This window comes from Novosphingobium sp., assembly GCF_041915465.1.
Classification (GTDB): Bacteria; Pseudomonadota; Alphaproteobacteria; order Sphingomonadales; family Sphingomonadaceae; genus Novosphingobium.
In genome coordinates, this window is record NZ_JAYSBK010000005.1 from 1 (window position 1) to 56,488 (window position 56,488).

The following is a 56,488-nucleotide window of genomic DNA, read 5'->3' on the forward strand; positions in this document are numbered from 1 at the left end:
TTTCCATGTCGCTCATGATCCGGTCGAGGCTGAGGCCCATCGGGAAATAGCCCGCGTAGATGATCTTGTCGGCGCCGCGCGTGTTGGCGTAGTCGATGATCGCCTTGGGATAGTGCTTGGGCGCAAACGCGCTGGTCGAATAATAGAGGTTCGGCCACTTGAGCATCAGCTTCACGGCCAGCGCTTCCCACGGCTCGGCCCCGTGGCGCATCACGATCTTGAGATCGGGGAAGAACCAGCACACTTCGTCGAGGTGTTCGACCTTCTGGGTTTCCATTGGGATGCGCGGCCCCGGAATGCCGACGTTGAGCAGGATCGGAATGTCCAGTTCGACCGCGCAGGCATAGAGCGGGAACATGTACTTGTGGTTGATCGGCACCTGCGGCAGCGTACCTGCGGGGAACACGCTGATCGCCGAAAGCCCCACCTCGGCATGGATGCGCTTGATCCGGCGCACTTCCTCCATGCCCTTGTTGGGATCGCACGGCAGGTCGAAGAAGAACCGGTCCGGATAGAGCGCCTTGGCCCGGCGCGACGTGTCGTTGTCATTCCAGCCGACCAGCGCCTTCTCGATGCCGTGCTTGTCCATCTGCTCGACGGTCCACTTGACGTAGTCGTCGGCGTGGCCGGTCTGCGGCACGTCCTTGAACATGTACTGCGCCGGCATCGAGAACTGCTGCAGGGTCTGCTCGTCCTTGATCAGCGGACGGAATGCCGTGAACCAGTCCGAACGGTCCTCCGCCTCGGGAATGCCCAGCATGCAGTCGATGATCTTGATGTCCTTGGGCATGCCCATGTCAGTTGTCTCCGGATAGTTTGGACCAGGCAGCGCGCAGCGCGACCTTGTTGATTTTGCCAACGTCGTTGCGGGGCAGCGGCTGGTCCGAGAATACGACCCGGCCCGGCGCCTTGTAGCGGGCCAGCCGCTCGCCGACCCATTCCTTGACCGCGCGCTCGTCGAGCCCCTCGCCGACGACCACCGCGACCAGCAGTTCGCCAAGGCGCTCGTCCGGCACGCCGAAGGCCGCACATTCACCGATGCCGGGCATTTCGCCCATCACCCGCTCAACCTCGGCGCAATAGATGTTCTCGCCGCCGGAAATGACCATGTCCTTCACCCGGTCGACGATGAACACATAGCCTTCCGCGTCGATGTAGCCGACGTCGCCGGTGCGCAGCCAGCCATCGGCCGTGAACACGGCGGCGGTTTCCTCCGGCCGGTTCCAATAGCCCTGCATGACCATCGCGCCGCGCACCTGGATCTCGCCGCTTTCGCCCGGGCCAGTGACCTTGCCATCGGGTGTGACGGTGCGCATGTCGGCCAGTTGCAGCACGCGGCCCGCCGAAGCACGGTTGCGGATGAAGTCCTCGCCCACGGCCTGTGCGATCGCGCCGGAACATTCGGTCATGCCATAGCCGGTTCCCATCACCGCCTGCGGACAGGCGGCGCGGATCTCGTCGAGCAGGTTGACCGGCAGCGCCTGCCCGCCCGAGGCGACATTGCGCAGCGATGAAATGTCGGCCGTGCCAAGCTTCGCCTTGTGCAGCATGTCCCACAGCATGGTCGGCACGGCCGAAAACTGGGTGATGTGCTCGCACTCGATCAGGCGGATCGCCTCGTCCGCGTCCCAGCGCCGCATGATTACGACTTTCGAACCGGCGAACAGCGGCGACAGGAAGGCGGAACCGAGGCCCGAAACATGGAACAGCGGATAGACCAGCAAGGCGGCCTGCTGCGGCAGGTTGGCCAGGATCGTTTCGACCGGAACGCCATGCGCGCGGGCCATGTTGTGCAACACCATCACCCCGGTCAGCTGCGTCGCCATCAGCCCGGTGATCAGGCTGCGATGGGTCAGCACCGCGCCCTTGACGCGGCCGGTGGTGCCGGACGTGAACAGGATCGCGCACGGATCCTCTGCCTTGGCAACGCCCGGATCAGGCAGCGGCTCGTGCGAGCGGCGCTCGATTTCCTGACCTTCGAACGGCCTGGTCAGGTCCAGCATCCGCCCGCTGTAGCCGCCCTCGCGGATCAGTGCGGCGCGCTGGCTGTCAGCCAGGACGAGCGCAGGGGTGACATCGTCGAGCATCGCGACGAGTTCGGCTGGCGAACCCCGGCTGTTGAGCAGCGCGGCAACCCCGCCCGCCTTCATCACCGCCAGGAACGCGACGATCCATTCGGCCCGGTTGCGCATGCAGATCGCCACCCGTTCGCCGCGCGCGATGTGCAGCATCGGTGCCAGTTGGTCGCGCCAGGCGAAGACCTGCTCGAAGGTCAGGCGCCGTTCCTCGCCGTTCGAGGAGAAATCGACCAGGAAGGTCTTGTCGCCATGCCGCCGCGCGACCTCGATCATCAAATTGAGATCGGGCGCAGCGTTGACGAACTGGCGCAGGCCGTCGCGCTCGGCGATTTCGAACGGGGTGCCGGGGGCCGTGACGGCGGCGAATACGGGATCGATCTGGCTCATTGCGCGCTTTCCGCCACTTCCTTGGCCCAACGGTAGTCCTGCTTGCCGGCGGGCGAGCGGCGCACCGCATCGACCCAGACCAGCGCCTTGGGCACCTTGTAACCGGCAAGATGCTCACCAAGGAAGGTCTTGACCTCGGCCAGCTCGGGCCGGGCCGCGCCTTCGCGCAAAGAAACGACGCCGATCACGCGCTCGCCCCAGCGATCGTCCTTCTGACCGGCAACGACGGCGTCATAGATCGCCGGGTGCGCGCGCAGGGCTTCCTCGACCTCTTCAGGAAACACCTTTTCCCCGCCGGTGTTGATACAGGTCGATCCGCGCCCGAACATCGTGATCATGCCATCATCGTCGAGCCGCCCGGCATCGCCCGACACCGCCCACAGCTTGCCATCGATCCGGCGGAAGGTTTCCGCCGTCTTCACCGGATCGCCGAAATAGCCGACCGGCGTATGACCCGAGCGCGCGATCAGGCCGGCTTCGCCGACTTGCGTCAGGCGATCATCGACCACGACCTGCTGCGCCTCGCCAGCCGGCAGGCGCATCACGCCTTCGCTGCTGGCGGCGGCCTGCCCCGCAATGCCTGTCTCGGACGAGCCCATGCCGTCGCTGATGTTGCAGCTGGCAGGCAGATGCCGGCGGATGCCGTCCTTGACGTGGGCCGAGAATACCGCCCCGCCCGAGCCGAAATTGACCAGCGCCGCCAGGTTCCAGCGCCCCGGGTGCGCATCGAGCGCATCGCGGATCGGGATCGCCATCGCATCCCCGACCAGCTGGACGATGTTGACGCCCAGCCGCTCGATCTTGTCGAGCACGGCAACCGGATCATAGCTGCGCGCCTCGTCGAGGACGATCGTCAGCCCGTTGAGCAGGCCCGACCAGGTCGACCAGATCGCGGCCGCGTGCATCAGCGGCGCCAGCGGGAACATCTTGAGCGGATAGCCCTGCCGGGCCCTCTCGGCGATGCCCTCGGGCCGGTCGAGCGGTCCCAACGGGTTGAAATAGCCCGCCCCGCCCGCGCAGGCGAACAGGAAGGCCTTGTGCGGCCACATCACGCCCTTGGGCATGCCCGTGGTCCCGCCGGTATAGGTCAGGATGATGTCGTCTTCGCTGCGCGCGTAAGGCCCGGCGGCCGGGGTCTGCACCAGTTCCTCGAAGGCCAATGACCCGGCAGTGTCGGCGCCGCTGCCGTCATTCACGGCAACGCTGAGGCGAAGTTTGGGCAGGTCGGGACGGAGCTTGCGAACGATGTCGCTGAATTCGGCCCCGTGAATGATCGCCGCCGCTTCGGCATTGCCGAACAGATAGAGCAGTTCTTCCGTGCGGTAACGGTAGTTCACGTTGAATGGCACCGCGCCAAGCTTGATCGCGGCGATGAATGCTTCGAGATGTTCGGCGCTGTTCATCAGGTACAGCCCGATGGTGTCCCCGCGCCCGATCCCGTGCGCGGCCAGTCCGGCGGCAAGCCGCCCCGCCCGTTCGTTCAATTCGGCATAGGTTTCGCTGCGCGAATCCGAAATGATCGCGATCCGGTCGGGCACGGTGGCCGCCACCGTTTCGAACAGGTCGGCAAGGTGAAACTGGCCCGCCATCGTCAATAGACCGCCGCCGGATTCTTGGGACGCGGGCTGCCCAGCATTTCGCGGTAGGACGGACGCACGTTGCCGCGGTCGGTAACGCCCAGCTGCTGCGCGATTTCCGCCGCGATCAGCGTCTGTCCCGACAGCTCGTCGCGGTTGGGCGCGCGGTCGATCGCGTCGATGATGTGGGCGGTAAATTCCGGGTTTTCAGCCGTTTCGATGAAGCCTTCGTACTGCTCGGGATTGGTTTCGCGCGCGATCAGCGAGCGTTCCGTCACCAGCGGCCCCATCCAGATCGATACGGTTACGACCCCGGTACCGCGCAGATCGTGCTCCATGTCATGGGCAAACTTGTCGACGCCCGCCTTCTGCGCGCCATAGGCCGGACCGTGCATGTAGCACGAGCCGCCGAACGAGGAACCGAACGCGATGATCCCGCTGCCCTGCTTGACCATCATCTGCGCCGCATGCCAGCTGGCCACGTAGGCCGAGCGCAGCCCGACATCGAGGATATTGGCAGCGGCCAGTTCTTTTTCCCAGAACGGCTTCTTCTCGATCAGTTGGTGGTGGATGTAGGTGGCATTGTTGACCAGCACGTCGAGCCGGCCCTGTTCGCGCTCGATCTGCTCGAACAGCGCGGCGACCTGGGTATCGTCGCTGTGATCGCACATCACGGCAATGCCCTTGCCGCCCGCAGCGGTCACTTCGGCAGCGGTTTCCGCAACGGTGCCCGGCAGAACCGAACCATCCCAACCCTTGGCGTCACCCGGCGCAACCGTGCGACCGGTAACATAAACGGTATAACCGAGTTCCCCGAAGCCACGCGCGATCCCGCGTCCTGCACCTCTGCTTGCCCCGGTCACAAGCGCGACTCTTGCCGTCACGGTTCACTCTCCCTCGATTCGACGCATTATCGTGTTACCATGCACGATAGGCGATGTTTTGCGAATTTCAAACAACAATTATCTACGCATTTTGCTTACAGCGATACGTCAGAGCCTCGCAACGCGCAGCCATCGCCCGCCTTGCCTCCGCCTAGCAGGTGTATTGGCCGGTCGGGATCACGTCGATGGAGCCGCGTACGATGAAGCGGTCGCAACTGGTCATCATCCGGTCGAGATTGACCTTGAACCGGGCCGGATCGCCGACCGCGTCGAAGAACACGAAAGGATCGGTCAGCGCGGCCTCGGGAAAGCATTCCTCGACGATGGCGACATAGGGCGGCGCATCATCGATCACCGGACGCACCACCAGGTTCTGGACATATTCGAAGTTCGCTTGCGTCTCGATTGCCACGCGGGTGTGATCGTCCTGCCAGCAGCACAGCCAGTCGGCATGGCTCATCCCGGGCGGCACCACGAGGAAGGCCAGCTGCGCCCAGCCCGCCGTCCGCTGCCCGGCGCGGGCGGGATGCAGGGTATTGGGAATGATCGTGGATTCGGCCACCACCCAACCCGTCCAGCGTGCGCAGACGGCAGCCAGCGCCGCATCAATGGCCGCGCGAAACAGCGCATTGGCCGAGGGTAGCCAGAACTGGACCACGCCGTCGTGCTGGACGCCCCCGCGCGATTGGCGCAGATGGGCGCCGCGCGCGGCGATCTCGTCCTCCAGGTTGATGCGAATCCCGCTCACCCCGGCGGCGGCCAGTGCGCCGGGCAGCTCTGACAGCACGCGCGCATTGAACGCGTCCCGGTCGGCACCATCCTCGCGCCACAGCAGGCAGATCAGCTTTTCCATCGTCGCCGCTCAGTCGAAATTGGCCTGCCCGCCATCGAGCGGGATGGTTGCGCCGGTGAGGTAGGCCATGTCCGGCCCGCACAGCGCCGCCACCGCGCGGCCGATGTCTTCCTCCAGCTTGCCGATCCGCCCCAGCGGGATCGTGCGGAAAAAGGCCTCGGCCTCGTCCGGGTTGTTCGCGATCCACCATTTGAGGCCGGGGCTTTCGGCGTGGGGCGCAATGGTCAGCACGCGGATGCCTTCGCGTCCCCATTCCGCCGCGCCCGCGCGGGTCAGCACCCGCACCGCCTGCTTGACCGCGCCATATGCGCCGTAGCCGGTCATGTCCCAGCGGATCCCGGCCGACGAGGCAAGGTTGACGATCACCCCGCCGCCGCGCGCCACCATATGCGGATGCGCCAGCTTCATCAGCCGGAAGGTCGCAAGCGGACCGGATTCGAACCCGGCCACGAAGGCCTCGTCGCTGACGTCCAGCAACTTGCCGTTGGGCACTTCCTGCGCATTGTTGACGAGGATATCGAGCCCGCCGAGGTCGCCGACCGTCCGCTCGACCATAGCGGCGAGGCTGGTAGGATCCTTGACATCGCCAACCACGGCCAGCGCGGTGCCGCCGCGTTCCGCGATCAGCGCGCAGGTCGCCTCCAGCTTGGCCAGCGCTCGTCCGGTCACGGCCACCGCCGCGCCTTCCGCCGCAAGCGCCAGTGCAATTCCCTGCCCGACGCCTTGCCCTGCCCCCGTAACCAGTGCCACCTTGCGCGAAAGTTTAGCCATAACCCCTCTTTACCCAACGGATTCGTAATTTTTGAATTTCTGAATTACGCATTAGGTTGACAGAAACCCCCTAGCTACGTCAATTGCGTTTCGATTCCAGCCGCGCGGCGGCGAACAAACGCGCAATTTGCAGGAGAGGCCATGAGCCAGGATCTTATCGGACAGGTCGCCATCGTCACGGGTGGCAGCGACGGCATCGGCTTTGCCACGGCCGCCCTGCTCGCCCGGCGCGGGGCGATGGTGGTGATCTGCGGCCGCCGCCAGGAAATGCTCGACGCAGCCAAGGCAAAGATCGCAGCCGACGGCGGCAAGATCGAAGCCGTGCAGCTCGACGTGACCGATTTCGACGCCTTCACCGGGCTGATCAATGATGTGGCCGCGCGCCACGGGCGGCTCGATATGCTGGTCAACAACGCCATGTCGACCCACTATGCCCCGATCAATCGCCTGACGCTCGATCACTGGCGCAAGGACTTTGCCGTCAACGCCGATGCCGTGTTCGTCGGCACCAAGGCGGCGATGGCGGTGATGGCGAAGCAGGGCAAGGGCTCGATCGTCAACATCTCGTCGACCACGGCGATCCGGGCCATGCCGAACTATTCGAGCTATTCGGCCTCGAAGGCCGCGCTGATCCAGTTCACTGCCGTCGCGGCGATGGAAGGGGCAACCCAGGGCATCCGCGTCAACGCCGTGGTGCCCGGCCAGGTCAACACCGCCGCAACGCTCGACTTTGCCGAGAAGGCCCCCGAACTCGCCGCCAAGACGGCGGGTGCGATCCCGATGGGGCGCGGCGGCAAGCCCGAAGAACTCGCCGAAGCGATCGTCTTCCTGCTGTCCGACGCGGCAAGCTATATCACCGGCGTGGCGCTGCCGGTTGACGGGGGCAAGTCGGCCCAGCTCTACATTCCGTCCTGAGCGGCGAACAAGACACGGTGGCGGGAGCGGCGCAAATGAACCAGGCCTGGGACAAGGAAATCGACGTTCTGGTCGTCGGATCGGGCGCGGGCGGGATGCTGTCCGCGCTGGTCGCCGCGAAGAACCACGCCGACGTCCTGATCATCGAGAAGGAAGCGCTGTGGGGCGGCACCTCGGCCACCTCGGGCGCGGGAATCTGGATCCCGGCCAGCGACCAGGCCGCCGCCGCCGGGTTTCACGACAATGTCGAGGACGCGTTCAAGTATGTCCGCGCGCTATCGGCCGACAACGTCCCTGACGAGAACATCCGCGCCTATGTGACCAACGCATCCAAGATGCTGCGCTGGATGGGCGACAACACCGAGATCGATTACCACGCCTTCCCCTATCCCGATTACCACGCCGAAAATCCGGGCGGCTCGCCCACCGGCTATCGCACACACATGCCGCTGCCGATCGATGGCAAGCGGCTGGGCAAGGATGTGCGCACGCTGCGCTTTGCCTCGCCGGCGGCCTCGCTGTTCGGCTATCTCAACTGGCATTTCGACGAAACCTACCTGCTGCTGTTCCGCGGCCCCGGCTGGTTCTGGCACCTCACCAAGAGCCTGGCGCGCTATTGGCTGGACTGGCCGTTCCGCTTCACCTCGCGCAAGGACCGCCGCCTGACGCTGGGCAATGCGCTGGCGGGTGGTCTGCGGCTGGCGCTCAATGAACAGAACGTGCCGCTGTGGCTGCGCACCTCGCTGGAGGAGCTGATCCTCGAAGACGGCAAGGTGGTCGGCGCGCGGGTCAACCATCAGGGCCAGCCGCTGCGCATCCGCGCGCGCAAGGGCGTGGTGCTGGCGGCCGGCGGGTTCGACAAGAACCAGGCGATGCGCAATGCCCATGCCCCGCTTTACCCCAGCGCCCAGTATTCGGGCGGGACCAGCGGCAACACCGGCGATGCGATCCGGGCCGGACAGGCCGCCGGGGCCGACACGATGAACATGCAGTCGGCCTGGGCCGCGCCGGTGTTCTACGTTCCGGGCGAAGATCGCGGCCGCCTCTGCACCATCGAACGCGCCCTGCCGGGCTGCATCATGGTCAACCAGTCAGGCAAGCGCTACCTCAACGAAGCGGCGTCCTATCACGTCGTCGGGCAGCAGATGGCGCGCCAGCAGCGCGATCACGGCGATGCCAGCCCAAGCTGGTTCGTGTTCGACCACACCTATCGCCACAACTATCCGGTCGGCCCGCTCTATCCGCTGGTGCCGGACTGGGCGCAGAACGGCATGGTCAAGACGATCCTCAAAAAGGGCCGCACCATCGCCGAACTGGCGGGCGAAATGGGCGTCGATACGGCTCCATTCGAAGCCACGATCGCGCGCTTCAACAGCCATGCCGCCAAGGGCGAAGATCCCGATTTCCACCGGGGTGCGGCCGCCTATGACAAGATGTACGGCGATCCTCGCGTCAGCCCCAATCCGTGCCTGCGCCCGCTTAACAAGGGGCCGTTCTATGCCATGCCGATCTATCCGGGCGACATCGGCACCAACGGCGGCCTGAGAACCGACCCGCTGGCCCGGGTGATCGCCGCGGACGGCAAGCCGGTCGAGGGGCTTTACGCCATCGGCAACAGCGCGGCATCGGCCATGGGCGAGAGCTATCCGGGCGCGGGCGTCACCATCGGCCCGGCGCTGACCTTTGGCTACATCGCCGCCAACCACCTGACCGGGAGCAACCAGGAATGAGCCTTCGCCTTGCAGGACGCGCCGCCTTCGTTACGGGCGCGGGGCGCGGCATTGGCGCCGCCATCGTCAAGCGGCTGATGGCCGATGGCGCAAAGGTGGCAGCGCTCGACCTGAACCTGGCCGATGCGCAGGCCAGCGGCGCAGACCTGGCGCTCGCCTGCAACGTCGCCGATTCCGCCTCGGTCGCCGCCGCCGTGAAGGCCGCGCGCGAGGCATTCGGGCGGCTCGACATCGCGGTCAACAACGCTGGGGTCGGCCGCGCCGCCAACGATGGTTCGGACGAGTTCTATGGCGCCATGGCCCAGCGCAACGCGCAGCTGGCCGAGCAGGGCAAGTCGGACGTGATCGTCGACCAGCTGATCCACATGCAGGACGATGGCTGGGCCGGAGTCATGGCCGTGAACCTCAACGGCACGTTCTATACCTGCCGCGAATTCGCGCGGGTGCTGGCAGACGACGGCAATCCCGGCACGATCATCAACGTCAGCTCCACCAGTGCACAATCGGGCGAAGGCAGCGCGCACTATTGCGCCAGCAAGGCGGCGGTCATCGGGCTTACCCGGCAACTCGCGCGCGAGCTGGCCCCGCGCAAGATCCGCGTCAACGCGATTGCTCCGGGGCCGACCAACACCCCGGTGATGCAGGGCATTCCCGACGAATGGATCGCCTCGATGGAAGCCGCGATACCGCTGGGGCGCATGGCCGATCCGGCCGAAATCGCCGCCTCCGTCGCCTTCCTCGCCAGCGACGATGCCAGCTATGTCAACGGTTCGGTGCTGGTCGCCAACGGGGCGAGCTACTACTTCTGAGCAGCCCCCTCGCCGGTCGGCAAATCTACAGGTCAGTCCGCCCGCACCTTGACCTTGGGCGCGGACTGGCCGCGGCGCATCGTTTCAAGGAACTTCTCCAGCGGTGCAGGCTCTGCCACCGGCGTACCGCTGTCGCCCTCGCGCGCCCAGAATTCGGCATAGCTGGGGAACAGCTTGTGGAAGTTGCCTTCCACCCATTCGGTGCCCGGCCAGCGCATCTTGTTGTCGCCGATCGGCGGCTTGTTGAGATCGGTCGCGTACCAGTAGAGCGGCAGGCGGCGCGCGAAATGCCAGCGCCCGTCCTGGCGGACGTAATCGTCCACGTACATCATCTGCATGATGACCCATTCATCGCCGGTTTCGTGCTCGTTCTTGGAATAAACGACGCCGTGGGCATGATCGGCATCGTCGAATTCGATCACGTGGCCGCCGATGTGATGCGACGTGCCGGTAAAGGGCGAACGCAGGGTGCGGTCCATGTAGGCCCGCAGCGCCTGGCGGCCCGATGCGTCCTTGCCCACGCGCACATCGGCCGGGAACAGCGAAACCATCGCGTCCATGTCGCGCATGTCGAGCGCAAGGGCATACTTGGCGGGCAACTGGCGGATCGCATCGAGCGATTCCAGGCGGTCAATGCGGGCTTCGAGTGTGGTCATGATTTGGGCTCGTACCAGATGGGGGAAGTGTAGGCGCGTTCCTGCGAAATCAGCGGGATTTCCCGCGCGAGCCGCAGGTGATAGCGCACGGCGTCATAGGCGACCCAGCGCGGGGTCGGAATCTCGATCACGCGCAGGTAATAGAATGCGCGGCGGGACGGATCGAATTCGGGGTCACGCCAGACGGTGACCAGGCTCGGCGCGCCGATGGTATTGGCATAGTTGGGCACGGCAAGGTTCACGGTGTTACCCACGGCAGGCACCTTGCCGCCTACGGGGCGGCGCGTTTCGGGCGAGCTCCAGGCAACGTCGAACACCTTTTCATGGGCCTTGCCGGCAGCATCGGTCCAGCCCTTGACCACCTGGACGCGGTCGAGGTTGGCGCCGATCGGGTCCTTGAGCGCCGAGACTATGAAGCTGGGCGCGCCCTTGCCCCGCCCCGGCAGGACGCCGCCCATCGGCACCCCGCGGCGGTATCCGGCCCTGACCCAGTCGCCCTTGAGATCGCCGGCGGCGAAGTCCCAGCCGCCGAAGAAGCGCACGGTCATGCGCGGGCCGGTGGTGGCGTAGACCTCGCGCCGCATCATCGCGTCGAAAATTTCCTCGCGCGTGTTGCCGCGCGCCCAGACGGCGGCATAGCCGCCCGCCAGATACTGCCAGTTGAAGCGCCCGAGACCGGTTCCCATGTCCATCGCCGGGGCAACGCGGTCCTTGCCCTCGGGCGTAGGCTCGTTGCCGGTGTGCTTGCCGAAGAAGTTGTCCTCGTCGGCCGTGGCAAGCCCGGTGTGGCTGTCGGTCGAACCGATCAGGCCGAACCGGTAGGGGTTCTGGCCCGTGCGGTCCGCGATCATCAACCCGCGCTTCAGCGCCTCGCGCACATAGTTCCCGCCATACATATCGGGCGTGGTCGCCTGCTTGGCGTTGAGATTGGCCTTGTCCCAGCCAGCGACGCCAAAGCCCGCGAATTCGTCGGACGGCGAAAGGAACGGATGGGCCTCGCTGTCGCCCTTGATCTGGGTGACTTCGACCAGGGGTTCGTGAGCGGCGCGGCGCCGGGCCTGGGCCGCCGTCATCGGACCGCCATCTGGCCCGGTCAGCTGGAACATCAGCCCGTTCGAGACGTTGCTGTTATGCGGGATCGCCAGCACATGGCCATGCTGGGTGTGCTCGTAGGCGTCCATATAGTCCCACAGCGCCTCGGGCCGATCGCCCTGCACGGTGGTAAAGGGCTGGATCTTGCCGACCTTGTCGGGGCCATCGCGGAACATCACCACGCGGTGAAGATTATTGCCACTGGGCATCAGCGTATATTCGAAGCCGAAGAAGGCGGTGAACCTGCCCGGCTCGTTATAAGCCTCGACAGTCTTGATATGCTCTGCCCAGAGCGAGGCGGTCTGCTCGGCCACCTTTTTTGGATCGACGAGACCCTTCGCCTCGGGGCTGCCGGCAAAGTCGATCATTTCCGCCATTGCGCGCGATGACTGCTCGGGCCCGGCATTGAACATGTCATGCCAGTGCTTGAGCTTGTCGTTGGGCAGCAGGAAGCGCGGCGCATCGGCCAGCGCCTTGACGAAGCCGAGGCCATCGGAATGGTCGGCGATCACCAGGAAGTCGAGCGGGCGCGCCAACCGGGCCTTGATCCCCATGGTCGAGGTTACTTCCTCGCCCCGGGCAAAGCGCAATGCCTCTTCCGGGCCAAGCCGGTTGCCGAAGCCGAACGCATCGGGCGAATTCGCGGTGTGCAGGTGGGTATCGCCCCAGAACACGCGTTCGGGATATTCGGTCAGATGGACAGGTTTGTGCGTCTTGCCGCCAAGGCCCGCGGGCAGCTTGTCGCAAGCCGCCAGCGCTGTCGCCAGCAAGCCTGCCGCCAGCAGGCAGCGCGCGCGCCGGGTAGTCAAGGCTGCGGCCTCCCCGCCGGTTCCAGCCGTTCGATCGCGGGCAGTTCGTATTGCCCGTCCAGCACTTGCGGGCGTGGCAGGTACATCCGGATGACGACATGGAACGTGCCCGGCGGAACCGGCAGCCAGTTGGACGCGCCCTGTTTGGGCTTCGTTGCCGACAGGTACAGTGTCAGCGAGCCGTCCTTGTCATATTTCAGACCCTTGGTGCGATCGCCGATGTTGTAGCGGTGGATCGGGTTCTCCACCAATTGCGAAGTGGCGCGGTCATAGGCCGTGATCGACCAGAACGCGTCGACCGGCGGCAGTGCCCCCTTGGCAAAGCGGATGCGGTACTGTCGCTCCCCGTTCAGCGTTTCGCCGCGGTTGTCGGTGATCGCGGCGGGATAGATCGATTCCTCGGGCGCGTTGACATAGCCGCCGCGCGCCACTTCTGCCCGCAGCAGGAAATCGTTGCCGGGATTGGCCATCGCGCCGGACCACATCCAGCCGTTCTGGATGCGTGCCGGGCGGAACCCGCGCTTGGCCAGCACCTGCGGTCCGATCCGCAGCGCGCAGCCCAGCCCCAACGCCTGCGCGGGACTGAGCGCGGCCGGATCGAAGCGGCTGGCGGGACCGAAGCCGGCAGCATCGAAGGTCGCCATCAGCGCTTCCTCGCCCGGCTTGGCGGGAACGCTGCGCAGCGCCTGGTTCAGCAGTTCGAAATAGGCCAGGTTGTCGAACGGGCGAAGCGGCGCCGCGTCGGTTACCGGCGCGCCGGCGGGTCCGCGCATGACGATGCTGTGGGCAATGCGCTGGGCCTCCCCCGCATCGTCAGGCCCGCTCACCAGGATCCGGCCGAGCATCCAGGCCGTGTCGGTCGGCAACCTGAACGGGGTGTAACCATCCGGCACGGTGCCGCCCGAAGGTCCGACCAAGGCATAGCGCGCGGCCTTGCCGCCATTCGTGCGCGTGCCGAGATGATAGGGCCTGGCATAGAGATCCATGAATGCCAGCGTGTAATAGCGCCGATCCATCTGCGGCACTTCCACCAAAACCGGCCCGCGCGATAGGTCGATCCAGGCGTTCAGATAGAGCGTATCGGCATTGGCAGCCCGCAGTTGCCCCTGGGTCGCGGGGGTCAGGACATGCGGATAGACCGCGATGGCATTGACCGGTGCGGCAACCGGCTGGGCCGGGTCGACGCGGTGGGTTTCGTTGAACTGCTGCTTGAGCAGATCGATCATCGGATAGCCGTAGATATAGGCCTGCAAGCCGACCGATTGCGCCAGTGCCGCCTCGGGATCAAGCGCGGCTGCCTGGCATTGCGCAGCATCCGGCAAGGTAGCAGCGGCAGCTGTTGCCGCCAGGACAGCCAGAGCGATCATTTCCCCTCCGTTCGCGTAGAACTTGTTATCTGATGTTACGATATCGGATTTCCGATTGCATAACAACCGTCATTCGCGTAATTGAAGTGAGTTATTTTTTCGCATTTGCGGCATCAAAGCACCGCAGGACACCTTCAGGAGGGGACATGAAGACACTTCTCGCCACGACTTCGCTTGCCGCCATGGCAGCGCTGGTCACCACCCCGGCCTTCGCGCAGGACACCGCTCAGGATCAGGATGACGGGATCGGCGCGATCGTCGTCACCGCGCAGAAGCGCAGCGAGAACGTCCAGGACGTTCCGATCGCGATCTCGGCGGTCGGCAGCCAGTACCTGGAAAGCCGCGGCGTCGATTCGATCGACAAGCTCGGCACCATTGCCCCCAACGTGAAGATCGAACGCGCGCCCGGTTCCAAGACCATCTCGCAGATCTCGATCCGCGGCTCGGTCACCATCAACCCGGCGATCACCTGGGAGCCGGCGGTCGGCCTCTATCTCGACGGCGTCTATATCGCCAAGGCGCAAGGCTCGATCTTCGACGTCGCCGACCTTGAACGCGTCGAAGTGCTGCGCGGCCCGCAGGGCACGCTTTATGGCCGCAATGCGCTGGCCGGTGCGGTAAACCTCGTCACCAAGAAGCCCAGCGGCGAAGCCGGCGGCAGTGCCGAGGTGACCTATGGCAGCTTCAACGAGTGGAAGTTCAAGGGCGTGCTCGACCTGCCGCAAATGGGCATCTTCTCGGCCAAGGTTTCGGGCCAGTATCGCCGCCGCGACGGCCTTATCGACCTGGTGCCGGACCAGCCTTCGGGCCGTGGCCGCACGGACTCGATCAACTCGGGCAGCTTCATGATCCAGCTGCGGGCGGAACTGTCGGACAATATCACCGCCGACTACACCTTTGACTATACCAAGTCGGACCAGACCCCGCCGTTCTCGCAGCTGCTACGCGTCAACCGCAATGGCGATCCGCGCGACATTTTCGATCCCGCCTCGCCCGGCTATGCCTATGGCGGCGCGTTCTTCCCGCTCGATCACTATACCAGCGCGACCCGGGTCATCACGGCCTCGATCGATGCGCCGGCCTATGAAAAGTCGCGCAGCTATGGCCACGCGCTGACCCTCACCGCCGATCTTGGCGCTGCCACGCTGAAGTCGATCACCGCCTATCGCAATCTCGACTGGGCCGACGGCCTCGATCTCGATGGTTCGCCGCTGCCGGTGGCCTACACCCAGCGCATCACCAATTACGATGCCTTCAGCCAGGAACTGCAACTGACCGGCAGCGCGCTGAACGACCGGCTCAGCTACGTGCTGGGCGGCTTCTACTTCAGCGAAACAGCCGAAACGCTCAACCCGCAGACCTACTTCGGCGGCAGCGTCGATCTCCAGTCGAACTATGGTTCGCACACCAAGGCCTTCGCGCTCTATGCCCAGCTTGACTACAAGCTGACCGATGCGCTGAAGCTGACCCTGGGTGCGCGCTACACCCACGAAAAGAAGGACATCAGCCGCTATTTCCGGGTCAACTTCGACTATGCGAACGGCATCTTTTCGCCGCTGGTGGTGGCGGACCTCCCCTACGGCGTGATCCCCGACGCGAAATACAACAACTTCTCGCCGGCCGCGACGCTGTCCTATGAAGTGTCGGACAATGTGAACGTCTATGCCCGCTTCGCGCGCGGCTTCAAGTCGGGCGGGTTCAACGGCGAAACCAACGTGTTTGCCGCGCCGACGATCGCCTGCCCCAGCGGCGCGCTGGAACTGTGCAATCCCTATCGCCCGGAAAAGGTCGACAGCTACGAGCTGGGCGTGAAGACCCAGCTGCTCGACAAGCGCCTGGTCTTCAACGTCGCCGCCTTCCGCGACGAACACAAGGACATGCAGCTGTCGGTCTTCACCGCCAGCACGGGTGCGGCTTCGATCATCCGCAATGCCGCTGGCGCGCGCATCCAGGGCCTCGAATTCGAAGCCGTGCTGCGCCCGACCGACACGCTGACGATCAACGGCTCGCTAGCCGTGCTCGACGTCAAGTACAAGAGCTTCATCGACGGCGGTGTCGACGTGTCGGCCAATCGCGCCTTCCCGCACGCTCCCAAGACGACCGCCGCGCTCGGCGTCGACTGGAAGGTGATCGAGGGCGATTGGGGCAAGCTCAATCTCTATGGCGATCTCAACTACGCCTCGAAGTACTACACCTTCCCCTATGCGCTGGTGACCCCGACCCCGTCGGACCAGAACGCCCATTCGAGCCAGTCCAAGGGCCGCACGATCGTCAATCTGCGTGCCACCGTGGGCGACGTTCCGCTGGGCGGCGCGAAGGTCGACGTCTCGGTCTTCGTGCGCAATCTCACCAAGGAATCCGATCCGTCGAACTTCATCGACTTCGGCCCGGGCTTTGGCGGGATCCTGCTGGGCTACTTCCCCGATCCGCGCACCTATGGGGTGAGCGTCGGCGTGAAGTTCTAAGGCACGTGATGGGCGGGCCGGGCCAATGCGCCCGGCCCGCCCAATCGAGGAGAGCGCCATGACCTCGCTGGAGCAGCGCCTGCAACGACTGGAAGACGATCGCGCGATCCGCGATCTCAAGGCCCGCTATCTGCGCGCCTGCGATGCCAAGCAACCCGAAACCGTGCGCGACACCCTGCTGCCCGATGGTGCGGTCATCGCCTATGACGGCTTTCCCGAATTCACCGATCGCGATGCCTTCGTCGATGTCTATGCGCAGATGGGCTGTGCGCCTGGAATCTTCGACATCCACCATGGGGCGAACGGGCACATCACCTTTGAAAGCGATACCCGCGCGCGCGGACAATGGTCGCTGCTGTTCCACAACATCAATCTTGCCAGTCGCAGCCTGACGCAGATGGGCGTCGAATACGACGATATCTATGTCAAACAGGATGGCCGGTGGTGGATCGCGGAAACGCGTTCGCGCCGCCTCAGCTGCCTGATCCATGCGGTCGACGAAGACGGGCTGGCACGGGTCACGGTCATGGGCGAAGCGCCCAGCAGTTTCGGTTAGGGAGAATTGACGGTGCGTTTTCAGGGCAAGAAAGTGCTGGTCACCGGCGCGGCATCTGGCATCGGCCAGGCCACAGCGAAGTTGTTCGCCCGCGAAGGCGCGGCACTGACCATCGCCGATATCAACGAAGCCGGCCTGCTCGAAACCGCCGCACTGATCGGCGCGCCGGTATCCGTCGTCCCCTACAATGCAGAAGATTACGATTCCTGCCGCGCGCTGGTGGCCAAGGCGGCGGACGGCGGGCTTGACGTGCTGTGCAACGTCGCCGGGATGCTCAAGTGGGGCCCGACCGAAAGCTATGCGGTCGAGGATTTCGAGCGGCTGCTGCGGATCAACACGACCAGCGTGTTCGTGCTGTGCCAGGCGGCCCTGCCTTACCTACTGGAAAGCAAGGGCAACATCGTCTGCGTCGCATCGACCGCCGGGCTTTCGGGCATTCCCTATTCGGCCGCCTATGCCGCCTCGAAGCACGGCGTGGTCGGCATGATCAAGTCGCTGGCGCTCGAATATGCGGCTGCCGGGGTGCGCATCAACGGCGTCTGCCCGGGCCAGGTTGCCACGCCGATGACCAGGGCTGCGCCGCCGCAGGGCAACATCGACTGGCCGCTGGTGATGCGCAACGCGCCCAAGCTGGCCGACGGCATCTGCGATCCGGAAGACATTGCCGAAGCACTGGCATTCCTCGCCTCGGACGCCTCGCGCAAGACTACGGGTGCGTTGCTGGCCGTGGATGGGGGGCAGCTGGCAGGCTGAGGAGCGCCCGCGCGGCATCGCTGCCATCGAGCAGCGCATTGTCGCGCCGCTTTACGCGCCAGCCTTCTGCGCCGCGCTCCAGCAGCCAGCGATTGGCCGACACCCGTACGGCAGTCCATTCCCCGTCCTCGTGCCGGAACACCAGGCTGTGGCAGCATGCGGCAGCACGGCTGCCATCCAGTTCGATCAGCGGCGCGCTCAGCACATGGGCGCAGCCAGCGGCCATCAGCGACTGGTGGACCGGCCCGGTAATCAGCGCGGCAATTGCCTCCCGCCCCTGCGCCTCGCCCATGCTGCCCACGGCATAGATCCCGTCCTCGGCAAACAGCGCCGCGATCCCGGCGGCATCGCCGCTGTCAGCCAGCGGGCCATAGCGCGCGATCAGGTTGCGGATCGCCTCGCGGTCCTCCAGTGCCTGCAGCCGCGCGGCCAGCGGCTCAGCCACGCGCGGCCTTGCGCCCGGCCTGCCGCCCGAAGAAGGTGCAATCGGCAAGGCTCAGCCCCGAGGAATAGCCATGGCCCCAGGCCGGCAGGCCCGAAGTGCAGCGCCCGGCCGCGAACAGTCCGGCAATCGGCTGCCCGCCCCGGTCCAGCACCTCGCCATCGGTCGAGGTCTTGAGCCCGCCGAGGGTGAAGAAGCTGAAATAGCTCGTCTCGAAATTGAGCTCGAGCGCCACGAACGGCCCCTGATCGAGCGGCACCAGGATCGGCGGCCGCTTGCCGAACAGCGGATCGCGCCCCTCGCTGGCATGGCGGTTATAGACCGCCATCGTCGCGCTCAGCGTACCGGCGGGCATTTCCAGTTCGGCCTCGACCTCTTCCCAGCTGTCGCCAGTGCCCGCGATCGACATCCGCGCAAAATCCATCGGCTGGACGAAATGCGCCATATCGAGCAGCAGGTAGACCTTGCCGCCCGGTTGATCGACCGCACAGCGGCTGACCCGGCCGTGATAACAGTCCTCGTTGATGAAGCGCTGGCCCGCCGTGTTGACGAACACGCCACAGGCATGGCTTTCCGGCATGGTCCACGGGCAGGTGGTGAAGAACTGCTCCATGTGAACCGCATCGCCGCCAGCCCCCATGCCCAGTTCAATCCCAGCGCCATCGTCCTTGTCGCCGATGGGATCGCGCAGCTTGAAAGTCTCGGGGCAATACTTGCGCCGCATCGCCTCGTTGAAAACGAAGCCGCCGGTGGCCAGAACCACGCCCCGCTCCGCCCGCACGAAGCGGGGCTGGTTGTCGATCCGCACCACCAGGCCGACGATCCGGCTGCCGTCTGCCACCAGCGCCAGCGCGCGGGCATCGACCACCACCTCGACGCCCTTCGCGCGGGCCGAAGCCTCGAGGATGTCGACCAGCGGGCGTCCGCCGCCCCAGCCCATGTGCTGGATCACGTGGCCGCGCGGGGCAGGCTTGGCCAGATCGCAAAACGGCGCCGCAGCCTCGCTGCCCGACCAGATCAGGGTGGAATCGTCGGTCGGCTCGATGTGCTTGCCGGGCAGGTAATTGCCGCGATAGGGCACGCCCTGCGCCTTGAGCCAGGCAAAGTGATTGAGCGCCTCGCGGCCGTAAAGCTCGCACTTGGCCTCGTCGGCGCAGGGACCGCCAGCGGCTTTCAGATAGGCCGTAAAGTCCTCGGTCGTATCCTCGAACCCGGCGGCGCGCTGGACTTCGGTCCCGCCGCCGCCGCCGATGTAGATTTCGCCGCCCGACAGGCCGGATGCCCCGCCGCTGCCCGAATTGCGCTCGAGCAGCATGACGCGCGCGCCGCCTTCGGCCGCCTCGATCGCTGCACAGGCCCCGGTCGCACCGAAGCCGACCACCGCAACATCCGTTTCAAAGTCCCAGGCGGGCACTTCGCTTGCGGGATAGGGCCGGTGCAGCGAAATCTCGGTCATGGGTTCAACCCTTTGCCTTGAGCATATCGAGGGCGACGTCGACGATCATGTCTTCCTGTCCGCCGACCATCTTGCGGCGGCCCAGTTCGAGCAGGATCGCGCGCGTGTCGATGCCATAGGTTTCGCTGGCCTTTTCGGCGTGGCGCAGGAAGCTGGAATAGACCCCGGCATAGCCCAGGCTCAGCGTTTCGCGGTCCACGCGCACCGGGCGGTCCTGCAGCGGACGAACGAGATCCTCTGCCGCGTCCATCAGCAGGCCGACGTCGCAGCCATGGTTCCAGCCCTTGCGGTCAACCGCGGCGATGAACACCTCAAGCGGGGCATTGCCCGCACCCGCGCCCATGCCGGTCAGCGATGCGTCGATCCGCACCGCGCCGCACTGCGCCGCAACGATGCTGTTGGCGACGCCAAGGCCGAGGTTGTGGTGCGCATGCATCCCGCGCTGGGTTTCAGGCTTGAGCACCCGGTCATAGGCTTCGAAGCGCGCGCGCACACCGTCCATGTCGAGCGCGCCGCCGCTGTCGGTCACATAGACGCACTGCGCGCCATAGCTTTCCATCAGCAAGGCCTGCTGGGCGAGCACGTCCGGCTCGATCATGTGGCTCATCATCAGGAAGCCCGACACGTCCATACCCAGATCGCGGGCGATGCCGATGTGCTGCTTCGATACGTCGGCCTCGGTGCAGTGGGTCGCTACGCGGACCGAGCGCACGCCGATGTCATAGGCGCGGCGCAGTTCCTCGACCGTGCCGACGCCCGGCAGGATCAGCGTGGTCAGCACGCACTTGTCGAGCACGTCGGCCACGGCTTCGAGCCATTCCCAGTCGGTATGGGCGCCAAAGCCATAGTTGAAGCTGGCGCCAGACAGGCCGTCGCCGTGGGCCACCTCGATCGCATCGACGCCCGAGGCCTCGATCGCCTGGGCAATCGCGCGGACGTGGTCGATCCCGTACATGTGGCGCACGGCGTGCATCCCGTCGCGCAGGGTGACGTCCTGGATATAGAGCTTGTCGCCCGCTGCGACGTTGAACGTGCGGGTCACTGGGCCTTCCCTTCCTGCTTCATGCGGCGCTCGGCCATCAGTTCGCCCGTGGCCTTGGCCGCAGCGGTCATGATGTCGAGGTTGCCCGAATAGCTGGGGAGGTAATCGCCTGCCCCTTCGACCTCGAGCATGATCATCGACTTGATGCCGGTACACTCGCCCATGCCGGGGATCTTGAGCTTGTTGTTGTCGCCAAAGCGTTCGAACTGGACTTCCTGCTTGAGGCGGTAGCCCGGCACGTACTTCTGCACTTCGGCCACCATGTCCTCGACCGAGTGGCGGATCGCGTCTTCGCTGCCACCTTCGGACAGGGTGAACACCGTATCGCGCATGATCATCGGCGGTTCGGCCGGGTTGAGGATGATGATCGCCTTGCCCTTGGCAGCGCCGCCGACCACTTCAATCGCTCGGGCGGTGGTGCGGGTGAACTCGTCGATGTTGGCGCGCGTGCCGGGACCGGCCGAGCGCGACGAGACCGAAGCGACGATTTCGGCATAGTGAAGCTTGTCAGACACCCGCGCGACGGCCGCAACCATCGGGATCGTCGCCTGCCCGCCGCAGGTCACCATGTTGACGTTGGGCTGATCGAGATGCTGGCTCATGTTGACGGGCGGCACCGTGAACGGCCCGATCGCCGCCGGGGTCAGGTCGACCACCTGGATGCCATCGGCGCGCAGCGCGGCGTCATGCACCTTGTGGGCGTAAGCACTGGTGGCATCGAAGGCGATGCCGATTTCGCCATAGCAGGGCAACTTCTTCAGCCCCTCGATCCCCTCGTGGGTGGTGGCGATGCCATGCTCGCGCGCCATCGCCAGGCCTTCGCTGTTCGGGTCGATCCCGACCACCGCGGCCAGTTCCATGTTCTGGGGATACTTGATCATCTTCATCATCAGGTCGGTGCCGATATTGCCCGAACCGATGATCGCGGCCTTTACCCGTGCCATTGCTGTTTCCTTAGACAAACCGCGCTTCGCACGTCCCAATGCCGTGCAGCGTCATTTCAAACACATCGCCCTGCACCGCCGACTCCAGCGGGACGAGGCTGCCAGACAGGATCACGTCCCCGGCATCGAGCGTGACGCCATAGGCGCCCAGCGTATTGGCAAGCCAGGCGACGGCCTGGGCCGGATCGCCCTGCACCGCGCTGCCCAGCCCTTCGGACAGCGGCGCGCCGTTCTTGGTCACCGTGACATGCAGCGCGGGCAGATCGTGATCGCGCGGATCGGCGCGTGCTTCGCCGATCACGAAAACGCCGCAGCTGGCATTGTCGGCCACGGTATCGACGATCCCGATCTTCCAGTCGCGGATGCGGCTGTCGACGATCTCGAAGCACGGCGCGATGTAATCGGTCGCAGCCATCACGTCGGCGGCAGTCACCCCCGGGCCGTTGAGGCTGTGCTTCAGCACGAAGGCAATCTCGGCCTCGGCGCGCGGCTGGATCAGCGTGTTCGCGGCAATGTCGATCTCGCCCTTGATCCACATCCGGTCGGTCAGGAAACCGAAGTCGGGCTGGTGCACGCCCAGCATGTCCTGCACCGGCTTGGAAGTGACGCCGATCTTCTTGCCGATCACCCGCTCGCCATCCTGGCGGCGGCGGGCCAGCGCGCCGAGCGAAATCTGATAGGCATCGTCGATCGTCAGCGCGGGAAACCGCTCGATCAGAGGCACCACCGAGCGCCCATCGCGCAGCGCGGCATAGAGCTCTTCGGCCAGACGTTCATTCAGTCCGGCATTCGCGGCAGCGCTCACAGATAGGCTCCATCCTGATAGATCAACGGGGCGACCTCGTCGCGCACCTGGGCCTTGAGCACGCGCGCGATCACGATGCTGTGGGTACCATAGGCCAGCATGGCATCGATCACGCAGCTAAGGTTCGCCTGCGCCCCGCCCAGCGTCGGCAAGCCGTCATCGCCTTCGCGCCAGTTGCCGACCGAAAAGCGTTCTTCGTGCGGGCGCCCGCCGCCAAAGGCCGCCGAAACCTCTTGCTGATCACGCGACAGCAGGTTCACCGACAGCGGCGCGGTCGGCACGAGCAGCGCGTGCAAGGCGGTCGCGCGGTTGACGCAGACCAGCACGGCGGGCGGATCGACCGTCAGCGAGGTGACCGAGGTTGCCGCCATGCCGACCGGGCCATTGTCCCCCTTGGCCACGACCACCGTGACCGAGGCCGCCAGACGGCGCATCGCCGCGCGGAACTGGCCCGGGAGGTCGTCGGGAATGCTCGGATAGCCTTCAGCCACGCAGGAATTCCAGGCAATAGCGGTTGAATTCCTCGGCGCGTTCCACCTGCACCCAGTGGCCGGTGCGAGTGAAGGTCATGCAGCGCGCATCGGCGCAGCGATCGAGGAAATGCCGCGCGCCGCTTTCGGGGCAGAACTCGTCATTGAGGCCCCACAGCACGAAGATCGGCTGGGTCAGCTCACCCAGCCGCGGCCCCAGGTTGGGCGTGCGCATCCGCACCAGCACGTCCTTGGGCTGGGTCCGCGCCACGGCAAAGCGCTCCTCGACCAGCGCATCGGGAATGCTGGAGGCGAAATCGGGATGGACAAGGTTGCCGATCAGGCGGCGCTGCTCATCAAGGTTGAAGTCCGGGCCGCCAAAGTTCGACACCATCTTGGTGATGCCAGGCATCTTGAAATAGTCGGCCTGTTCTTCGATGCAGCCCGGCGCCATCAGGATCAACCGCTCGGCGAGTTCCGGATGATCGAGCGTCATCTGGATTGCCACGCCGCCGCCCAGCGAATTGCCGACCAGCACCGCACGCTCGATCCCGTGGGCGCGCAGCGCCTCGTAAAGCGAGTCGGTGAACAGCTGGAGCGTGTAGTCGATCCCCTCGGGCTTCGAGGAAGCGCCATAGCCGATGAGGTCGGGCAGGATCACGCGGTAACCCGCCGCCACGAACTGCGGCCAGTTCTGGCGGAAGTTGGATGCCCCCGAAGCTCCCGGCCCGCTGCCGTGGACGAACACCACGACCGGCCCGGCGCCTGCTTCCTTGAGGTGGATCTGATAGCCGCCGGCAACGGTATAGGTGGCTTCGGCAAGATCGGTCATGGTGTCGCCTTCCGTCAGACGAAGGGATTGAGCGGCGCGGCACCGAGCCGGGTGGCGATCGCTTCACCGGAACGGTTGTTGGGATCGTTAGCCACGTGCGCGCGGCCAGCGTGGAGATCGAGCCAGGGCTGGATGATCTCGCTGGTCATGTAGATCGCGCGGCCACCCAGTTGCTTGACGATATCGTCAATCAGATCGGCCAGGCGCCGCACGACGGTGCTCGACTGGTAGGCGAAGAACGTGCGCTTCTCCATCGGAATGGCCTCGCCGCGCTCGGCATAGCCCATCAGTTCCTCGAAGGTCAGGCGCAGGGTGGTTTCCATCTCGCTCTTCTCGGCGATCGCGCGGGCCAGAGCGGCCTGAAGGATGGGATCGTCCTTGGATGCCTTGCCGGTGTTGGTCGACACGCGGTCCTGCATGATCGCCATGCCGGCCTTGATCGCCGCCTCTGCGCCGCCGAACGCCGCGGTCGAAACCGACCGCACGAAGACCTGCGCCCAGGGCAGCGAATAGAGCGGCGCCGTGTTCGCTTCCTGCCCGGGGTTCTGGCAGAGGAACCCGTCGATCGAGCGGTGCGTGCGGTAATCCGGCACGAACACGTCATCGACGATGATGTCGTGGCTGCCAGTGCCCTGCAGGCCGAAGGTGTGCCAGGCGTCTTCATCGATCGCATAGTCACTGCGCGGCAGCAGAAACGTGCGCATTTCGGCCGGCGTGCCATCATCCTTGGGCGGACAGAACGCACCCAGCAGCACCCAGCCGCAGTGCGTCGAACCGGTCGAAAAGCCCCAGCGGCCCGAAAGGCGGAAGCCCCCGTCGACATGGGTTACCTTACCGACCGGCTGATAGGTCGAGGAAACGAGCATGTCGGCATCGTCGCCCCAGACCTCTTCCTGCGCTTCGGCGTGAAACAGCGCCATTTCATAAGGGTGGCACCCGACCACGCCGTACATCCAGCCGGTCGACATGCAGCCTTCGGCCAGCGCCTTCTGCACTTCGAAGAACACGTTGGGATGCATTTCATAGCCACCCCAGCGCTTGGGCTGGAGAATGCGGAAAAAGCCAGCCGCCTTCATTTCGGTGATCGTTTCCGCCGAGACGTTGCGGTTGCTCACGCATTGTCGCGCGCGCGCCTTCAACGTCGGAATCATCGCCTTGGCGCGTGCGATCAATTCGCCAGCGGTCGGCACGGACTGCGAACCGTCCATCGGCCGGGCAGCGGTTGCCATTCTCCCTTGCTCCTTTTTCTCGACTCAAGCTTGCCCAAACCGTGGGCTTCGTAATTTTTTTTATAGTTTGATACGCAAATCGTCAATTGAAAAGCCGTTTCGCTTCCGATAATGCGAATTTCGGACGCGGTTGATGCCGCGATTCAGCAAGTGAAGCTTTTTGGGGAGAAGGCCGCCTTGGCACAGGCGCTGCAAATCGACCTTACAGGTCAGGTGGCAATCGTCACGGGCGGCACACGCGGCCTGGGGCGCGCTGTATCCGCAGCACTTGCGGCAGCCGGCTGCCGGGTGATCGCATGTGCGCGCAACGCCCCGGAATCCCTGCCCGATGGTGTCACTTTCACATCCAGCGACATTCGCGATCCCGAAGCGGCCAAGGCGCTGGTCGATGGCGTCGTGGCCGAACATGGCCGCATCGACATCCTCGTCAACAATGCCGGTGGTTCGCCCGCCAGTCCGGCCGAAGCCGCCAGCCCGCGCTTCGTCGACGCCATTCTCAAGCTCAACCTGGTTGCCCCGCTCTATCTGGCCCAGGCCGCGCATCCGCACATGGTCGCGGCCGGCGGCGGCAGCATCGTCAACATCGCCAGCGTATCGGGCATCCGCCCTTCTCCCGGCACCGCCGTCTATGGCGCCGCTAAGGCCGGGCTGCTCAACCTGACGCAAAGCCTGGCCCAGGAATGGGGACCGGCCGCGATCCGCGTCAACGCGATCATCGCCGGGCTGATGAGCACCGAAACCGCCGAAACCACCTATGGCGATGCCGAAGCGCAGGCGGCGGTCGGCCGCTCGATGCCGCTGCAGCGCATGGGCACCGGCGAAGACATCGCGGGGGCCGTGCTGTGGCTGTGCTCCCCGCTTGCATCCTGGGTCAGCGGCGCGCGCATCAATGTCGATGGCGGCGGTGAGCGGCCCTATTTTCTCGATCTGGTAAAAGGGGCTCAGTCGTGATGAGTGTTAAGTCGCTGGGCTATGTAGTAATCGAAACGGCGCAGCCGGCCGAGTGGGACCGCTTCCTGACCCGGGTGGTCGGCGCGATGCGCGCACCCGATGCCAGCGATGGGGCCGCGCTCTATCGCATCGACGAGCGGGGTTTCCGCTTCCGCATTGAAACCGGCGCGGCCGAACGGTTGCTGGCCCCGGCTTTCGAAGTGGAAAGCGCCGCTGCCTATGAAGCCCTGGCTGAACGCATTGTCGCCGCAGGCCGGACCGTAGCCCATGCCAGCGCTGACGAAGCCGCCGCGCGCGGGGTCACCGCGATGTTCCGCACCAGCGATCCGGCTGGAAACGGTCTGGAATTCTATCACGGCGAAGCGCCGTGCAGCACGCCGTTCGTCTCGCCCCTGGGCGTGCCGCGCTTCATCACGGGCGAACTCGGCATGGGCCACGCGGTGCTGACGGCGCTGAACTTTGCTGAAACGGTCGAGTTCTATTGCGATGTCGTGGGCTTCGGCAAAACCGACATGCCGCGCTTCTATTTCAACGGCGGTCCGCCGGAAGATCCGGGCATGGGCTTTGCCTTCCTCCATGCCGCAAACGGACGCCACCACAGCCTGGCGCTGGGCGAAGGGCCGCCCCCGCCCTCGGGCTGCGTCCACCTGATGGTCGAGCTGCCCGACCTGATCGAGGTCGGCAAGGCGCATGACCGGATGCGGGCCGAAGGCTTTGCCGAATCCGCCACGCTGGGCCGTCACGTCAACGACGAGATGACCAGCTTCTATGTCCAGACCCCGGCCGGGTTCGACCTCGAGATCGGCTATGACGGCCTCGTCATCGATCCGGCCAGCTGGGAAACCACCCACCACGAACAGATCAGCGTCTGGGGCCACGTCTGGGCCTGGCAGGAAGCGCTGAAGAAGGCGGCGGAGTAGGATCACGATGCTCGACAAACGAATGACCCCGGCCGAAATCGTCGGCCAGCTGAAAGACGGGATGACGCTGGGAATCGGTGGCTGGGGTCCGCGGCGCAAGCCGATGGCGCTGATCCGCGAAATCCTGCGCTCGGACCTCAAGGACCTCACCGTGGTCGCCTATGGCGGCGCGGACGTGGGGATGCTCTGCGCTGCGGGCAAGGTAAAGAAGCTGGTCTTCGCTTTCGTCAGCCTCGATGCGATCCCGCTCGAACCGTGGTTCCGCAAGGCCCGCGAGGCCGGGCAGATCGACGTCCTCGAACTGGACGAAGGGATGTTCCAGTGGGGCCTCAAAGCCGCCGCATTCGGCCTGCCGTTCCTGCCCACCCGCGTCGGGCTTGGCACGGACCTCGCCGAACTGGGCGGGCTGAAGCACGTGCAGTCGCCCTATGATGATGGCGAAGTGCTGATCGCCATGCCCGCGCTCAAGCTCGACGCCGCCCTGCTCCACGTCAACCGCAGCGACTGGCGCGGCAACGTCCAGGCATTCGGGCCGGACGTGTTCTATGACGAATGGTTCGCCAAGGCTGCCGCCAAGACCTATGTCAGCTGCGAAGAACTCGTCCCCGCGATGGAAGATGCCTATCCGGACGATGCCCAGGCCAACGTGGTCGAACGCTGCTTCATCAGCGGCGTCACCGAACTCCCCTGCGGCGCGCATCCCAGCATGATGACCCCTGCCTATGGCTGGGACATGAAGGCCTTCAAGGCCTATACCGACGCGGCCCGCGACCCCGGCGACTGGAGCCAGGTCGCCGTGCGTTTCGTCGGCGCGAGCGAAGCCGAATATCTTGCATCCGTTGGCGGAAAGGAGGCGGTGACGGCCCTGCCGTTGCCGGTGTTCTGATGAGCGACAATTCGAACCTGAACCCGACCCCAAACGGTCCTAGCCTCGCCGAACTGTGCATCGCCGCCTGTTCGGAAGCGTTTCGCGGCAATGGCGAAGTTGTGGCGACCGGCGTCGGCCCGGTGCCGCGCCTGGCCGCCAGCCTGGCCAAGCTGACCCACACGCCCGAACTGATGATGACCGATGGCGAGGCCTATCTGGTCGAACAGCCCGTGCCGCTTGGCCCGCGCGGCGACTACAAGCCCCGCTTCGCCGGGCATCTGCCGTTCGGCCGGTTCTTCGACAGCGCCGTCTGGTCGGGCCGCCGCCACGCGATGGTTACGCCCACCCAGATCGACCGCTTCGGCCAGATCAACCTGTCGCAACTGGGCGGCACGCACAAGCAGCCCAAGACCCAGATGCTGGGCGTGCGCGGCTTTCCCGGCAACACGATCTACCACCCCAATTCGTTCTTCTTCCCCAGCCATACGCCGCGCGTGTTCGTGCCGGGCGAGGTCGATATGGTTTCGGGCGTGGGCTACAATCCGGCCAAGCGGATTGCCGGCGGCAACTTCTCGGCCGTCGACCTGCGGCTGATCGTCACCAACCTGTGCGTCATGGACTTTGGCGGCGCCGACAACGCGGTCCGCGTGATTTCACTGCATCCGGGCGTGACTTTCGAACAGGTCGAGGAAGCCACCGGCTTTGCGCTGGAACGCGGCGACATCCGCGAAACGCCGCTACCCACCGCGGAAATGCTGGAAATCATCGCCCGGCTCGATCCGCACAATATCCGCGCCGGGGTGATCAAGGACAACCCGCCCGCACTGGCCGCCGCCTGAGGAGCACCTGCCATGACCGATCTTGTTGCGCCCAAGTCCGTCGACATCACCTATGAGACCGAAGAGCCGGTCCGCTACGAAGTGATCGGCGCCGTGGCCTGGATCACGATGAACCGGCCCGGTTTCAACAATGCCCAGAACGGGCAGATGACCTATGCGCTCGACGATGCCTTCAATCGCGCCGTCAAGGACGACGCGGTGCGGGCCATCGTGCTGGCGGGCGAAGGCAAGCACTTCTCGGCCGGGCACGACATCGGCACGCCGGGCCGCGACCTGCATCACGAGTTCGACAAGCGCCTGATGCTGGCCCCGCACACCAACAAGCCGGCCGCCGAACTGCTCTACACGCGTGAGCAGGAACAGTACCTGGGCATGTGCCGCCGCTGGCGCGACATTCCCAAGCCGACCATCGCCATGGTCCAGGGCGCATGCATTGCGGGCGGGCTGATGCTGGCCTGGGTATGTGATCTGATCGTGGCCAGCGAAGACGCGTTCTTCCAGGATCCGGTCAACCCGCTGATGGGCATTCCGGGCGTCGAATACTTCGCCCATGCCTATGAACTGCCGCCGCGCGTGGCCAAGGAATTCCTGCTGCTGGGCGAACGGATGAGCGCCGCGCGCGCCGAACAGTTCGGCATGGTCAACAAGGTCGTCCCGCGCGACCAGCTGCGCGAGGCGACCGCCGCCTGGGCCAACAAGCTGGCCGGGCAGAACCGCCTGGGCAACTGGTTGACCAAGCAGTCGGTCAACCACGTCGAGGAACTGCGCGGCAAGCGCAGCGCGATGGACGCGGTGTTCCACATGCATCACTTCGCGCACGCCCAGAACGACCTCGTCACCGGAGATTCGATCGGCGGCGTCAGCGGCAAGTCGGCAGCTTCGGCCAACAGGTCGGAGGCCAGCAAAGCCTGATGAGCGACGCACTGGCCACTGCTCTTACCGCGCGGCTCGGCTGCCGCCTGCCGGTAATCCAGACCGCGATGGGCTGGATCGCGACGCCGCAGCTGGTTGCCGCGTCCGGCAATGCCGGCGCGTTCGGTTTTCTGGCCGGTGCGGTGATGAAGCCGGCCGAACTGGGCGAGGCAATCGCGCGGCTGCGGGACATGACCCCGCACGCCTTCGGGGTGAACTTCCATTCCTTCCAGGCTGGCGCGGCCGAGATCGTCGAGATCATCCTGGCCAATGCCGACCGGGTGCGCGCCGTCAGCTTCGGGCGCGGCCCGGATGCGAAGATGATCGGCCGCTTCCGCGATGCAGGCATCCTGTGCATCCCGACCGTCGGCGCGGTGAAGCACGCCGAAAAGATGGTCCAGCTCGGCTGCGAGATGATCACCGTCCAGGGCGGCGAAGGCGGCGGGCACACCGGCGCCGTGCCGACCACCGTGCTGCTGCCCCAGGTGCTCGATGCGGTGGACGTGCCGGTCGTGGCGGCGGGCGGCTTTGGCGATGGCCGGGGCCTGGCGGCCGCGCTCGCCTATGGAGCCTGCGGCATCGCGATGGGCACGCGCTTCCTGATGACGGCGGAAAGCCCTGTTCCGGCCGCCCCCAAGGCCGCTTACGTCAAGGCCGGGACCGGCGACATTACCGTATCGACCAAGGTGGACGGCATCCCGCAGCGGATGATCCTCAACCCGCTGCTGCGCCGGATCGAAGGTTCGGGCAAGCTGGCGATGTGGCTGCGCGCGATGGAAGCGGGCCTCGAAATGAAGAAGCAGTCCGGCATGTCGTGGGGGCAGGTGATTGCCACTGCGCGCGGCATGACGGCCCATGGCGAAATGCCGCTGGCACAGGCGATGATGGCTGCCGCCGCGCCGATGATGATCCAGCGCGCCGTGGTCTCCGGCGATGCCGAGCACGGCCTGATGGCCACCGGTGTAGTTGCCGGGCGGCTTAAGGACCTGCCGAACTGTGCCGAGTTGCTGAGCCAGATTGAAACCGAAGCGCGCGCCCGTATTGCCGCGCTGTGTGCGGGGAACTGAACCCATGCCGATTACCACTGAAATCAAGGAGCGGATCGCCGAAATCGTCTTCGACGTGCCGCCGGTCAACGCGTTCGACAGCGAAACCTGGATGTCCCTGCCCGCGATCATCGCGGCGGCGGCCAGCAATCCCGACGTCAACTGCGTGCTGATCCGCGCGGCGGAAGATTCGCGCGGCTTCTGCGGCGGGGTCGACATCAAGGAGATGCAGGCCCACCCGGAACGCATCACCGTGCTCAACCGCGGCAATTACCTGACCTTCAAGGCGATCCGCGATGCGGAAGTGCCGGTGGTCGTAGCGGCTCACAAGTTCGTGATCGGCGGCGGGATCGGTATCTGCGGCGCCAGCGACACGATCATCGCGGCGGACGATGCGTTCTTCTCGCTGCCCGAAGTCGATCGCGGGGCGATGGGCGGAGCCAGCCACCTCTCGCGGATGCTGCCGCTGCACAAGGTGCGCGCCGCGTTCTTCACCGGCGGCAATATCCCGGCTGAAGAAGCTTACCGCCTGGGTGCGGTCGAAAAGGTTGTCCCGCGTGCCGACCTGGTGGCGGAAGCCCGCGCGTTCTGCGCGGTCATCGCAGCCAAGAGCCGCAAGGCGCTGGTCATCGCCAAGGAAGCGCTCAACGGGCTTGAGCCGCGCGATGTCGATCGCGGCTATCGCTGGGAACAGGGCTTCACGCTCGAAATGTACATGCACGAAGACAGCCAGAAGAGCCGTGATGCCTTCGTCGAAACCGGCAAGGCGGCCAAGTTCTGATGCGGCTGGAATATACCCCCGAACAGCAGGCATTCCGGGCCGAAGTGCGCGCCTGGATGGAAGCCAACGTGCCCAAGGACCCGCTCGTCACGCTGGAATGCCGCGAAGGCTTTGACCAGCACGTCGTGTGGGAACGCACCCTTGCCAGCGGCAACTGGGGCATGGTGACCTGGCCCGAAGCCTATGGCGGGCGCGGGCTGGACCTGATCCAGTGGTTGATCTTCGAGGAAGAATATTTCCGCGCGGGCGGCCCCAACCGGGCCAACCAGAACGGCATCTTCCTGCTCGGCCCGACCATCATGGAATTCGGCACCGACGAACAGAAGGCCCGCTTCCTGCCGCCGATGGCGCGCGGCGAAGTGATCTGGGCGCAGGCCTGGTCGGAACCCGGCGCGGGCAGCGACATGGCCGCGATCCAGTCCAAGGCAGTGCGCGATGGCGATCACTATGTCATCACCGGGCAGAAGACCTGGTCGAGCCGCGCGGCCTTTGCCGACTGGGGCTTTGGCATCTTCCGCACCGATCACGACAGCAAGCGCCACAAGGGGCTGACCTTCATCCTGTTCGATCTGAACAGCCCGGGCATCACCCGCCGCCCGATCCGTCAGCTGCACGGCGACACCGGCTTTGCCGAGCTGTTCTTCGACGAAGTGCGTGTGCCGGTCGAGAATTGTCTCGCGGGCGAAGGCCAGGGCTGGAACGTGGCCATGGCCACCGCCGGGTTCGAACGCGGCCTCATGCTGCGCTCGCCGGGCCGCTTCCAGGCCACCGCCAAGCGGCTGGTCGAACTGTACCGCCAGCATCAGGACAAGGCCTCCCCTGCGGCGCGCGAAGCCGTGGTTCAGGCCTGGGGCGCGGCGCAGGCCTATGCCTACAACACCTATGCCGTGGCGGCGAAGATCATGGCCGGGGGCAGCATCGGCGCCGAGGCGAGCCTCAACAAGATCTTCTGGTCCGAGCTTGATCGCGCCATGCACCGCACCGCGATGCAACTGCTGGGCGCGGCGGCCGAGCTGAAGCGGTTTGACGATGGCCGCATCAACCAGTGGCTCGAAGGCTACATCTTCTCGCTCTCCGGCCCGATCTATGCCGGTTCGAACGAGGTGCAACGCAACATTACGGCCGAACGCCTGCTCGGCCTTCCTCGCGTGGGAGCGGGCTGATGGATTTCCGGTTTTCCGAAGACCAGCTGACGCTGGCGACGAGCGTGCGCAACTATCTGGCGGGCACGCATGGTCCTGAAGTGCTGCGGCGGCTTGACGAACAAGGCGCGCGCGACCCGGAGATCTGGCAGGGGCTGGTCGACATGGGCCTGACCGGGCTGCTGGTGCCGGAAGAGCACGGCGGGCTTGGCATGGGCCTGGTCGAAGCCGCACTGATCGCGGCAGAGTGCGGCCGGGCGTGCCTGGCCGAACCGCTGGTCGACACCGCCTTCGTCGGCGCGGCCTGGCTGCTCTCGCAAGGGCAGACGGACGGTGTGGCCGACGTGGTGGCCGGCACGCGCAAGCTGGCGCCGGCGCATGCGATCAATCCGTGGGTGGCCGATGGCGAAGGTGCGGCAATGGTCAGCGTCGATCCGCTGCGCCAGCTGACCGAGCGTCCGGCCTCCGTCAGCGACGATCCGCACCTGCTCAACCTCGGCGCGCTGATGGGCGCGGCGCAGCTCGTCGGCCTGGCCGACGCGATGCTGCACCAGGCGGTCGAATACGCCAAGATCCGCACCCAGTTCGGCCAGCCGGTCGGTGCGTTCCAGGGGCTGAAGCACCAGCTGGCCAGCTGCTCGGTCGCGATCGAATTCGCCAAGCCGGTGGTCTGGCGCGCGGCGCAGGCCATGCAGGATGGCCTTGCCAGCGCCGCCCTCCACGTCAGCCACGCCAAGCTTGCCGCAACCGATGCCGCGATGCTCACCGCCGAGACCGCAATCCAGGTCCACGGCGCGATGGGCTATACCTACGAGGTCGACCTGCACTTCTGGATGAAGCGCAGCTGGGCCCTTTGCGGAGCCTGGGGCGACCGCGCCTTCCATTACAACCGCGTCGATGCGGCAGTGCTTGGCGCCGCCCAGCCGATCGGTCCCGAACACACCTTTGCCTGAGGAACCCAAGATGGCCGAAGCCTATATCATCGACGCAGTCCGCACCCCCATCGGGCGCAAGAAGGGCAGCCTGGCCGGGGTCCATCCGGCAGACCTTGGCGCGCACCCGATCAAGGCGCTGGTCGAGCGCACCGGGATCGACGCCAACCTGGTCGACGACGTGGTCTGGGGTTGCTGCGACACCATCGGGCCGCAGGCCGGCGACATCGGCCGCACCGTGTGGCTGGTCGCGGGCCTGCCGCAGCACGTGCCGGGCACCACGATCGACCGCCAATGTGGGTCGAGCCAGCAGGCCGTCCACTTCGCCGCGCAAGGCGTGATGAGCGGGACGCAGGATCTGGTTGTCGCGGGCGGCAGCCAGGCAATGAACGCGATCCCGATTTCGGCGGCGATGCTCGCGGCGGAGCCCTATGGCTTCTCCAACCCGTTCAGCACCTCGCCCGGCTGGGTCGCGCGCTATGGCGACGGGATCCTGAACCAGATCAACTCGGCGGAAATGATCGCGGCGAAGTGGGGCCTGACCCGCGCCGAGATGGAAGCCTTTGCCGTGGCATCCCACCAGCGCGCGCAGGCGGCGGCCGACAATGGCTGGTTCGCCAATGAATTAGCGCCGATGGCCGAACTGGCGGCGGACGAAACCATCCGTCCCGGCACTTCGCTGGAAGGGCTGGCGGGCCTGCGCACCGTGCAGGAAGGCGGGATCATCACCGCCGGGATTTCGAGCCAGAACTGCGACGGCGCAGCCGCGATGCTGGTCGCCAGCGAACGCGCGGTGAAGGAACACAACCTGAAGCCGCGCGCGCGCATTCACCACATCTCGGTCCGCGCCGACGATCCGGTGTGGATGCTAACCGCGCCGATCCCGGCGACCGAATATGCACTGAAGAAGGCCGGGATGACCGTGGCCGACATCGACCTGTTCGAATGCAACGAGGCCTTCGCCTCGGTGCCGATGGCGTGGATGAAGGAGCTCGGTATCCCGCACGAAAAGGTCAACATCCATGGCGGCGCGATTGCGCTGGGCCATCCGCTGGGCGCCACCGGCGCGCGGCTGATGACCACCATGCTCAACGCGCTGGAACGCACCGGCGGGCGCTATGGTCTGCAGACCATGTGCGAAGGCGGCGGTCAGGCCAACGTCACGATTATCGAGAGGCTGTAATGGGTATTTGCGAAAACCGTACCGTCATCATCACCGGCGCCGCACGCGGCCTGGGCCGGGCCTATGCCCTGGCTTTCGCTGCCGAGGGCGCGAACGTGGTGGTCAACGACATCGGCACTTCGCTGAACGGCGAAGGGCGTGACACGAGCGCCGCCGATGGCGTGGTGGCTGAAATCATCGCCGCAGGCGGCAAGGCCATCGCCAACTACGAAGACATCACCGACTGGGACGCCGCCAAGCGCATCGTCGATGCCGCCGTGGCCGCCTTCGGTGACCTCCACGTGGTGGTCAACAACGCCGGGATCGTGCGCGACCGGATGTTTGTTTCCGCCACGCTAGAGGAATGGGACGCCACGATGCACGTCCACCTGCGCGGGCATTTCTGCCTCTCGCGCCATGCGGTCGACTATTGGCGCGCCAAGCAGAAAGCCGGAACCAACCCCGACGCGCGGATCATCAACACCTCTTCGGGCGCAGGCCTGCAAGGCTCGATCGCGCAGGCGGCCTATTCGACCGCCAAGGGGGGGATCGCCTCGCTCACGCTGGTCCAGGCGGCGGAACTGGGGCGCTATGGCATCACCGCCAACGCGCTTGCACCCTCGGCCCGCACCCGCATGACCGAGCAGGCCTTTGCCGAGAAGATGGCGACCGAAGGGCAGACCTTCGACGTCATGGACCCGGCGAACATCGCGCCGACCGTCGTGTGGCTGGGCAGCGCCCAGAGCGCGGACGTGACCGGCTGCGTCTTCGAACTCGAAGGCGGCAAGATCATGATCGAAGACGGCTGGCGCGAAGGTCCGGTCGTGGACAAGGGCGCGAAGTGGGAACCGGCTGACGTCGGCCCGGCAGTCGAACAGCTGCTGGCCGCGCGTGTGGCTCCGCGCAAGGTTTGGGGGACGGCATAATGGAATTCGCCTTTACCGACGAACAGCAGATGATCGGCGAGACGGCCCGCGCCTTCTTTGCCGAAAACGCCACCAGCGAACGCACCCGCGCGGCGATGGCCGGAAACGGGATCGACCAGGGCCTGTGGACTGCATTCTGCCAGGAACTGGGCCTGTCGGGCATCGGTATCCCGGAAAGCGCCGGCGGCGCTGGCCTCGGCATGGTCGAACTGGCGATCATCGCCGAAGCCGCGGGCGCACAGGTTGCCGCCCTGCCGATGCTGGGCTCGCTCGCCATGGCCGCCCAGGCGATTGCCGCTGGCGGCAGCGCCGCACAGCAGGCCGATCTGCTCCCCGCCCTGCTCTCGGGCGACCTGATCGCGGGCTATGTCCATGATGCCGCGCTGACCGCGAACGGCAACAGCCTGACCGGTTCGGCCGGGTTCGTCGCGCACGGCGCCTCTGCGGGCCTGTTCGTTGTCACCAGCAACACCGGGGCCTGGACGATCCGCGCCGATGCGCCGGGCGTCACGGTCACGCCGCTGACCACGATGGACCAGACCCGCCCTTACGCCCGCGTAACGCTGGCCGGGGCCAAGGGCGAACCGCTGGGCGATGCCCCCGCCGCAATTGCCGCCGCACACCGCGCGGGCTTCGTGGCCGTGGCCGCCGAAGCCCTTGGCGGGGCGCAGGCCTGCCTCGACCGCACGGTCGCCTATGCCAAGGAGCGCGTCCAGTTCGGCCGCGCGATCGGCTCGTTCCAGGCCTACAAGCACCGACTGGCCGACATGATGATCGAGATCGAGCAGGCCCGCTCGGCAGTCTACTGGGCCGCCTGTGCGGTAGATGAAGGGTCCGACGAAGCGGAACTGGCGCTCCATGCCGCCAAGAGCTTTGCCGCCGACACCTATTTCATGTGCGCAGGCAACCAGATCCAGCTGCACGGCGGGATCGGCTTCACCTGGGAACATGACGCCCACCTGTTTTTCAAACGCGCCCGCGCCATCCAGGCGATGCTGGGCGATGGCAACTGGCACCGCGAACGGATTGCCACGATGATTCTGGGAGACGCGGCATGAAGCTGGGATTTTCCGCCGCCGACGAGCAGTTCCGCGCCGAATGTGCCGATTGGCTCAACGCCGAGATGGCCGGTGAATTCCGGGACATCAAGGGCATCACCAAGCTGACCGCCAGCCCCGAACGCCGCAAGGAATGGGAACAGCGCCTGGGCGAGGCCCGCTGGGGCTGCATCGGCTGGCCCTCGCAGTGGGGCGGCCGCGATGCGACGCTCGCGCAGCAGGTGATCTTTGCCGAGGAATACGCCCGCGCCGGGGTTCCGGGCCGCGTCAACCACATCGGCATCGAACTGGCCGGGCCGACCATTCTGGCCTTCGGCACGCCCGAGCAGCAGCAGCGCTTCCTGCCCGGGATCGCGGCCGGCAAGACCATTTTCTGTCAGGGTTTCTCCGAGCCCGGCGCAGGCTCCGACCTTGCCTCGGTCCGCACCAAGGCGCGGCTCGAAGGCAATGAATGGGTGGTCAACGGCCAGAAGATCTGGACCAGCCTCGCCCATATCTCCGACTGGATCTTCGTCGTCTCGCGCAGCGAGGAAGGCTCGAAAGGCCCCAAGGGCCTGACCTTCCTGATGATGGAAATCGACCAGCCGGGGATCGAGATCCGCGGGATCAAGCAGATCAACGGCGATGCCGAATTCAACGAAACCTTCTTCACCGATGCGCGCTGCCCGGCCGATAGCCTGATCGGCGCGGTCGGCGATGGCTGGAAGATCGCGATGGGCCTGCTGGCCTTCGAACGCGGGGTTTCGACGCTCGGCCAGCAGATGGGCTTTCGCAACGAGCTGGACGAGATCATCGCCGCGGCCAAGGCCAATGGTGCGGCCAGCGACCCGCTGATCCGCCAGCGTATCGCCAAGGCCGAGATCGGCCTCCGCCTGATGCGCTATGGCGCGCTGCGGATGCTCTCGCAGACCGATCATTCCAAGATCGACGGCGCGGCGCTGACCTACAAGATCCAGTGGGCCAGCTGGCGCCGCAGCCTTGGCGAACTGGCGATGGACGTGCTGGGCCAGGCCGGTGAAGTGGCCGAGGGCGCAGAGTATGAGTGGGACACCCTGCCCAACTTGTTCCTCTATTCGCGCGCCGACACGATCTATGGCGGCACCAACCAGATCCAGCGCAACCTGATTGCCGAACGCGGGCTTGGAATGCCCCGCGAACCGCGAGGAGACGTGTGATGGCCGCGCCGATCCCGCCCTATCCGACCGGGCGCAACCTGCTGGCCGGCAAGACCGTGGTGGTCACCGCCGCCGCTGGCACCGGCATCGGCTTTTCCGCCGCCAAGCGCGCAGTGGAAGAAGGCGCGACCGTCCTGATGAGCGACTTTCACGAGCGCCGGCTGGGCGAAGCGGCTGACCGGATCGCGGCCGAATGCGGCCAGCGCCCGGCAACCTTCGTGTGCGACGTCACCAGTCAGGACCAGGTCGATGCGCTCCACGCCGCCGCACAGGCGCAGTTGGGCCATGTCGATGTGCTGATCAACAACGCCGGGCTTGGCGGCGAAGTCGATGTTGTCGCCATGACCGACGAGCAGTGGTTCCGCGTGCTCGACGTCACGCTCAACAGCGTGTTCCGCATGACCCGCGCGTTCCTGCCCGCGATGTATGAGCGCAAGACCGGCGCGATCGTCAACAACGCCTCGGTGCTGGGCTGGCGTGCGCAAAAGGGCCAGGCCCACTATGCCGCCGCCAAGGCTGGCGTTATGGCCTTCACCCGCTGCTCGGCGGTGGAAGCGGCCGAACACAACGTGCGGATCAACGCGGTAGCGCCCTCGATCGCGATGCACGCGTTCCTGGCCAAGGTGACGACCGACGAACTGCTGGCCGAACTTTCCGCCAAGGAAGCCTTCGGGCGCCCGGCCGAGGTCTGGGAAGTGGCCAACGTGATGATGTTCCTCGCCTCCGACCTGTCCTCTTACATGACCGGCGAAGTGCTGTCGGTCTCCAGCCAGAGGGCCTGACCATGGCGAAGATCTATGCCAGCCCGCGCGATCTGATCGGCCAGGAAGGTACGGCGCTCGGCCCGACCGAGTGGCTCGGAATCGAGCAGGACCGCGTCAACGGCTTTGCCGAAGTGACCGGCGATCACCAGTGGATCCACGTCGATCCCGAGCGCGCCAAGGACGGCCCGTTCGGCGGCACGATTGCCCACGGCTATCTGACGATGAGCCTCGTGAACTTCTTCCTGCCCGACCTGATCGAAGTGCGCGGCTTCAGCCACGCGGTGAACGTCGGCGCGGACCGGCTGCGGTTCCTGGCCCCGGTCAAGGTCGGCAGCCGCATTCGCGGGGTTGGCGAGATCGTCGGGGTGGAAGAGATCAAGGGCGCGATCCAGTCGGTCGTGCGCGTGACCATCGAAATCGAAGGCAGCGAAAAGCCGGCCTGCGTGGTCGATACGATCAGCCGCTATTTCCCGGAAGGTTAAGCCCATGCCGACGCCTGAACAGATGGAAGCCGCCGTCCACGCCTATGTCGCCGCATTCGATGCCGGGGACGCCGAGCAGGCGGTCGCGATCTTTGCTCCAGATGCGGTGATCGAAGACCCGATCGGCACCGCGCCCAAGGTCGGCGAAGCGGCGATCCGCGAATTCTATCAGGCGTCGATGGCAACCGGCGCAAAACTGGTGCTGGACGGAGCGATCCGCATTGCCGCCGCGCACGCCGCGTTTCCGATGCGGGTCATGCTGCAATGGGACGGGCAGGACACGACGATCCACGTGATCGATACCTTTGCCTTCGACGAGAACGGCAAGGTCAAGGAAATGAAGGCCTATTTTGGCCCCGGCAACATGATTGCCGGTTGAGGACAAGGAACTAATCCATGCGCGAAGCCGCCATCGTTTCCACCGCCCGCACCGCCATCGCCAAGGCCTATCGCGGGGCTTTCAACGATACCGAAGCCCCCGTCCTCTCGGCCCACGTGGTCGATGCCGCGCTGGAACGCGCCGGGATCGATCCCGCCCGCGTCGACGATGTCTACCTGGGCTGCGGCAACCACTGGAATACGCAGAGCTACAACCTCGGTCGGTTGACGGTCCACGCCTCGAAGCTGCCGAACGCCACCAGCGGCTTCACGCTGGACCGCAAGTGCTCTTCGGGCCTCAACGCCATCGCTCTCGCCGCCCGCGCGATCCGCTGCGACGAAGTGGACGTTGCGGTGGCGGGCGGGGTCGAGACGATCTCGATGACGCTGAACAAGTTCGCGCCTGCCTGGCGCAACCGCTCGCAAGCGGTGATCGCGGCCGATCCCTATGCCTACATGGCGATGATCGAGACGGCGGAGATCGTGGCCGAACGCTATGGCATCAGCCGCGAGGACCAAGACGCGTTTTCCGCGCTCAGCCAGCAACGCGCCGGCGCGGCGCAGGCCGCCGGACGGTTTGACACGGAAATCGCGGCCATCACGGTCGAAAAGTCGCTGAAGGACAAGGAAGGCAACGAAACCGGCCGCGAAACCGTAACCCTTACCGCTGACGAAGGCGTGCGCGGCGACACCACGGCGGAAGGGCTTTCGACCCTGCGCCCGGTGTTCAAGGACGGCATGGTCATCAAGGAAGGCCGCCACATCACGGCGGGCAACGCCTCGCAGCTGTCGGACGGCGCCTCGGCGCAGGTGATCATGGATCTGGACACCGCGCAGAGGGAAGGCCTGCCGGTGCTCGGCATCTATCGCGGCTTCCAGGTCGCGGGCTGCGAGCCTGATGAAATGGGCATCGGCCCGGTCTTCGCAATCCCCAAGCTGCTGGACCGCGCCGGGCTGAGCATCGACGATATCGGCCTGTTCGAAATCAACGAAGCCTTCGCCAGTCAGGCGATCTACTGCCAGCGCAAGCTCGGGATTGATCCCGACAAGCTCAACGTCAACGGCGGCGGGATTGCACTGGGCCATCCCTTCGGCATGACCGGCAGCCGCCTGGTCGGCCACGCGCTGATCGAAGGCAAGCGCCGGGGCGTGAAGTATGTCGTGATCTCGATGTGCGTCGCGGGCGGCATGGGCGCGGCCGGACTGTTCGAAGTCGCCTGAGATGACCGCCCCGCTGCCCCTGACGATCCCCCACGCGGCGGCTGAGGCCGCCCGGCGCTGGGGCGATGCCTCCGCGCTGATCGAGGGCGCGGAGCGCCGCACCTTCGCGCAGCTGTGGGACGAATGCCGCGCAGCAGCCTCCGCGTTGCTGGCGCGCGGGGTGCAGAGCGGCGACCGGATCGCGATCTGGGCGCCCAACAGCCGCGAATGGGTGGTGGCGGCAATCGCGGCCCAGACCTGCGGCGCGGCAATCGTGCCGCTCAACACGCGGCTCAAGGGGCGTGAGGCGGGCGACATTCTGCGCCGCACCCACGCCCGGCTGCTGTTCACGGTAACGGGCTTTCTCGGGATCGACTATCCGGCGCTGCTGGCGGGCGAAGACCTGCCCGATCTGATCGAAACCGTGCTGCTCGACCGCGATTTCACTGCCTTTGTCGCCACCGGCAAGGGCGCGCAGGATCCAGCCATCGACACCGCGCTGGACCAGCTGACGCCAGACCACGTTTCCGACATCATGTTCACCAGCGGGACTACCGGCGTGCCCAAGGGCGTGCTGATGACCCACGGCGGGATCGTTCCCCAGGTCGGGGTGTGGATCGGGAACACGGGGCTGGCACAGGGCGAGCGCTATCTCATCGCCAACCCGTTCTTCCATAGCTTTGGCATGAAGGTCGGCTGGGTTGCCTGCCTGGTTGCTGGCGCGGTGATGGTGCCGATGCCGCAGTTCGACGTGGCCGAGGCGATCCGCCTGATCGAACAGGAGCGGATCGCCTTCCTGCCCGGCCCGCCCACCATCTTCCAGATGCTGCTGGCTGAACACGAACGCCGCCCGTTCGACGTCAGCTCGCTGCGCGGTGGCACCACCGGTGCGGCGACAGTCCCCCCGGTGCTGATTGAGCGCATCCGCTCCGAACTCGGCATCCGCGACATCATCACCGCCTATGGCATGACCGAATGCGTCAACATCACCTCGTGCCGCCCGGGCGACCCGGTCAACCTGATCGCCAACACCTGCGGCGCGGCGATCCCCGGCAACGAAGTGATCATCGCGGGCGATGACGGGCGCGAACTGCCGCGCGGCGAAACCGGCGAAATCCTGGTGCGCGGGATCGGCGTGATGCGCGGCTACCTCGACGATCCGGCCGCCACCGCCGAGGCGATCGACACCGAGGGCTGGCTGCGCACCGGCGATGTCGGAACGATGGACGCGGCCGGCTATGTCCGGATCACCGACCGCAAGAAGGACATGTACATCTCTGGCGGGTTCAACTGCTATCCCGCCGAGATCGAGAAGCTGCTGGCCGCACATCCGGCCATCGGCATGGTCGCGGTGATCGGCGTTCCCGACGAGCGCATGGGCGAGGTCGGCAAGGCCTTCGTCGTGCTGCGCCCCGGCATGACGCTCAGCGCCGAAGACCTGATCGCCTGGTCGCGCGACAACATGGCGAACTACAAGGTGCCGCGCCATGTGGCCTTCCTCGATGAACTGCCGCGCAACGCCGCAGGCAAGGTCGCCAAGCTCGAACTTGCCTGAATGCTGCCGGCTGCGGCAGATGCTCAGTCCAGCTGGCTGGCGGCAAGCGCGGCCTCGATTTCGCGCAGATAACGGATCGCGCTTTCGGTCAGGCCGAGCAGGTCGTCCTTGGCCTGGTCGGTCACCGTCACGAACCTGCGCTCGTCGCGCCGGACCCACCCCCTCGCCACCAGCGCCTCGATCTTGCGGCGCACGGTTTCGCGCGGGATGCCGCTGTAATCGGCGATCGATTGCAGGTTGATCGCCGCTGGCTCGAGGGTATCGACCGAGCGTTCGACGAATTCTGCATGGCTCATCGCACTGGGCGCCTTGCGCGGGGTGAACGTGCGTTCGCCAATGATCATCAGGACCAGGAACAGGTCGAGATCGCCGCCGCAGGTGCGGCGGCATTCGACCAGGTGGCGCGTCAGTGCATCGACGTGCAGCGCGTGCGCCTTGCCGAAATTCCTGCGCAGCGCATCTTCGCTCATGCTGCCCCCCTTTCGTTACTACGCCCAAAATGGGCGACTGCCCGCCCATCGCGCAAGCCAAATGCGCTAATTTCCCAGGATCACCGCTAGACGGCGGGTCAAACACGGAACTTTGGGAGCCAGGAACCATGAACAAGCCGCTCGGGACGCTCGATATCTTTTCGCCCGAGGCCTATCTCGACGAGGTCGAGGTTGCTCGCCGCTGCAAGGAACTGCGCGCCCTTGGCCCGGTCCTGTGGGTCGAGCAGGAGCCATACCGGCCGTTCTGGGCCGCGCTGCGCCGCGATGTAATCATGCAGGTCGAGCGCGACAGCAGGACCTGGCTGGCTGCCCCGCGCCAGACCCTGATCCCGCGCGACATCGAGGATGCGATCATTGCCCAGTGGGGCGTGCGGACCGGCCCGGTGCGCACCCTGCTCGACATGGACGGCAGCGATCACCGCGATCACCGGGGCCTTACGCAGAGCTGGTTCAATTCCGCCTTTCTTGACACCCTGCGCGAGCGCATGGCTCGGCTGGCGCGCGAATATGTCGACAAGCTGGCAGCGCTGGGCGGTGAATGCGATTTCGTCGAAGAAGTCGCGGTGCCCTATCCGCTGATCATGATCACCTCGATCCTCGGCCTGCCCGACAGCGACGCCGACCTGGTGCTGCGGCTTACCCAGGAACTGTTCGGGGCGCAGGATCCCGAACGCCAGCGCAGCGGCGAATTTGGCCAGGACGTGGTCATGGAATTCTTCGGCTATCTTGCCCGGGTCGTCGCCGAACGCCGCGCCGAACCGCGCGACGACCTGATGTCGGTGGTTGCCAACGCCACACTGCACGATCAGCCCCTGCCCGATATGGATACCCTGTCCTATGGGATGCTGCTGGCCGCCGCCGGGCATGACACCACCAGTTCCTCGGTTGGTATCGGCATGATGCAGCTGGCCCGCAATCCGGAGGAATTCGCGAAGCTCAAGGTCGATCCCGGGCTGATCGCCAAGGCCGCTCAGGAAATGTTCCGCTGGGCCACCCCGGTGCGCCATTTCATGCGGACCGCCGCCGTCGACACCGAACTGGCCGGGCAGCCGATCAAGGCCGGGGAAAGCGTCTGCCTGATGTATCTTGCCGCCAACCGCGACGAGGACGCCTTTCCCGATCCTGACGCGTTCCGGGTCGATCGCTCGCCCAACCGGCACGTCGCCTTTGGCTATGGCGCTCACCATTGCCTGGGCAGGATCCTTGCCGAAATGGAAGTCGAGGCGCTCTTTGCCGAAATCGTTTCCCGGGTTGACAGCATCGAGCTCGCCGGAACACCGGAATGGGTCAAGACCAACCACACCGGCGGGCTTAAGCACCTGCCGATCCGCTACCGCATGGCACCGCGAGGCTGACCGTCTCCTCGCATGGCACACTGGCATGCCCCGGGAAGCATTTGACCGATGCGATCCGGTCAAACCGGTCGGAATCGTGACCGCTCAGAGGTCATTGCCAGGTTCAAATGCTGCGCCGGCAGCTCCACCGAACCGGGTCGGGCCGGGCCGTGCTCGTCTGCTCAAGCGTCCGGTTTGGCCGACAGTTCTTCGAGCAGATCGACCAACAATTCGGGATGGCTGGACGTCAGGAATTGGCCGCCGTCGGGTACGCACCGAATTTCGGCGCGGGGCCACTTTTGCGACCAGTAATTGAACACTTCCTCGAAGGCGTAATGGTTGTCATGCTCCCCCTGCACAATCATCACATCTTCCGACACCAACGGTGCGAGCGCAAAGAGGTTGCGGGAAACCTGCATCTCCTCGATGATGGCGCCCTCCAGATTGCCCGTGGCGAACGGCCGGATCGCGCGGAACCGGTCGCGGATGAACTGAGGATCCTCGCATAGCTTCTCGTCGGGCGGGCTACCCTTGCAGATGTTGCGCGTCAGCCGTTCCATGCGGTCGAGCGAGAACTGCGGCGTGACGACGCGGAAATAGAACTCGACCAGCTGTGGCGAGCGATAGAACGCTTCCTTGATGACGCCGACAATCCCGACCCGGCGCCCTGAATCGTTCGTCGGAGCACTGGGGGAAGTCAGCAGGACCGGCCCGATCCTGTCGCCAAGCGACTGCTTGAGCACGGTGACGAATTGCCCGGCACGGCGGGCGATCACGGCGGCCTTTCGGATCTTGAGGCGATTCAAGACATTCGCGGTGTCGATCACGGCCTGTTCGAAGGGATTGGCCAAGGATATGTTGCCCGGATGAGTTTGGCCGAAACCGGGACGGTCGATGGCAATCGGTCGCCACCCAGCGGCCTGCAGGCGCATTACCATGGCCCGCGGGATCGAGCGGCAGGTCCAGTTGCTATGAACGATCAGCACGGGCTTGCCCGATACCGGCCCGTAATCGCTCCAGGCAATGATCTGGTGATCGTCCGCGCGCGGCAGGAAGCGGGTCGGTTCGATCAATGGGTCGAAGAAGCCCAGCGGGCCTTCGGTGGGCCGCGCGAGGAACCGGAGCACCTGCGCTTCTACCCAGATGCGCGACAGCCCGGCCGCGGAATTCACTTCTAGGGCCAGGAAAATTTGCTCGAGCTCCTTCTTGACCACGGCCGGGCTGATCCGCATCGCCCTGGCGGTTGCTTCGCGGTTGATGCCTTCCGTAATCAGTTCGCATATCTGGCACTGGCGAGTGGTCAGCGGCAGCCAATCGGCGAGTTCGGCGGCATTGCCGAAATGGGCTGGCAGCATCCCGAAGGAGCATTCGACGATCCGCCTGACGAGACCGGGTAGATTCGGCACCCCGACCCGCCGAGCCGCATCGGCCAGGGCTTCCCGCACGGTTGCATAGGACAGCCCGAGGTCGGCAGCTGCGGTTCTCCCATTCTCGCCACGCGCGATGGCGATGACGACGCGCTGCTGCAAACTACTTAGCCCGAAACTATCAGCAGAGGCTTCCAGTGCGCGCGAGCCAACCGTCGCATTTGCGCAAATCAGCAGCCGGCTGTCAGGATTGTTCAACAGCGCTTCGCGCACCGCTATGGGCAGGTTCAACTCGATCGCCGCCTGGTTCCCAAGGCACACCGCACGCAGGCCGACACGACCACCCCAGCGCAGGAACAGGATGCGGCTGGTATCGACAGCGCCCGGCAACTGTTCGAGCAACTGCCCGAACGGCAAGCCATCAGGCCAATCGTCGGGACAGACTTCGCTGACCAGGGTTCCGTCAGGTCGAAACACGAAGACCGCAAAGGAAGCGATCGAGGGAATTGCACTGGCTGAACCTGCGCCAGTTCCTTCCTGTTGCAGCACGGCTTTGGCAAAGGCATGGGGGTCGGCGCGGATTTCCTCAAGATACTGCTCTGGATCGTCCAGCAAGTTCTGCAAGGCCGGCTTGAACAATAACCTTCGCACGCGATCCAACCCACTCCTGTTGCAACCTGTGAATAGATCGCCTCGGCCATTCCGATCGATAAGAAAACACCAGATCGGCAACAATACCCAACAAAAGGCGATGTCACCCGCTTCAGGCCAAACTTATTGATCGGGTTGTCCCGACGGTCGGATGCTTTTGCAGGGAGCTTGTGTGACTTTGGCTGCGCAGACGGAATTGCTGGCTTTCGCGATCACGGTCCCGACCGCTCTGGCCAAGTTCGGCACTTTTGAAAGGATCGAGAAATGATGCGCAAGACAGCAATCGGGTTGGCCCTGTTTGCCGCTGGTGCAATGGCGGGTGTCGCCTATGCCGGTACGGCAGTGACTGGCTCGGGAGATTCCCCGGCTGCAGCCATGAACGATGCGAATGCCCGGGCTCGCGAAATGTCGCAGCAGCGCTGGGGGCGCTCCTCCTGCATCACGCTCGCGCGCTATGAGCAATGCCGCAAGGACCAGTACGGATACTGGATCTGTACGGCCTATGTGAACAACGAGGCGGGTAGCAGCTGCTAAATTCCGGCCCGATCAACCATCCCATCAACAGTCAATTGCGAGGCACGAAGATGAAACTCAAACCACTTGCTTACGCCTGTGCCGCTGTGGCGTTTGCCATTCCTGCAGCGGCACTTGCCTGGACCTCGACCGCGCAGGGCACCGGCCGCAGTGATGCCGAAGCCATCGCCCAGGCCAAGCGGTCGGCACAGGACATGGTCAACAACATCAACAACCGGACGATCCGCGCCTATCACACGATTACGGGTTATGGAGATCCGAGCTGCGAGCCGGCTGACTATGGCCGCGTTCGGACCTGCTGGGTCGACGTTTACATCACCGAAACGTCAAAGTGAGGAAGTTGGGCAAAGGCGTGCCCGAACGACCGGCGCGCCTCGCCCAACTCTCCAAGCGACTTGAGCACGCTACCGCGAAAATGCTGACGTCGAACCGAACGGCACGTGCGGGCAGACCCAATCGGTTTGAAGTCAGCCGTTCCGACGCTTGAACCCCTATCCCGCTTCTGGAGGCATGCGCATGCGCTTCGAAAAGACAGCAATCTCCAAGGCAATTGCCCTGCTGGCGCTTCCCACCGCGCTGAGCGCATCCACGTCCGCCTTTGCTCAGGCGCAGCAAACGCCTGAAAATGCCCAGAAGTTCCTCGAATTGATTATCAAGCAGGGCGCGACGAAGACATATGCGAATGCCAGCTTTCGGCGCTCGATGGATTCAGGCTGGAACTGCGACGGGATGTCGGAATGCTATTTCGAACAAGAGAAGCATGGAACGCTCTACTGGGTAAGCTCGACGGACAAATGCATCACTAACCTCCAGGTCTACCTCACGGAGGCCGGTTGGCGCGGCGACCATTCCTGGATCAACGCGCAAACCAATCCGGTTCCCGTTACGATTTACTGGGCCAACGTCTCCGCATCAAAGACTGATGGAAACAACATCTATCTGTCGGGCTCGCCGCCGATCAAGTCGCTAACCTTTGCAACGCCGGAAGTCGCCAGCCGCGTCAACACTGCGATCAACGTGCTTCTGAAGGCTTGCGATCCCACGACGGGAACCGGTTTCTGAGCCCACGCGATTACGACGGAAGAGGAGAGATCAAAATGCGTGAGATTTTCGGTAAGGCTCTCATCACCCTTTCGGGCGCTTGCCTGCTTTGCAGCCCGGCGCTTGCCGACGATTCTCCGGCGCTCGCAAACTGGAAGCAATGTGCCGCAAATGTCCGCAAGGATTACCCTGTTCCGCCCGGAAACGTCGAGCAGCAGAAGATGCTGATTGAAGAGGAATGCGGTCCACGGCCCGCGCAGTAGATGCCCGCCAATCCACGCTGACGGGCGTCCCGACAATAACCGGCCCGCAGTTTGGGGCCTGCAGCGCAGCCTGGGCGAGGAGGAGACGCGGCTGATCGGGCGCACTTCGCCGCCCTTGGCGCGCATTTCGCCCCAGAGATAGGCAGGCGACGATCCGGTGGCCTTCGCCCTTGCCGGTTCAGGTGCGATAGGCATCGATCAATCGTCGACCTGGCTATCGTGCGCGATGCTGCCGGGTTCAGCGAGGAACACATCGAGCCAGACGCCTCCCCCGACATCGAGCGCCCGGCCCGGCGGATCTTCCATGTGCAGTTTCCGGGCCACGACAATCAGGAGGCACAGATGATCCATGCGCCTGGATTACGCTTCGTAATTCCTTGCCGCGAAGACCATGCACAGGCCTGCCAACAGGGGAGTCACCGCGATCAGCAACATCGAGTAACGAATGGCCGCGTCGCCCAGTCTTGGTTGCAAGGCATCGTTGATCAATCCGACCGCGGTGGGTCCGATAGCGTTGCCCAGAAAGCTGGCGCCAAGCAGGATCATGGCAATTGCCAATGCCCGCTGATCCACGCGGACCACGTGGGTGACAGCGGCGTATATCGGTCCCTGATGGATCAGCGTGAAGAAGCTGGCGGCAGCAAGGCCGACAAACCACACCGGTCGGCTTTCACCAAGCAGCAGCAACGCCTCGGCAGGGCCCGCCGTCATGCATGCCAGCGCAGGAATCAAGATCTGCCAGGCCGGCCGGCTTGCCGAAATCCGGTCGATCAGCAGGCCGCCAAACAGGATCCCGGCAGCCGAGACCACCCCTCGCACCGGACCGACTATTCCAGCAACTTCGCCAAGGCTCATGCCATGCACCCGAGTGAAGAAGGTCGGTGTCCAGGCTCCTGCTGCCCAGACATTGGCACCCATCAGGGTGACGCCCACGAACAGCCAGACGTAGCAGCGATTGCGGAACAATTCCGCAATGCCGCGCATTACCGCACGTGCCGACCCTTCGAGGCGCGGCGGACTGGCGATGGTTCGCGCCGGCTCGCGCACGGCAAGCAGCAGGACCGGCGCCAGCACCAGCCCGGGCAGCCCCATTGCAATGAACATGGTGCGCCAGCCATAATGCTGCGCAATCCAGCCCGCGAGCGGGAACAGCGCGATGAATGCTATCGAATTGGCTGTCCCGAAAATTGCCATGGCAAGCGGACGACGAGACTTTGGGAACAGATCGGCAATAATCGAATTTGCCGGAGGCAGGGCTGCCGCCTCACCGGCGCCCAGCAACAAGCGCGCGGCCGCTAGTTGCAGGATCGAGCTTACGTACCCCGTGGCGATGGTCATCAGGCTCCAGAATGCCAGGCCCGCAGCGACAATGTTGCGCCGGTTGGCGCGATCGGCCAGCCACGCAATCGGCAGCCCGATCAACGAATAGAGCAGCACGAAAGCCATGCCGGAGACGAGCCCCAGGACGGTGTCGGACGATCCGAACTCCCGCTTGATCAGCGGCAAGGCCAGACCGAGCAGCGACCGGTCAAGATAGTTGAATACCGACATAAGTGTCAGAATTGCCAGCGGGAAAGTCGCACGCCAGGGCCAGCGCTGGTCATCTGGGAAAACGTCCGGTTCGGTCATCACGAGAGGTATCCCAGCTCTTGTGTCAGGCGATGATCGGCGTCGATGCGCTCGCCGCGTTCGGCGAGGACCCTCGGTCGATATACGAGTTCGGATCGAAGCCACAGCCGCAGCAGCTTGCGCCGGTTTGCACAAACATCTTGAAACGCGGTCCGGCCATGCAGCCATGACCAGTTATGCCAGAACAGAATATCGCCGGGTTCCAGCATGAACCGGCGGCGTTCAGCAAGCTCGGCCGCAACCGCGCGCAAGCGATCGAGCGCCTGGACCAGCGCGTCCGGCAAAGGCTCGTTGCGGTGCAGCGCGGCCATCCGCATGAAATATCCGTTCCAGCAGATCAGGTTGCGCGCGTCATCAAACAGAACCGGGATCCTGTCCGCGCTTACCGGATGATCCGATTGCAGCACCGGGTTGGTGCCGAAGTAATAGCCCTCGCGCAGCGCCGCCATGCACTCGCCATGGCTGGACAGTATTTGCGCATAGAGCGCATCGGCCCCGACCAGGAAGCTCTCTCCACCGCGCGCAGCAGGTCGGACGCAGGCCAGCGCCAAAATGTCATGCAGATCGGTGTGGCCCTGCAATTCGTCGTCGGAATGGGTTCCACGGGCCTGCACGTCGGCCGGATCGTGCTCGACCCGCGCGACCATCTCGCCGCGGGGTGACTGGATCGAGGCTGTGCCCAGCCAGCCGCCAAGCGCCAGTAGCGCCCGTTCAAAAGCTGGCTCGCCGCATCGGTTGGGGTCAAACCCCTTCAGCAGGATCGCGCGCGGGCCGTCGGTGAAACAGGCGATGAGATCAGCGCGCAATTCTTCGGTGGCTGAGCCGTCGGGTTCGGCAGACAGCAGGGCTGCGGCTTCCTCAGGGGTTATTGCGCGGTGCGCCAATCCCGCCGGAGCGCCACTCAAAGCCGCGATGCCCTGGTTTCGGCACAGGTGATGAACTCGATCAAGGCGGGCTGCCCTGCCCGCGTTGCCGCAATGCCGCGCTCGATAGCGGCGCGGATATCCTCCGGTCGGGTCACCCGCTCGCCATAGCCGCCAAGCGCAGTGGCGAAGTCCGCGTAATTGCCGGAGATGTCGGTTGCCCTAAAACGTTCGGTCGCAACCGGCATCTGGTCAAGTTCGATCGCCATGGCCGAATTGTTGAGCAGGATGGAGAGGATCGGCAACCGCTCGCGCGCGGCGGTTTCGAAGTCCATCCCGGTAAAGCCGATTGCCGCATCGCCCCAGACGTTGATGCAGAGCTTGTCCGGACAGGCCAGTTTCGCGCCCATCGCCAACCCCAGGCCATAGCCAAGCTGGGTCGACTTGCCCCAGCCGATGTAGCTTAGCGGGGTAATGCACTTCCAGAACGGGGTCAGTTGATCCCGCGGGCTGCCGGCGTCGTGGGTGATGATCGTATTGGCAACATCGACCGAGCGCTGAAGCTCCCATAGCACGCGATAGGAGCTAAGCGGCGCGGCGTCGCTTTCAAGCAGTGGCAGCCACTGGGCCAGCCAGGCGGCTTCGACGTCGGCAATCTCGCGCGCGGCCGGTTCCGGGTCGCGCGGTCCGGCGATCCGCGCCCGGCAGGCCTCGATCAGCGCAGCCAACGTCAGCTTCGCATCGCCCGCCAGGGCCAGTTCGCAGGGAACGCCCTTGTTGAAGTCGGCAGGATCAAGGGTCGCGTGGATCACCGGCACATGGCCGGGCATCGACACGCCGAACGCCGTTTCGGAAAAGCTGCAACCGATCCCGAAGATCAGATCGGCATTATCCAGGAAGTGCCGCAACTGGCCGGGGATTGCCGCTCCGCCAGAGCCCAGCGCCAGCGGATGGGTCTCATCAAAGGTGCTCTTGCCTTCAAGGCTGGTCGAAACCGGCGCGGCAAGCAATTCCGCCAGTTCGCGCAGTTCGGCGTAGGCATTGGCCCAGTGGACCCCCTGCCCAGCGTGGATGACCAGGCGCCGGGCCGCAACCAGTCGGTCGGCAACGGCGCCAATCGCCTCGGGATCGGGCGCAAAGCGGGTGGAAACGACCGGGGAATAGACCAGCGGTTCGGGCAGTTCCTCGCCCAGCACGTCCCACGGCAGCTCGACCAGAGCGGGACGCAGCCGACCATTGCGCAGCGCGGTAAAGGCGCGGCGCAGAACGGCCCCGGTATCTTCCGCGCGCAGGATCGGCTCGGCAGTCTTGGTGATGTCGCGCATCGAAAGGCACGCGTTGTAGTTATCGGGCACATGCGCCAATCGCCGTGCATAGCCTTGCGGCAGGACCAGCACCGGCACGCTTTCGGAGTAGGCCTGCGCGACCCCGCCATAGGCATTTTCGGTACCGGGGCCATGCTGCATGGCGAAGACCCCCAGCCGCTTGCCGCGCGACATGCGCGAATAGGCATCGGCCATATGCAGGCCGGTCCGCTCCTGGCGGACGATCACGGTCCGAATGCCCCGCGCCGCAGCCGTTTCGAGGACGGCATTGCGCGGGTAGCCGAAAATGACCTCGATGCCTTCGCGCTTCAGGATTTCGGCGATCGCCTCACTGACTTTCATCGTGCCCGCCGCTTACGCTTCGCCCAGGCTGGCAACCCCGAGCGGACGCTCACCGACTACCGTGGTGCGGATCAGGTGGCGGCGCTCGAACTTGAAATCGTGGATCCCGCGATGAAGTGTAAAGCGGTTGTCCCAGACAATCAGCGTGTCCTTCCGCCACTTTACCCGGCAATGGTAGTGGAGCTGCTGTGCCAGGCTCTGCAGGTAATCGAGCAGCGCGCGGCTTTCAGCCTCGCTCCAGCCGACGAAGCGCTTGAAATAGGCCGTGTTGGCGAACAGCGCCCGGCGCCCGGTTTCCGGATGAACGCGCACGGCCGGATGGATGCTTTCCAGCTGGTCTTCGGAAAAGTTGTGGCTCTCGCGCAGGCGCAGCCGCTTTTCGGGTGCAAGTGCTTCGTTCTTGGCCCAGATATCCTTGCCCGAATAGACGATCTGCAGCCCGTCGACGAGCGCCTTCATCCCGTCAGAAAGGTGCTCATAGACAAGGTAAGCGTTGGAAAAAGCGGTGTCGCCGCCCCATTGCGGGCATTCCAGCGCCCGCATGACGATGCACTTTGGCGGCGTGGGCAGGAACGGACTGTCGGTATGAAAATGCTCGAAGCTGGGTACAACGTTGACCGGCTCGTGCGCTTCGCGGCGGACCTCCTGCATTTCGCGGTCGCCGCCATAGGTCGGCGCCTGGGGCAGTTCGGTCAGATCGCCAAAGTGCCGCGAAAAGACCTTGTGCTGTTCGGGCGTTAGATCCTGATCGCGGAACACGATCACGAGGAACTGTTCGAATGCCAGCATGATCTCGGCCAGGGTTTCGGCATCGAGCGGTTCGCGCAAGTCCACGCCCGAGATTTCGCAGCCGCAAGCCCCGCTGATCGGCTCAACCGAAATCCGCCGGAATTCGGGCATCGGCAGCCCCGCAACGATCGGCACGCCGGTCTGGACCGGATGAATATAGGGGGTAGGTCGGCTGGCCATGGGAGGCTCCTTGCAATTTGGAAACGTGCGGCTTCGGGCGGCCGCTGAAGCGACCGCCCTTGCCCCTCATCAGAAGCGGCGCTTGACCGATACCGCCCAGGTGCGCGGCTCAGCCGGCGTGGCCTGGATCGAGTTGGTCGAGCCGCGATTATCGAAGATGTCGGTGTAATAGAGCTTGTCGGTAAGGTTGCGGACCTCAACCGAAAGTTCCCATTCGCGCTCGGGAGTGGCAAAGGTTAGCCGGGCATTGACCAGGGTGTAGCCCGGAACCAGGCCGAAGATGTCCTTGCCGCCGGTGGTTGCATCGACATTGTTCGAATTGCGGTTGAACGCGTCGATATGCGATACGTCGACCCGCGGGGTAAGCGTGGAACCGCCCGGCAGGCCGAGTTCGTACTGCGCCGAAATGCTCCACTGCCAGGGCGAGATGTACTGCCCCTTGTCTTCGGTGCCGATCCCGGAATTGGCGGCAGCCGCGCTGATGCTGTCGTAGTGGAAGTTGAGATAGGCCAGCGATCCTTCGATCGACAGGCCCTGAACCGGGCGCCAGGCCAGTTCGGCTTCGAAGCCCTTGATCGTTGCGTTGCCGGCGTTGAGCGGCAGCGCGCAGGGCGCGGCCGGCGCACCGCTCAACGGGCAACTCGAAACCGATACCAGGATGCCGTTGTACTTGTTGATGAAGGCCGAGGTGTTGAATCGCACCGTCCGATCGAACAGATCAGTCTTGATCCCGGCCTCGTAAGCCTTGAGCGTTTCAGGATCGTGCGGCAGTGCCTGCTGTGGGAAGAACGGCCGCGGGTTGATGCCGCCGCCGCGGAAGCCCGTCGCGAACTGCGCATAAGCCATCACTTCTGGCGAGAAGCGATACTGGGCACCAAGGCGATAGTCGACGCGGTCACCGGAGAACTTGCCGACCAGACCGTTGAGCGGGGCAAGCGAAGCCGGCACGGCCCCGCCGGAAGCCGAACCGGGTACGCCGAAGCGGCCATAGGTAAAGGTCTTTGACTGGTCCGTGTAGCGGATTCCGCCGAGGAAGGTCAGGTTCTCGACGGGTCGCACTTCGAGGTTTGCAAATGCCGCCTTGGTGGTCGCCGGGATGACGTCGTCCTCGATGAACGCCAGCGTCGTCAGCGTGATCCGCGCGTTATAGCGGCTGCGCTTGTGGAAGTAGAAACCACCGACCGTCAGGTTCGCAATGTCACCCAGCTTGGCCGAAACGCGCACTTCCTGGCTGAACTGGTGGTTGTAGACCCGGTTGGACTGCATCGTCGGCGTAAACGGCGAGCCATCCCCCGATGAATAGGTGCCGTCGAACTCGCGGTAAGCCGTGATCGAGGTCAGGTTGACGGCGTCCGACAGCTCGACATTGAGCGTGCCGGCAATCCCCCAGGTGTTGAGTGCGCTCTTGAGCGGAGCGCTCCACGGAGCCGAACCGTCACGCGGGGCGATATCGGTGTAGTTCTCGTAGCTGATGTAGGGACTGTTGCTGAAGGCATCCTGGGCAAAGGAACCGTAAGGCGAATAGGCGATATAGGGCGAGCCAGTGGCTGTGCCATAGACGTTGCCGTTCAGGACATAGGCTGCCGATGGGGGCGTCGCGACGCCGGTGTTGGTTGCGCCGGGGTTGGCCGGACGGCCAACATAGAGCAGCGTCGAGGGCGCGACTTCGCTATCGTCCCGGGTCAGATCGGCCGAAACGTCGAGCGTAACCCTGCTCGAAGGCGTCCAGCGCAGCGCCAGGCGTCCGGCAACGTAATCCTTGCCGCCTTCGGTGCCGAGCTTGCAGTTGGTGCCCTGAACCGAGCTGGGGATCGTGCTGGCGGGATGGGTGCAACGATAGTCGTAGCGCGTGACATAGCCGTCCTTGTGGACTGCCGCCCCGGAAAGGCGCGCGAACAGCGTATCGGGTGCGAGCGTGAAGTTCGCTGCCCCGCGCAGTTCGACGCGGTTGTAGCTGCCGTAGGTCGCCGACAGATAGGCATCGTGCGAGCCATCGGGCTTCTTCGAATAGAGCTTGATCGCCCCGCCGATCGAGTTCTGGCCGGCCAAGGTGCCTTGCGGGCCGCGCAGGATCTCGACCCGGTCAAGATCGACCAGGTTGAGCAGCGAGCCGTGCATGGTCGGCAGATAGACGTCGTCGATATAAAGGCCCACGCCTGGTTCGAGCGCGAAGCTGGTGTCGCGCTGGCCCACGCCGCGAATATAGGCGACCACCGAAGGCCCGAAGGTTGCCGCGCCTTGTCGCAGGGTCACATTGGGCGCGTTGTTGCCGACATCGGCCAGCGAGGTCTGGCCGCGCCGCTCCAGCGTTTCGCCGCTGACCGCGGTGATGGCAATCGGCACGTCCTGCAGCTTCTGGCTGCGGAACTGCGCGGTGACCACGATTTCGTCGTTGTCCTTCGCCTCGGCGCTATCGGCGTTCTGGGCGAATGCCGGCGTGCCGCACAGCAGTGCGCCCGCAACGGCAAGTACGGAAGTCCGGGTACCAAACCGGCAGCTGGATAGCTTCATTGTCATCTCCCCCAATATCGGCCTGGATTCGATACCGCCCAGGTCTCAGGGGAGTGGATATGTTGAGTAATCAACTGTCAAGAAAGTTCCACCTGACGAAAAAGACAATTCCGCATCGTGGAAAATTTTCAGGCCTTAGCCCGCTTGCTGCACACCCTGCGCCGTCTGTGCGAGCAGCGTGAGGTGTTTGGCCGCAGCGCACACTGCCTCGGCCAGGTCATCCTCCAGATGATCGCGGTAACGGCTCGAAGGCATTGTCACGCCGACGCAGCCCAGCACTTCGTCCTCGCTGCCGAATACCGGGGCGGCGATTCCGGCAATCTCCATCCGGGGGTCGTAATAGCGCGAGAAGCCCCGCTGGCGGATTGTCTCGAGCTCTTCCATCATTGCCTCGCGCGGCATCCGGCGGCGCCCGGTTAGCGGCCCGACGGCCGGATCGCGCAGGATCACCTCGATCTCGTTAGGGCTGAGGAAAGCCAGCACCGCGCGGCCGAGCGAACCCCAGACGAGACCGATTTCCATCCCGTTCTCGATCGCGAAGCGCAGCGGGTGAGGCGTGCAAACAGACGCGGCGATCACCACCCGCCTGTCAATCGGGCTGTAGGAACACAGCACGGCGGTTTCGTGCCAGTCAGCGACCAGCTCGGCGAGCAGCGGTTGGGCGCTGCGGACCAGATCGAAGCGTTGCAGCAGATTCGAGGCGATGCGGTAGAATTCGCGGCCGATCCGATAGGACTGATTGCCGCTGCGCTCGACCAGTCCAAACTCGATCAGCGCCTGCAGGTTGCGATGGACGGTGCTTTGCGGAAGGTCCGCACGCGCCGCCAGATCGCCCAACGAGAATCGCGACGGACCATCGCCAACCAGCTTGAACAGAAAGGCCAGCCGGCGAGCGGCGCCGTGCGGTGGTTCGATCAAGGCCGGCTCTCCAACGATTTTTGTTGATCTATCAACATAAGCTGCAATTGTAACCCCAACAATGCGCGGGGGAAGTGCAATGAGTGGTCTGGCGGAGATGTTGCGGCGCTACATCGCCGATTTCAATCGTGGAGACAGCGCTGCCTACGCGGCCTGCTATGCCCCGGACGTGGTGCTGATCAACGGCAGCGGGCGCGAGCTGCGTGGCCGCGACGCGATCGTGGCCTTCTATTCCGA

General features: G+C 65.0%; 55 protein-coding genes (1 of these 55 cut by a window edge). 30 read left to right on the forward strand and 25 right to left on the reverse strand.

Going from position 1 to position 56,488, the window contains the following annotated elements:
* From ACE3SN_RS01920 to ACE3SN_RS01945, 6 genes are all read right to left on the reverse strand, one after another.
* On the reverse strand, positions 1-796 hold a 796-nt coding region (locus tag ACE3SN_RS01920), incomplete at its 3' end, for an amidohydrolase family protein (RefSeq protein WP_374527051.1).
* Between the two features lies 1 nt (position 797).
* Positions 798-2,465 carry a class I adenylate-forming enzyme family protein gene (locus tag ACE3SN_RS01925; protein WP_374527052.1) on the reverse strand — a complete coding sequence of 556 codons (1,668 nt, stop codon included), beginning with the start codon at positions 2,463-2,465 and terminating at the stop codon, positions 798-800.
* Entirely contained in the window at positions 2,462-4,054 is a 1,593-nt protein-coding gene (locus ACE3SN_RS01930) for an AMP-binding protein (protein WP_374527053.1), read from the reverse strand. Before ACE3SN_RS01930 ends, ACE3SN_RS01925 begins: the two co-directional genes overlap by 4 nt.
* Positions 4,055-4,056: 2 nt before the next feature.
* Entirely contained in the window at positions 4,057-4,926 is an 870-nt protein-coding gene (locus ACE3SN_RS01935; protein WP_374527054.1) for an SDR family NAD(P)-dependent oxidoreductase, read from the reverse strand.
* A 151-nt stretch (positions 4,927-5,077) separates the two neighbouring features.
* Positions 5,078-5,779 carry a hypothetical protein gene (locus ACE3SN_RS01940; RefSeq protein ID WP_374527055.1) on the reverse strand — a complete coding sequence of 234 codons (702 nt, stop codon included), beginning with the start codon at positions 5,777-5,779 and terminating at the stop codon, positions 5,078-5,080.
* A gap of 9 nt (positions 5,780-5,788) precedes the next feature.
* On the reverse strand, positions 5,789-6,550 hold the full coding sequence (locus ACE3SN_RS01945) for an SDR family NAD(P)-dependent oxidoreductase (RefSeq protein ID WP_374527056.1): 762 nt from the start codon (positions 6,548-6,550) through the stop codon (positions 5,789-5,791).
* Between the two features lie 141 nt (positions 6,551-6,691).
* Between ACE3SN_RS01945 and ACE3SN_RS01950 the strand changes: the two genes are divergently transcribed.
* The 3 genes from ACE3SN_RS01950 to ACE3SN_RS01960 are packed head-to-tail and all read left to right on the forward strand — an operon-like array spanning position 6,692 to position 10,004.
* Complete coding sequence (locus ACE3SN_RS01950) at positions 6,692-7,465, forward strand: SDR family NAD(P)-dependent oxidoreductase (RefSeq protein WP_374527057.1); 774 nt, start codon at positions 6,692-6,694, stop codon at positions 7,463-7,465.
* Between the two features lie 35 nt (positions 7,466-7,500).
* Entirely contained in the window at positions 7,501-9,195 is a 1,695-nt protein-coding gene (locus ACE3SN_RS01955) for an FAD-dependent oxidoreductase (protein ID WP_374527058.1), read from the forward strand.
* A complete protein-coding gene (locus ACE3SN_RS01960) occupies positions 9,192-10,004 on the forward strand; it encodes an SDR family NAD(P)-dependent oxidoreductase (protein ID WP_374527059.1) in 813 nt (270 codons plus the stop codon). Before ACE3SN_RS01955 ends, ACE3SN_RS01960 begins: the two co-directional genes overlap by 4 nt.
* A 32-nt stretch (positions 10,005-10,036) precedes the next feature.
* On the opposite strand, the gene ACE3SN_RS01965 is transcribed toward ACE3SN_RS01960, so the two are convergent.
* Genes ACE3SN_RS01965 through ACE3SN_RS01975 form a run of 3 tightly spaced genes read right to left on the reverse strand, consistent with a single transcriptional unit; the run spans position 10,037 to position 13,928 of the window.
* On the reverse strand, positions 10,037-10,660 hold the full coding sequence (locus ACE3SN_RS01965) for a nuclear transport factor 2 family protein (protein ID WP_374527060.1): 624 nt from the start codon (positions 10,658-10,660) through the stop codon (positions 10,037-10,039).
* Positions 10,657-12,561: a DUF3604 domain-containing protein gene (locus tag ACE3SN_RS01970; protein ID WP_374527061.1), complete on the reverse strand. Its 1,905-nt coding sequence runs from the start codon at positions 12,559-12,561 to the stop codon at positions 10,657-10,659. Before ACE3SN_RS01970 ends, ACE3SN_RS01965 begins: the two co-directional genes overlap by 4 nt.
* Entirely contained in the window at positions 12,558-13,928 is a 1,371-nt protein-coding gene (locus ACE3SN_RS01975) for a DUF1254 domain-containing protein (protein WP_374527062.1), read from the reverse strand. Before ACE3SN_RS01975 ends, ACE3SN_RS01970 begins: the two co-directional genes overlap by 4 nt.
* 146 nt (positions 13,929-14,074) lie before the next feature.
* Here ACE3SN_RS01975 and ACE3SN_RS01980 point away from each other — a divergent pair, with 146 nt between their 5' ends.
* Genes ACE3SN_RS01980 through ACE3SN_RS01990 form a run of 3 tightly spaced genes read left to right on the forward strand, consistent with a single transcriptional unit; the run spans position 14,075 to position 17,702 of the window.
* Entirely contained in the window at positions 14,075-16,393 is a 2,319-nt protein-coding gene (locus tag ACE3SN_RS01980; protein WP_374527063.1) for a TonB-dependent receptor, read from the forward strand.
* A 58-nt stretch (positions 16,394-16,451) separates the two neighbouring features.
* On the forward strand, positions 16,452-16,949 hold the full coding sequence (locus tag ACE3SN_RS01985) for a nuclear transport factor 2 family protein (RefSeq protein WP_374527064.1): 498 nt from the start codon (positions 16,452-16,454) through the stop codon (positions 16,947-16,949).
* A gap of 12 nt (positions 16,950-16,961) precedes the next feature.
* Positions 16,962-17,702: an SDR family NAD(P)-dependent oxidoreductase gene (locus tag ACE3SN_RS01990; protein ID WP_374527065.1), complete on the forward strand. Its 741-nt coding sequence runs from the start codon at positions 16,962-16,964 to the stop codon at positions 17,700-17,702.
* On the opposite strand, the gene ACE3SN_RS01995 is transcribed toward ACE3SN_RS01990, so the two are convergent.
* From ACE3SN_RS01995 to ACE3SN_RS02030, 8 genes are read right to left on the reverse strand one after another with little or no spacing between them, the layout of a single operon-like run.
* Positions 17,656-18,147 carry a nuclear transport factor 2 family protein gene (locus ACE3SN_RS01995; protein ID WP_374527066.1) on the reverse strand — a complete coding sequence of 164 codons (492 nt, stop codon included), beginning with the start codon at positions 18,145-18,147 and terminating at the stop codon, positions 17,656-17,658. The genes ACE3SN_RS01990 and ACE3SN_RS01995 overlap by 47 nt on opposite strands.
* Positions 18,140-19,600: an FAD-dependent oxidoreductase gene (locus ACE3SN_RS02000; RefSeq protein ID WP_374527067.1), complete on the reverse strand. Its 1,461-nt coding sequence runs from the start codon at positions 19,598-19,600 to the stop codon at positions 18,140-18,142. Before ACE3SN_RS02000 ends, ACE3SN_RS01995 begins: the two co-directional genes overlap by 8 nt.
* 4 nt (positions 19,601-19,604) lie before the next feature.
* On the reverse strand, positions 19,605-20,642 hold the full coding sequence (gene dmpG, locus ACE3SN_RS02005) for a 4-hydroxy-2-oxovalerate aldolase (RefSeq protein ID WP_374527068.1): 1,038 nt from the start codon (positions 20,640-20,642) through the stop codon (positions 19,605-19,607).
* Positions 20,639-21,586, reverse strand: coding sequence for an acetaldehyde dehydrogenase (acetylating) (locus tag ACE3SN_RS02010; protein ID WP_374527069.1), 948 nt, complete (start codon positions 21,584-21,586; stop codon positions 20,639-20,641). The genes dmpG and ACE3SN_RS02010 overlap by 4 nt, the downstream gene beginning before the upstream one ends.
* Before the next feature lie 10 nt (positions 21,587-21,596).
* A complete protein-coding gene (locus ACE3SN_RS02015; RefSeq protein ID WP_374527070.1) occupies positions 21,597-22,391 on the reverse strand; it encodes a fumarylacetoacetate hydrolase family protein in 795 nt (264 codons plus the stop codon).
* Complete coding sequence (locus ACE3SN_RS02020; protein WP_374527071.1) at positions 22,388-22,882, reverse strand: flavin reductase family protein; 495 nt, start codon at positions 22,880-22,882, stop codon at positions 22,388-22,390. Before ACE3SN_RS02020 ends, ACE3SN_RS02015 begins: the two co-directional genes overlap by 4 nt.
* Entirely contained in the window at positions 22,875-23,693 is an 819-nt protein-coding gene (locus tag ACE3SN_RS02025; protein ID WP_374527072.1) for an alpha/beta fold hydrolase, read from the reverse strand. The genes ACE3SN_RS02020 and ACE3SN_RS02025 overlap by 8 nt, the downstream gene beginning before the upstream one ends.
* A 14-nt stretch (positions 23,694-23,707) precedes the next feature.
* On the reverse strand, positions 23,708-24,922 hold the full coding sequence (locus ACE3SN_RS02030; protein ID WP_374527073.1) for a flavin-dependent monooxygenase: 1,215 nt from the start codon (positions 24,920-24,922) through the stop codon (positions 23,708-23,710).
* A 150-nt stretch (positions 24,923-25,072) separates the two neighbouring features.
* On the opposite strand from ACE3SN_RS02030, the gene ACE3SN_RS02035 reads away from it, so the two are divergent.
* Genes ACE3SN_RS02035 through ACE3SN_RS02120 form a run of 18 tightly spaced genes read left to right on the forward strand, consistent with a single transcriptional unit; the run spans position 25,073 to position 42,013 of the window.
* The gene (locus tag ACE3SN_RS02035) at positions 25,073-25,873 is read left to right on the forward strand and encodes an SDR family oxidoreductase (protein ID WP_374527074.1); all 801 of its coding nucleotides are present in this window, start codon (positions 25,073-25,075) and stop codon (positions 25,871-25,873) included.
* Positions 25,873-26,793: a VOC family protein gene (locus ACE3SN_RS02040; protein WP_374527075.1), complete on the forward strand. Its 921-nt coding sequence runs from the start codon at positions 25,873-25,875 to the stop codon at positions 26,791-26,793. The genes ACE3SN_RS02035 and ACE3SN_RS02040 overlap by 1 nt, the downstream gene beginning before the upstream one ends.
* Positions 26,794-26,800: 7 nt before the next feature.
* A complete protein-coding gene (locus ACE3SN_RS02045; protein WP_374527076.1) occupies positions 26,801-27,679 on the forward strand; it encodes a CoA transferase subunit A in 879 nt (292 codons plus the stop codon).
* Entirely contained in the window at positions 27,679-28,500 is an 822-nt protein-coding gene (locus tag ACE3SN_RS02050; protein WP_374527077.1) for a CoA-transferase subunit beta, read from the forward strand. The genes ACE3SN_RS02045 and ACE3SN_RS02050 overlap by 1 nt, the downstream gene beginning before the upstream one ends.
* Before the next feature lie 12 nt (positions 28,501-28,512).
* Positions 28,513-29,412: an enoyl-CoA hydratase gene (locus tag ACE3SN_RS02055; protein WP_374527078.1), complete on the forward strand. Its 900-nt coding sequence runs from the start codon at positions 28,513-28,515 to the stop codon at positions 29,410-29,412.
* Positions 29,412-30,479, forward strand: a complete 1,068-nt coding sequence (locus ACE3SN_RS02060) for an NAD(P)H-dependent flavin oxidoreductase (RefSeq protein WP_374527079.1) — start codon at positions 29,412-29,414, stop codon at positions 30,477-30,479. Before ACE3SN_RS02055 ends, ACE3SN_RS02060 begins: the two co-directional genes overlap by 1 nt.
* A 4-nt stretch (positions 30,480-30,483) precedes the next feature.
* Positions 30,484-31,239: an enoyl-CoA hydratase family protein gene (locus ACE3SN_RS02065; RefSeq protein WP_374527080.1), complete on the forward strand. Its 756-nt coding sequence runs from the start codon at positions 30,484-30,486 to the stop codon at positions 31,237-31,239.
* The gene (locus ACE3SN_RS02070; protein ID WP_374527081.1) at positions 31,239-32,402 is read left to right on the forward strand and encodes an acyl-CoA dehydrogenase family protein; all 1,164 of its coding nucleotides are present in this window, start codon (positions 31,239-31,241) and stop codon (positions 32,400-32,402) included. Before ACE3SN_RS02065 ends, ACE3SN_RS02070 begins: the two co-directional genes overlap by 1 nt.
* Positions 32,402-33,334 carry an acyl-CoA dehydrogenase family protein gene (locus ACE3SN_RS02075; protein WP_374527082.1) on the forward strand — a complete coding sequence of 311 codons (933 nt, stop codon included), beginning with the start codon at positions 32,402-32,404 and terminating at the stop codon, positions 33,332-33,334. Before ACE3SN_RS02070 ends, ACE3SN_RS02075 begins: the two co-directional genes overlap by 1 nt.
* A gap of 10 nt (positions 33,335-33,344) precedes the next feature.
* Positions 33,345-34,496, forward strand: coding sequence for an acetyl-CoA C-acetyltransferase (locus ACE3SN_RS02080; RefSeq protein ID WP_374527083.1), 1,152 nt, complete (start codon positions 33,345-33,347; stop codon positions 34,494-34,496).
* Positions 34,496-35,401 carry an SDR family oxidoreductase gene (locus ACE3SN_RS02085; RefSeq protein WP_374527084.1) on the forward strand — a complete coding sequence of 302 codons (906 nt, stop codon included), beginning with the start codon at positions 34,496-34,498 and terminating at the stop codon, positions 35,399-35,401. Before ACE3SN_RS02080 ends, ACE3SN_RS02085 begins: the two co-directional genes overlap by 1 nt.
* Positions 35,401-36,459 (forward strand): acyl-CoA dehydrogenase family protein, encoded by a 1,059-nt coding sequence (locus ACE3SN_RS02090; RefSeq protein WP_374527085.1) that lies wholly within the window; start codon positions 35,401-35,403, stop codon positions 36,457-36,459. The genes ACE3SN_RS02085 and ACE3SN_RS02090 overlap by 1 nt, the downstream gene beginning before the upstream one ends.
* The gene (locus tag ACE3SN_RS02095) at positions 36,456-37,634 is read left to right on the forward strand and encodes an acyl-CoA dehydrogenase family protein (RefSeq protein ID WP_374527086.1); all 1,179 of its coding nucleotides are present in this window, start codon (positions 36,456-36,458) and stop codon (positions 37,632-37,634) included. Before ACE3SN_RS02090 ends, ACE3SN_RS02095 begins: the two co-directional genes overlap by 4 nt.
* Positions 37,634-38,416 (forward strand): SDR family oxidoreductase, encoded by a 783-nt coding sequence (locus tag ACE3SN_RS02100; protein WP_374527087.1) that lies wholly within the window; start codon positions 37,634-37,636, stop codon positions 38,414-38,416. The genes ACE3SN_RS02095 and ACE3SN_RS02100 overlap by 1 nt, the downstream gene beginning before the upstream one ends.
* Positions 38,417-38,418: 2 nt before the next feature.
* Positions 38,419-38,880, forward strand: coding sequence for a MaoC family dehydratase (locus tag ACE3SN_RS02105; protein ID WP_374527088.1), 462 nt, complete (start codon positions 38,419-38,421; stop codon positions 38,878-38,880).
* Between the two features lie 4 nt (positions 38,881-38,884).
* On the forward strand, positions 38,885-39,259 hold the full coding sequence (locus ACE3SN_RS02110; protein ID WP_374527089.1) for a nuclear transport factor 2 family protein: 375 nt from the start codon (positions 38,885-38,887) through the stop codon (positions 39,257-39,259).
* 17 nt (positions 39,260-39,276) lie between these two features.
* Positions 39,277-40,479, forward strand: a complete 1,203-nt coding sequence (locus ACE3SN_RS02115; protein ID WP_374527090.1) for an acetyl-CoA C-acyltransferase — start codon at positions 39,277-39,279, stop codon at positions 40,477-40,479.
* Between the two features lies 1 nt (position 40,480).
* A complete protein-coding gene (locus tag ACE3SN_RS02120) occupies positions 40,481-42,013 on the forward strand; it encodes a FadD3 family acyl-CoA ligase (RefSeq protein WP_374527091.1) in 1,533 nt (510 codons plus the stop codon).
* A 23-nt stretch (positions 42,014-42,036) separates the two neighbouring features.
* On the opposite strand, the gene ACE3SN_RS02125 is transcribed toward ACE3SN_RS02120, so the two are convergent.
* On the reverse strand, positions 42,037-42,483 hold the full coding sequence (locus ACE3SN_RS02125; protein ID WP_374527092.1) for a helix-turn-helix domain-containing protein: 447 nt from the start codon (positions 42,481-42,483) through the stop codon (positions 42,037-42,039).
* 128 nt (positions 42,484-42,611) lie between these two features.
* Here ACE3SN_RS02125 and ACE3SN_RS02130 point away from each other — a divergent pair, with 128 nt between their 5' ends.
* Entirely contained in the window at positions 42,612-43,859 is a 1,248-nt protein-coding gene (locus ACE3SN_RS02130; RefSeq protein WP_374527093.1) for a cytochrome P450, read from the forward strand.
* A gap of 161 nt (positions 43,860-44,020) precedes the next feature.
* Here the strand turns inward: ACE3SN_RS02130 and ACE3SN_RS02135 are convergent, their stop codons facing one another.
* Positions 44,021-45,844, reverse strand: coding sequence for an alpha/beta fold hydrolase (locus ACE3SN_RS02135; protein WP_374527094.1), 1,824 nt, complete (start codon positions 45,842-45,844; stop codon positions 44,021-44,023).
* A 276-nt stretch (positions 45,845-46,120) separates the two neighbouring features.
* Here ACE3SN_RS02135 and ACE3SN_RS02140 point away from each other — a divergent pair, with 276 nt between their 5' ends.
* The 4 genes from ACE3SN_RS02140 (at position 46,121) to ACE3SN_RS02155 (ending at position 47,694) form a co-directional block, all read left to right on the forward strand.
* On the forward strand, positions 46,121-46,390 hold the full coding sequence (locus tag ACE3SN_RS02140) for a hypothetical protein (protein WP_374527095.1): 270 nt from the start codon (positions 46,121-46,123) through the stop codon (positions 46,388-46,390).
* A gap of 50 nt (positions 46,391-46,440) precedes the next feature.
* Positions 46,441-46,725: a hypothetical protein gene (locus ACE3SN_RS02145; RefSeq protein WP_374527096.1), complete on the forward strand. Its 285-nt coding sequence runs from the start codon at positions 46,441-46,443 to the stop codon at positions 46,723-46,725.
* Between the two features lie 181 nt (positions 46,726-46,906).
* Positions 46,907-47,452, forward strand: a complete 546-nt coding sequence (locus tag ACE3SN_RS02150) for a hypothetical protein (RefSeq protein ID WP_374527097.1) — start codon at positions 46,907-46,909, stop codon at positions 47,450-47,452.
* A 35-nt stretch (positions 47,453-47,487) separates the two neighbouring features.
* Complete coding sequence (locus ACE3SN_RS02155; protein ID WP_374527098.1) at positions 47,488-47,694, forward strand: hypothetical protein; 207 nt, start codon at positions 47,488-47,490, stop codon at positions 47,692-47,694.
* A 360-nt stretch (positions 47,695-48,054) separates the two neighbouring features.
* Here the strand turns inward: ACE3SN_RS02155 and ACE3SN_RS02160 are convergent, their stop codons facing one another.
* The 6 genes from ACE3SN_RS02160 to ACE3SN_RS02185 form a co-directional block, all read right to left on the reverse strand.
* Positions 48,055-49,245, reverse strand: coding sequence for a spinster family MFS transporter (locus ACE3SN_RS02160; RefSeq protein WP_374527099.1), 1,191 nt, complete (start codon positions 49,243-49,245; stop codon positions 48,055-48,057).
* 77 nt (positions 49,246-49,322) lie between these two features.
* The gene (locus ACE3SN_RS02165; RefSeq protein ID WP_374527100.1) at positions 49,323-50,207 is read right to left on the reverse strand and encodes a TauD/TfdA family dioxygenase; all 885 of its coding nucleotides are present in this window, start codon (positions 50,205-50,207) and stop codon (positions 49,323-49,325) included.
* Between the two features lie 17 nt (positions 50,208-50,224).
* Entirely contained in the window at positions 50,225-51,853 is a 1,629-nt protein-coding gene (locus ACE3SN_RS02170; RefSeq protein ID WP_374527101.1) for a thiamine pyrophosphate-requiring protein, read from the reverse strand.
* 12 nt (positions 51,854-51,865) lie between these two features.
* On the reverse strand, positions 51,866-52,822 hold the full coding sequence (locus ACE3SN_RS02175; RefSeq protein ID WP_374527102.1) for a TauD/TfdA dioxygenase family protein: 957 nt from the start codon (positions 52,820-52,822) through the stop codon (positions 51,866-51,868).
* Positions 52,823-52,891: 69 nt separating this feature from the next.
* A complete protein-coding gene (locus tag ACE3SN_RS02180) occupies positions 52,892-55,333 on the reverse strand; it encodes a TonB-dependent receptor (RefSeq protein WP_374527103.1) in 2,442 nt (813 codons plus the stop codon).
* A 135-nt stretch (positions 55,334-55,468) separates the two neighbouring features.
* The gene (locus tag ACE3SN_RS02185) at positions 55,469-56,251 is read right to left on the reverse strand and encodes an IclR family transcriptional regulator (protein WP_374527104.1); all 783 of its coding nucleotides are present in this window, start codon (positions 56,249-56,251) and stop codon (positions 55,469-55,471) included.
* Positions 56,252-56,330: 79 nt separating this feature from the next.
* On the opposite strand from ACE3SN_RS02185, the gene ACE3SN_RS02190 reads away from it, so the two are divergent.
* On the forward strand, positions 56,331-56,488 hold the start of the coding sequence (locus ACE3SN_RS02190; RefSeq protein ID WP_374527105.1) for a nuclear transport factor 2 family protein. The gene runs 253 nt beyond the window's last position; 158 of the gene's 411 nt are visible here — the first part of the coding sequence; it begins with the start codon at positions 56,331-56,333; its stop codon lies beyond the right edge, outside the window.

Coding starts and splice junctions, on each gene's coding strand:
- ACE3SN_RS01925 (WP_374527052.1), bottom strand. CDS start 2,465: ATGAGCCAGATCGATCCCGTATTCGCCGCCGTCACGGCCCCCGGCACC.
- ACE3SN_RS01930 (WP_374527053.1), bottom strand. CDS start 4,054: ATGGCGGGCCAGTTTCACCTTGCCGACCTGTTCGAAACGGTGGCGGCC.
- ACE3SN_RS01940 (WP_374527055.1), bottom strand. CDS start 5,779: ATGGAAAAGCTGATCTGCCTGCTGTGGCGCGAGGATGGTGCCGACCGG.
- ACE3SN_RS01945 (WP_374527056.1), bottom strand. CDS start 6,550: ATGGCTAAACTTTCGCGCAAGGTGGCACTGGTTACGGGGGCAGGGCAA.
- ACE3SN_RS01950 (WP_374527057.1), top strand. CDS start 6,692: ATGAGCCAGGATCTTATCGGACAGGTCGCCATCGTCACGGGTGGCAGC.
- ACE3SN_RS01955 (WP_374527058.1), top strand. CDS start 7,501: ATGAACCAGGCCTGGGACAAGGAAATCGACGTTCTGGTCGTCGGATCG.
- ACE3SN_RS01960 (WP_374527059.1), top strand. CDS start 9,192: ATGAGCCTTCGCCTTGCAGGACGCGCCGCCTTCGTTACGGGCGCGGGG.
- ACE3SN_RS01965 (WP_374527060.1), bottom strand. CDS start 10,660: ATGACCACACTCGAAGCCCGCATTGACCGCCTGGAATCGCTCGATGCG.
- ACE3SN_RS01975 (WP_374527062.1), bottom strand. CDS start 13,928: ATGATCGCTCTGGCTGTCCTGGCGGCAACAGCTGCCGCTGCTACCTTG.
- ACE3SN_RS01980 (WP_374527063.1), top strand. CDS start 14,075: ATGAAGACACTTCTCGCCACGACTTCGCTTGCCGCCATGGCAGCGCTG.
- ACE3SN_RS01985 (WP_374527064.1), top strand. CDS start 16,452: ATGACCTCGCTGGAGCAGCGCCTGCAACGACTGGAAGACGATCGCGCG.
- ACE3SN_RS02000 (WP_374527067.1), bottom strand. CDS start 19,600: ATGACCGAGATTTCGCTGCACCGGCCCTATCCCGCAAGCGAAGTGCCC.
- ACE3SN_RS02010 (WP_374527069.1), bottom strand. CDS start 21,586: ATGGCACGGGTAAAGGCCGCGATCATCGGTTCGGGCAATATCGGCACC.
- ACE3SN_RS02025 (WP_374527072.1), bottom strand. CDS start 23,693: ATGACCGATCTTGCCGAAGCCACCTATACCGTTGCCGGCGGCTATCAG.
- ACE3SN_RS02030 (WP_374527073.1), bottom strand. CDS start 24,922: ATGGCAACCGCTGCCCGGCCGATGGACGGTTCGCAGTCCGTGCCGACC.
- ACE3SN_RS02040 (WP_374527075.1), top strand. CDS start 25,873: ATGAGTGTTAAGTCGCTGGGCTATGTAGTAATCGAAACGGCGCAGCCG.
- ACE3SN_RS02045 (WP_374527076.1), top strand. CDS start 26,801: ATGCTCGACAAACGAATGACCCCGGCCGAAATCGTCGGCCAGCTGAAA.
- ACE3SN_RS02050 (WP_374527077.1), top strand. CDS start 27,679: ATGAGCGACAATTCGAACCTGAACCCGACCCCAAACGGTCCTAGCCTC.
- ACE3SN_RS02055 (WP_374527078.1), top strand. CDS start 28,513: ATGACCGATCTTGTTGCGCCCAAGTCCGTCGACATCACCTATGAGACC.
- ACE3SN_RS02060 (WP_374527079.1), top strand. CDS start 29,412: ATGAGCGACGCACTGGCCACTGCTCTTACCGCGCGGCTCGGCTGCCGC.
- ACE3SN_RS02065 (WP_374527080.1), top strand. CDS start 30,484: ATGCCGATTACCACTGAAATCAAGGAGCGGATCGCCGAAATCGTCTTC.
- ACE3SN_RS02070 (WP_374527081.1), top strand. CDS start 31,239: ATGCGGCTGGAATATACCCCCGAACAGCAGGCATTCCGGGCCGAAGTG.
- ACE3SN_RS02075 (WP_374527082.1), top strand. CDS start 32,402: ATGGATTTCCGGTTTTCCGAAGACCAGCTGACGCTGGCGACGAGCGTG.
- ACE3SN_RS02080 (WP_374527083.1), top strand. CDS start 33,345: ATGGCCGAAGCCTATATCATCGACGCAGTCCGCACCCCCATCGGGCGC.
- ACE3SN_RS02085 (WP_374527084.1), top strand. CDS start 34,496: ATGGGTATTTGCGAAAACCGTACCGTCATCATCACCGGCGCCGCACGC.
- ACE3SN_RS02090 (WP_374527085.1), top strand. CDS start 35,401: ATGGAATTCGCCTTTACCGACGAACAGCAGATGATCGGCGAGACGGCC.
- ACE3SN_RS02095 (WP_374527086.1), top strand. CDS start 36,456: ATGAAGCTGGGATTTTCCGCCGCCGACGAGCAGTTCCGCGCCGAATGT.
- ACE3SN_RS02100 (WP_374527087.1), top strand. CDS start 37,634: ATGGCCGCGCCGATCCCGCCCTATCCGACCGGGCGCAACCTGCTGGCC.
- ACE3SN_RS02105 (WP_374527088.1), top strand. CDS start 38,419: ATGGCGAAGATCTATGCCAGCCCGCGCGATCTGATCGGCCAGGAAGGT.
- ACE3SN_RS02110 (WP_374527089.1), top strand. CDS start 38,885: ATGCCGACGCCTGAACAGATGGAAGCCGCCGTCCACGCCTATGTCGCC.
- ACE3SN_RS02115 (WP_374527090.1), top strand. CDS start 39,277: ATGCGCGAAGCCGCCATCGTTTCCACCGCCCGCACCGCCATCGCCAAG.
- ACE3SN_RS02120 (WP_374527091.1), top strand. CDS start 40,481: ATGACCGCCCCGCTGCCCCTGACGATCCCCCACGCGGCGGCTGAGGCC.
- ACE3SN_RS02125 (WP_374527092.1), bottom strand. CDS start 42,483: ATGAGCGAAGATGCGCTGCGCAGGAATTTCGGCAAGGCGCACGCGCTG.
- ACE3SN_RS02130 (WP_374527093.1), top strand. CDS start 42,612: ATGAACAAGCCGCTCGGGACGCTCGATATCTTTTCGCCCGAGGCCTAT.
- ACE3SN_RS02140 (WP_374527095.1), top strand. CDS start 46,121: ATGATGCGCAAGACAGCAATCGGGTTGGCCCTGTTTGCCGCTGGTGCA.
- ACE3SN_RS02145 (WP_374527096.1), top strand. CDS start 46,441: ATGAAACTCAAACCACTTGCTTACGCCTGTGCCGCTGTGGCGTTTGCC.
- ACE3SN_RS02150 (WP_374527097.1), top strand. CDS start 46,907: ATGCGCTTCGAAAAGACAGCAATCTCCAAGGCAATTGCCCTGCTGGCG.
- ACE3SN_RS02155 (WP_374527098.1), top strand. CDS start 47,488: ATGCGTGAGATTTTCGGTAAGGCTCTCATCACCCTTTCGGGCGCTTGC.
- ACE3SN_RS02160 (WP_374527099.1), bottom strand. CDS start 49,245: ATGTCGGTATTCAACTATCTTGACCGGTCGCTGCTCGGTCTGGCCTTG.
- ACE3SN_RS02170 (WP_374527101.1), bottom strand. CDS start 51,853: ATGAAAGTCAGTGAGGCGATCGCCGAAATCCTGAAGCGCGAAGGCATC.
- ACE3SN_RS02175 (WP_374527102.1), bottom strand. CDS start 52,822: ATGGCCAGCCGACCTACCCCCTATATTCATCCGGTCCAGACCGGCGTG.
- ACE3SN_RS02180 (WP_374527103.1), bottom strand. CDS start 55,333: ATGAAGCTATCCAGCTGCCGGTTTGGTACCCGGACTTCCGTACTTGCC.